46 protein-coding genes (1 of these 46 only partly in view) are annotated in these 53,239 nt (G+C 64.1%); 30 read left to right on the top strand and 16 right to left on the bottom strand.

Annotation, left to right across the window (positions count from 1 at the left end; translation table 11 throughout):
* Positions 1–144: 144 nt before the first annotated feature.
* Together AC0CMF_RS07025 and AC0CMF_RS07020 are read right to left on the bottom strand one after the other, a co-directional pair.
* Positions 145–1,350 (bottom strand): lytic murein transglycosylase, encoded by a 1,206-nt coding sequence (locus AC0CMF_RS07025; protein ID WP_374630113.1) that lies wholly within the window; start codon positions 1,348–1,350, stop codon positions 145–147.
* 122 nt (positions 1,351–1,472) lie between these two features.
* Positions 1,473–1,898 (bottom strand): organic hydroperoxide resistance protein, encoded by a 426-nt coding sequence (locus AC0CMF_RS07020; protein WP_094463712.1) that lies wholly within the window; start codon positions 1,896–1,898, stop codon positions 1,473–1,475.
* A 127-nt stretch (positions 1,899–2,025) separates the two neighbouring features.
* Between AC0CMF_RS07020 and AC0CMF_RS07015 the strand changes: the two genes are divergently transcribed.
* Positions 2,026–2,511, top strand: coding sequence for a MarR family winged helix-turn-helix transcriptional regulator (locus tag AC0CMF_RS07015; protein ID WP_374630112.1), 486 nt, complete (start codon positions 2,026–2,028; stop codon positions 2,509–2,511).
* A 9-nt stretch (positions 2,512–2,520) separates the two neighbouring features.
* Here AC0CMF_RS07015 and AC0CMF_RS07010 read toward each other — a convergent pair whose 3' ends face one another.
* Positions 2,521–3,063, bottom strand: coding sequence for a hypothetical protein (locus AC0CMF_RS07010; RefSeq protein ID WP_374630111.1), 543 nt, complete (start codon positions 3,061–3,063; stop codon positions 2,521–2,523).
* Between the two features lie 63 nt (positions 3,064–3,126).
* Complete coding sequence (locus tag AC0CMF_RS07005) at positions 3,127–4,143, bottom strand: LLM class flavin-dependent oxidoreductase (RefSeq protein WP_374630110.1); 1,017 nt, start codon at positions 4,141–4,143, stop codon at positions 3,127–3,129.
* A 99-nt stretch (positions 4,144–4,242) separates the two neighbouring features.
* Between AC0CMF_RS07005 and AC0CMF_RS07000 the strand changes: the two genes are divergently transcribed.
* Complete coding sequence (locus AC0CMF_RS07000; RefSeq protein ID WP_055455573.1) at positions 4,243–4,875, top strand: TetR/AcrR family transcriptional regulator; 633 nt, start codon at positions 4,243–4,245, stop codon at positions 4,873–4,875.
* Between the two features lie 94 nt (positions 4,876–4,969).
* Positions 4,970–6,070: an alkene reductase gene (locus AC0CMF_RS06995; RefSeq protein ID WP_374630109.1), complete on the top strand. Its 1,101-nt coding sequence runs from the start codon at positions 4,970–4,972 to the stop codon at positions 6,068–6,070.
* A 108-nt stretch (positions 6,071–6,178) separates the two neighbouring features.
* Here the strand turns inward: AC0CMF_RS06995 and AC0CMF_RS06990 are convergent, their stop codons facing one another.
* Both AC0CMF_RS06990 and AC0CMF_RS06985 read right to left on the bottom strand, forming a co-directional pair.
* Entirely contained in the window at positions 6,179–6,640 is a 462-nt protein-coding gene (locus AC0CMF_RS06990; protein WP_374630108.1) for an SRPBCC family protein, read from the bottom strand.
* 1 nt (position 6,641) lies between these two features.
* Positions 6,642–6,983: an ArsR/SmtB family transcription factor gene (locus tag AC0CMF_RS06985; RefSeq protein WP_374630107.1), complete on the bottom strand. Its 342-nt coding sequence runs from the start codon at positions 6,981–6,983 to the stop codon at positions 6,642–6,644.
* Positions 6,984–7,185: 202 nt separating this feature from the next.
* On the opposite strand from AC0CMF_RS06985, the gene ilvD reads away from it, so the two are divergent.
* The gene (gene ilvD, locus AC0CMF_RS06980; protein ID WP_123193946.1) at positions 7,186–9,048 is read left to right on the top strand and encodes a dihydroxy-acid dehydratase; all 1,863 of its coding nucleotides are present in this window, start codon (positions 7,186–7,188) and stop codon (positions 9,046–9,048) included.
* Positions 9,049–9,129: 81 nt separating this feature from the next.
* Here the strand turns inward: ilvD and AC0CMF_RS06975 are convergent, their stop codons facing one another.
* The 3 genes from AC0CMF_RS06975 to rocF form a co-directional block, all read right to left on the bottom strand.
* Positions 9,130–9,318 carry a hypothetical protein gene (locus AC0CMF_RS06975; RefSeq protein WP_050471259.1) on the bottom strand — a complete coding sequence of 63 codons (189 nt, stop codon included), beginning with the start codon at positions 9,316–9,318 and terminating at the stop codon, positions 9,130–9,132.
* 351 nt (positions 9,319–9,669) lie between these two features.
* Entirely contained in the window at positions 9,670–10,749 is a 1,080-nt protein-coding gene (locus AC0CMF_RS06970) for an ornithine cyclodeaminase (RefSeq protein WP_058900254.1), read from the bottom strand.
* A gap of 14 nt (positions 10,750–10,763) precedes the next feature.
* Complete coding sequence (rocF, locus tag AC0CMF_RS06965) at positions 10,764–11,693, bottom strand: arginase (RefSeq protein WP_374630106.1); 930 nt, start codon at positions 11,691–11,693, stop codon at positions 10,764–10,766.
* Positions 11,694–11,838: 145 nt separating this feature from the next.
* Between rocF and AC0CMF_RS06960 the strand changes: the two genes are divergently transcribed.
* Positions 11,839–12,270: an Lrp/AsnC family transcriptional regulator gene (locus AC0CMF_RS06960; protein WP_050471403.1), complete on the top strand. Its 432-nt coding sequence runs from the start codon at positions 11,839–11,841 to the stop codon at positions 12,268–12,270.
* A 63-nt stretch (positions 12,271–12,333) separates the two neighbouring features.
* Here AC0CMF_RS06960 and AC0CMF_RS06955 read toward each other — a convergent pair whose 3' ends face one another.
* Complete coding sequence (locus AC0CMF_RS06955) at positions 12,334–13,407, bottom strand: trypsin-like serine peptidase (protein WP_374630105.1); 1,074 nt, start codon at positions 13,405–13,407, stop codon at positions 12,334–12,336.
* A gap of 86 nt (positions 13,408–13,493) precedes the next feature.
* Between AC0CMF_RS06955 and AC0CMF_RS06950 the strand changes: the two genes are divergently transcribed.
* A complete protein-coding gene (locus AC0CMF_RS06950; protein ID WP_374630104.1) occupies positions 13,494–14,522 on the top strand; it encodes a hypothetical protein in 1,029 nt (342 codons plus the stop codon).
* Between the two features lie 62 nt (positions 14,523–14,584).
* Here the strand turns inward: AC0CMF_RS06950 and AC0CMF_RS06945 are convergent, their stop codons facing one another.
* The 3 genes from AC0CMF_RS06945 to AC0CMF_RS06935 form a co-directional block, all read right to left on the bottom strand.
* Complete coding sequence (locus tag AC0CMF_RS06945) at positions 14,585–16,753, bottom strand: anthranilate synthase (protein ID WP_374630103.1); 2,169 nt, start codon at positions 16,751–16,753, stop codon at positions 14,585–14,587.
* 342 nt (positions 16,754–17,095) lie between these two features.
* On the bottom strand, positions 17,096–17,785 hold the full coding sequence (locus tag AC0CMF_RS06940; protein ID WP_374630102.1) for an RES family NAD+ phosphorylase: 690 nt from the start codon (positions 17,783–17,785) through the stop codon (positions 17,096–17,098).
* A complete protein-coding gene (locus tag AC0CMF_RS06935) occupies positions 17,785–18,195 on the bottom strand; it encodes an MbcA/ParS/Xre antitoxin family protein (RefSeq protein ID WP_058900249.1) in 411 nt (136 codons plus the stop codon). The genes AC0CMF_RS06940 and AC0CMF_RS06935 overlap by 1 nt, the downstream gene beginning before the upstream one ends.
* A 200-nt stretch (positions 18,196–18,395) precedes the next feature.
* On the opposite strand from AC0CMF_RS06935, the gene AC0CMF_RS06930 reads away from it, so the two are divergent.
* The 7 genes from AC0CMF_RS06930 to AC0CMF_RS06900 all read left to right on the top strand — a co-directional run bounded on the left by AC0CMF_RS06930 (position 18,396) and on the right by AC0CMF_RS06900 (position 26,151).
* A complete protein-coding gene (locus AC0CMF_RS06930) occupies positions 18,396–20,711 on the top strand; it encodes a bifunctional salicylyl-CoA 5-hydroxylase/oxidoreductase (RefSeq protein ID WP_374630101.1) in 2,316 nt (771 codons plus the stop codon).
* Positions 20,708–21,448: an SDR family NAD(P)-dependent oxidoreductase gene (locus AC0CMF_RS06925; RefSeq protein WP_374630100.1), complete on the top strand. Its 741-nt coding sequence runs from the start codon at positions 20,708–20,710 to the stop codon at positions 21,446–21,448. Before AC0CMF_RS06930 ends, AC0CMF_RS06925 begins: the two co-directional genes overlap by 4 nt.
* Entirely contained in the window at positions 21,445–21,927 is a 483-nt protein-coding gene (locus AC0CMF_RS06920) for a MarR family winged helix-turn-helix transcriptional regulator (protein WP_058900246.1), read from the top strand. The genes AC0CMF_RS06925 and AC0CMF_RS06920 overlap by 4 nt, the downstream gene beginning before the upstream one ends.
* Positions 21,924–22,736 (top strand): enoyl-CoA hydratase family protein, encoded by an 813-nt coding sequence (locus AC0CMF_RS06915; protein ID WP_123193956.1) that lies wholly within the window; start codon positions 21,924–21,926, stop codon positions 22,734–22,736. The genes AC0CMF_RS06920 and AC0CMF_RS06915 overlap by 4 nt, the downstream gene beginning before the upstream one ends.
* A 1-nt stretch (position 22,737) precedes the next feature.
* The gene (locus AC0CMF_RS06910; protein WP_123193957.1) at positions 22,738–23,883 is read left to right on the top strand and encodes an acyl-CoA dehydrogenase family protein; all 1,146 of its coding nucleotides are present in this window, start codon (positions 22,738–22,740) and stop codon (positions 23,881–23,883) included.
* 63 nt (positions 23,884–23,946) lie between these two features.
* Positions 23,947–24,381, top strand: coding sequence for a RidA family protein (locus tag AC0CMF_RS06905; protein WP_019962585.1), 435 nt, complete (start codon positions 23,947–23,949; stop codon positions 24,379–24,381).
* Between the two features lie 135 nt (positions 24,382–24,516).
* Positions 24,517–26,151, top strand: coding sequence for an AMP-binding protein (locus tag AC0CMF_RS06900; RefSeq protein ID WP_374630099.1), 1,635 nt, complete (start codon positions 24,517–24,519; stop codon positions 26,149–26,151).
* 24 nt (positions 26,152–26,175) lie between these two features.
* Here the strand turns inward: AC0CMF_RS06900 and AC0CMF_RS06895 are convergent, their stop codons facing one another.
* Positions 26,176–27,078, bottom strand: coding sequence for a LysR family transcriptional regulator (locus tag AC0CMF_RS06895; protein ID WP_374630098.1), 903 nt, complete (start codon positions 27,076–27,078; stop codon positions 26,176–26,178).
* 171 nt (positions 27,079–27,249) lie between these two features.
* Between AC0CMF_RS06895 and AC0CMF_RS06890 the strand changes: the two genes are divergently transcribed.
* From AC0CMF_RS06890 to AC0CMF_RS06820, 15 genes are all read left to right on the top strand, one after another.
* Entirely contained in the window at positions 27,250–28,683 is a 1,434-nt protein-coding gene (locus AC0CMF_RS06890) for an NAD-dependent succinate-semialdehyde dehydrogenase (RefSeq protein ID WP_374630097.1), read from the top strand.
* 65 nt (positions 28,684–28,748) lie between these two features.
* Positions 28,749–29,726 (top strand): dihydrodipicolinate synthase family protein, encoded by a 978-nt coding sequence (locus tag AC0CMF_RS06885; protein ID WP_374630096.1) that lies wholly within the window; start codon positions 28,749–28,751, stop codon positions 29,724–29,726.
* Positions 29,727–29,786: 60 nt separating this feature from the next.
* Positions 29,787–30,329, top strand: a complete 543-nt coding sequence (locus tag AC0CMF_RS06880) for a 3-hydroxyanthranilate 3,4-dioxygenase (protein ID WP_019962580.1) — start codon at positions 29,787–29,789, stop codon at positions 30,327–30,329.
* A gap of 128 nt (positions 30,330–30,457) precedes the next feature.
* Positions 30,458–31,624: an ABC transporter substrate-binding protein gene (locus AC0CMF_RS06875; RefSeq protein ID WP_050471276.1), complete on the top strand. Its 1,167-nt coding sequence runs from the start codon at positions 30,458–30,460 to the stop codon at positions 31,622–31,624.
* 184 nt (positions 31,625–31,808) lie between these two features.
* Entirely contained in the window at positions 31,809–32,723 is a 915-nt protein-coding gene (locus tag AC0CMF_RS06870; protein ID WP_374630095.1) for a branched-chain amino acid ABC transporter permease, read from the top strand.
* Positions 32,723–33,706: a branched-chain amino acid ABC transporter permease gene (locus AC0CMF_RS06865; RefSeq protein ID WP_050471278.1), complete on the top strand. Its 984-nt coding sequence runs from the start codon at positions 32,723–32,725 to the stop codon at positions 33,704–33,706. The genes AC0CMF_RS06870 and AC0CMF_RS06865 overlap by 1 nt, the downstream gene beginning before the upstream one ends.
* Positions 33,703–34,458, top strand: coding sequence for an ABC transporter ATP-binding protein (locus tag AC0CMF_RS06860; RefSeq protein WP_122519768.1), 756 nt, complete (start codon positions 33,703–33,705; stop codon positions 34,456–34,458). The genes AC0CMF_RS06865 and AC0CMF_RS06860 overlap by 4 nt, the downstream gene beginning before the upstream one ends.
* On the top strand, positions 34,452–35,153 hold the full coding sequence (locus AC0CMF_RS06855; protein WP_374630094.1) for an ABC transporter ATP-binding protein: 702 nt from the start codon (positions 34,452–34,454) through the stop codon (positions 35,151–35,153). Before AC0CMF_RS06860 ends, AC0CMF_RS06855 begins: the two co-directional genes overlap by 7 nt.
* Positions 35,140–35,958: an aspartate dehydrogenase gene (locus tag AC0CMF_RS06850; RefSeq protein WP_374630093.1), complete on the top strand. Its 819-nt coding sequence runs from the start codon at positions 35,140–35,142 to the stop codon at positions 35,956–35,958. The genes AC0CMF_RS06855 and AC0CMF_RS06850 overlap by 14 nt, the downstream gene beginning before the upstream one ends.
* Positions 35,959–35,998: 40 nt before the next feature.
* Complete coding sequence (locus AC0CMF_RS06845; protein WP_374630092.1) at positions 35,999–36,874, top strand: alpha/beta hydrolase; 876 nt, start codon at positions 35,999–36,001, stop codon at positions 36,872–36,874.
* Positions 36,875–37,015: 141 nt separating this feature from the next.
* Positions 37,016–38,266: a lytic murein transglycosylase gene (locus tag AC0CMF_RS06840; RefSeq protein WP_374630091.1), complete on the top strand. Its 1,251-nt coding sequence runs from the start codon at positions 37,016–37,018 to the stop codon at positions 38,264–38,266.
* Positions 38,267–38,297: 31 nt separating this feature from the next.
* A complete protein-coding gene (parA, locus tag AC0CMF_RS06835) occupies positions 38,298–38,969 on the top strand; it encodes a ParA family partition ATPase (protein WP_374630090.1) in 672 nt (223 codons plus the stop codon).
* Positions 38,970–39,215: 246 nt separating this feature from the next.
* Positions 39,216–44,753 (top strand): MG2 domain-containing protein, encoded by a 5,538-nt coding sequence (locus AC0CMF_RS06830; RefSeq protein ID WP_374630089.1) that lies wholly within the window; start codon positions 39,216–39,218, stop codon positions 44,751–44,753.
* Between the two features lie 307 nt (positions 44,754–45,060).
* On the top strand, positions 45,061–47,268 hold the full coding sequence (gene pbpC / locus AC0CMF_RS06825; protein ID WP_374630088.1) for a penicillin-binding protein 1C: 2,208 nt from the start codon (positions 45,061–45,063) through the stop codon (positions 47,266–47,268).
* A 467-nt stretch (positions 47,269–47,735) separates the two neighbouring features.
* Complete coding sequence (locus tag AC0CMF_RS06820) at positions 47,736–48,869, top strand: porin (protein WP_374630087.1); 1,134 nt, start codon at positions 47,736–47,738, stop codon at positions 48,867–48,869.
* A 317-nt stretch (positions 48,870–49,186) separates the two neighbouring features.
* Here AC0CMF_RS06820 and AC0CMF_RS06815 read toward each other — a convergent pair whose 3' ends face one another.
* Positions 49,187–50,068 carry an alpha/beta fold hydrolase gene (locus AC0CMF_RS06815; protein WP_374630086.1) on the bottom strand — a complete coding sequence of 294 codons (882 nt, stop codon included), beginning with the start codon at positions 50,066–50,068 and terminating at the stop codon, positions 49,187–49,189.
* Positions 50,069–50,294: 226 nt separating this feature from the next.
* Here AC0CMF_RS06815 and dapA point away from each other — a divergent pair, with 226 nt between their 5' ends.
* Together dapA and smpB are read left to right on the top strand one after the other, a co-directional pair.
* Positions 50,295–51,173, top strand: a complete 879-nt coding sequence (gene dapA / locus AC0CMF_RS06810; protein ID WP_374630085.1) for a 4-hydroxy-tetrahydrodipicolinate synthase — start codon at positions 50,295–50,297, stop codon at positions 51,171–51,173.
* 278 nt (positions 51,174–51,451) lie between these two features.
* Positions 51,452–51,928 carry an SsrA-binding protein SmpB gene (gene smpB / locus AC0CMF_RS06805; protein ID WP_055455546.1) on the top strand — a complete coding sequence of 159 codons (477 nt, stop codon included), beginning with the start codon at positions 51,452–51,454 and terminating at the stop codon, positions 51,926–51,928.
* Between the two features lie 971 nt (positions 51,929–52,899).
* Here smpB and parC read toward each other — a convergent pair.
* A protein-coding gene (gene parC, locus AC0CMF_RS06800) for a DNA topoisomerase IV subunit A (protein WP_123193972.1) crosses the window boundary here: on the bottom strand, positions 52,900–53,239 show its 3' end. Its footprint extends 1,910 nt past the window's final position; only the last 340 of its 2,250 coding nucleotides appear in the window; its start codon lies beyond the right edge, outside the window — the gene reads right to left on this strand; the stop codon is at positions 52,900–52,902.

The raw sequence follows: 53,239 nt of genomic DNA, 5'->3' as shown, positions 1-53,239 counted from the left end.
CAGGGGGAGGGGAGCTGAAACGCCGTGCCGGAATGACCAAAACACAGGCTTTCCTCAAACCGTAACCAGGAAGCCTGACTGGCAGTCCGTTGTAAACATTGCCCGCGAAGCTGTGGCTGACAACGGATGGCAAGCCTCTTTCCGTCACAGCCTCTGCAGCAATGCCGGTGTCGGCCAGCCGTCGGCGGGGATGCCCAGGCGCTGCTGTTCGGCCTGGACGGCGCGGCGGGTGCCGGAGCCGAGGATACCGTCAACCTTGCCAACGTCATGGCCGCGGGCCTGCAGCTTGGTCTGAAGCGCACGCATGCCGGCATCATCCAGCCCCGGTTCCGGCGAGGTCTTGGCCAGAACAGGCGCACCGGCGAGGCGCGTTGCGAAATAGGCGGCGCTCGTCGTGTAGATGAAGGACTGGTTCCATTTCAGGTAAATGCCGAAATTGGGGAAGGCGAGGAAGGCCGGCCCCTTGCGCCCCTGCGGCAGAATGAGGGAGGCGGGCAGGCCACCGGCGGGCAATGTGCCGTTGCGGGCCCGGACGCCAAGGCCCGCCCATTCGGAGACGGGCTTGGTCTTGTCGAGGCTGCTGTCCGCCCAGGGCAGGTTGTCCGGCGTTTCCACTTCAATGAGCCAGGGCTGGCCGCGCTGCCAGCCGAGAGACTGGATGAAATGCGCCGCCGTCAGGATGGCGTCGGGCGCAGAGTTCTTCAGGTCCACATGGTTGTCGCCATCGCCATCAACGCCGTAGCGGATGATGTCTTCGGGCAGCATCTGCACCTGGCCGATTTCGCCTGCCCAGGCGCCGGTGGTGGTGGCGGGATCCAGGTCGCCATGGGCCACCATATGCAGGGCGGCAATCAGCTGCGGCCGGAAGAGATGCGGGCGGCGGCAGTCATGCGCCAGTGTGGCGAGGGCGTTGAAGGTGTTGAAGTCGCCCTGCACGGCGCCGAAATCCGTCTCCAGCCCCCAGAAGGCGGTGATGACGGCGGCAGGAACGCCGTATTCCGCCTCGGCGCGGGCAAAGACCTGCGCATATTTCTTCATGTTGTTGGCGCCGTGCTGCAGGCGCGCGGAACTGACCGAGCGGGCGGAAAACTCGATGAAGGTCTGCCTGAAGACAGCCTGTCCCCGGTCGCGCGAGAGGACTTTCTTGTCGATCTGGGCATTGGCAAGAGCGCGCGCCGCAATGCCTTGCGGGACGCCGCTGGCGACGGCTTCCTGCTCGACGCCTGCAAGAAACGTCTTGAAATCGCCGCCGCATTTCTGCTGCGCCGCGAAGGCGGGCGTGGCGGCAAGGCCGGTCAGAAGGGCAAGCGCAGCGGTGCGGATGAGACTGCTGCGGGAAAGGGCTTTCATCGGGCGACTCCGTCTCTCCAAGGTTGCGAGAGGGTGGCCCGTCAGGGGGAAGCCGTCAACCGCCTGCAAAAGGGAGGCGGCAGGATTGCTCCTGCCGCCGGTCCGTCAGACAGGGCTTTCGCTCAGGCGAGCGACAGCTTGACGTCGATGTTGTTGCGGGTGGCGTTGGAATAGGGGCACACCTGATGCGCCTTCTCGATCAGCTCCTGCGCCTGATCCTGCGGCAGGCCCGGCAGGGAAACGGCGAGGGAAACTTCAAGGCCGAAGCCGCCTTCCGAACGCGGGCCGATGCCCACCGTTGCGGTGACCGTGGTGTCGGCGGGAACCTTTACGCCCGTCTGGCCGCCCACGAACTTCATGGCGCCAAGGAAACAGGCCGAGTAGCCGGCGGCAAACAGCTTTTCCGGGTTGGCTGCGTCGCCGCCTGCGCCGCCCAGTTCCTTCGGGGTGGAGAGGCTGACCTTGAAGGTGCCGTCGAGAGTCTCGGCGGAGCCGTCACGGCCACCGGTTGCGCGGGCTGCGGTGGTGTACAGAACGTTCACGGGCATTTCGGTCTCCTGTATTTAAATCGTGTGCGATTTAATCGCAAGAGATAGATAGGCTGGTTATACCTGCTTGTCAAGTGTTGCGATTCAATCGTGCGCGAACTAAATTCTTCTCCTGAAGGAGTAACCCATGACCCCATCCACCTGTTCCCCCGAAAGTGCCGGCGGCTCCAGTCCTCGCACCCTCGGGGACCTGCTGTGCTTTTCCATCTATTCGGCCAATCACGCCTTCAACCGCGCCTACAAGCCGCTGCTGGAGGGGCTGGGGCTCACCTATCCGCAGTTTCTGGTGATGATGGTGCTGTGGGAGGAGGATGACCAGACGGTTGGCGGCCTCGGCCAGCGGCTGGGGCTGGAATCCAACACGCTGACGCCACTGGTGAAGCGTCTGGAGGCCATGGAGCTTGTCGCCCGCCGCCGTGATGCGGCAGACGAGCGGCAGGTGCGTGTCAAGCTGACGGACAAGGGCGCGGACATGCGCAAGGCCGGGCAGGCGATCCCGGAATGCCTTGGCGGGGCAACAGGGATGGATCTTGCGGAAATCCGCGACCTGAAGCGCAGGCTCGGCGAGCTTCATCTGGCGCTGGAAAAGGCCACGGCAAGCCTCACGGCCTGAGTGCCAGCCCTACTGGCAGTTGCCGCCGGATCTTGCGGTAAATGTCGAGGGCTGGGTGCCGGGCGCAAATTTGCGGTAGCTGGCGCTGGAGCCGCAGGGCCCGCCCGAGGACTGAAACTCCTCCAGCGGCACGGACGGTGCAGGCTGCTGGGGGAGAACCTGTTGCGGCGGCGGTGGCATCTGCGCTCCCTGTGCCGGAGCACTGTACCTCTGTGTCAGACATGTCCGGTAGGCGCTGTCGTAGAGCGCCTGCCAGACGCGCGGGTCCTGCGCCATGGTGCCGAGCACGCCAAGCGCTGCTCCCGCGCGGGCGCCGCGCTCTGCGCCGGACGGGCCAGCCCAGGCGCCGCCGGCAACCGTGCCACTCATCGCGCCTTCCAGAATGCTGGTGCCCATGTCCCGCCCGCCGCCCGCATGGGCATTGGCAAAGTCCCGCGCCGAGGCATCGCACACCATGTCCAGCCCTTGAGCGGCCGCAGGCAGCACGGCTCCCGCTGCCGCAAGTGCGGCGGCAAGAAAGAGCACAGGAAACAAGGCACGGACAGTTGGCATCAGGAAGCTCCTTGGCCCCAGCCTAGCACAGTCCAGACCCTGGCGCCCACCATGGCCGGATTTTCACCCGGCCACCTGAGGTGCCATCGCCCCCGTCACGTCCTTCAGGGCGGCTACCGTGCGGGTGAAGGAGGCCTTGCGGGCGGCGGGATCGTGGATGTTGCCGTTGAACATGATCTCGTCCGGCTGGTAGCGCTCGATCAGGCTGGCAAGCTGGCTGCGGATGGTTTCCGGCCCGCCGGTGACGCTGCAGGAGAGCGCCATCTCCACCATGGCCAGCATCTGCGGATCGAGCACCGCGTGGATGTTCCCGACAGGCCGGGGCAGGGGGCCGGGCCGGCCGCTGCGCAGGTTGGCGAAGGCCTGCTGCATGGAAGAGCGCAGATAGATGCCTTCCGCGTCGTCTTCCCCGGCAAAGGCATTCACCGCCAGCATGAAATGCGGGCGCGCAAGATGGCGGGACGGCTGGAAGCGGCTGCGGTAAATGGTGACCGCCTGATCCAGCGCCTGCGGCGCGAAATGCGAGGCAAAGGCATAGGGCAGCCCGAAATGGGCCGCCAGCTGCGCGCCATAAAGGCTGGAGCCAAGGATCCAGACCGGCACTTCCGTGCCTTCGCCGGGGATGGCCCGCACCTGCGCACCGGGCTGGGCCGGGGAGAGGTAGCCGATCAGCTCTTCTACATCGGCCGGAAAGTCATCCGAAGCCTGCAGCGTGCGGCGCAGGGCGCGGGCGGTGCCCATGTCGGTGCCGGGTGCACGGCCAAGACCCAGATCGATGCGGCCGGGGAAGAAGGTCGCCAGCGTGCCGAACTGCTCGGCCACCACCAGCGGAGCATGGTTCGGCAGCATGATGCCACCCGCACCGACGCGGATGCGCTTCGTCGCATTGGCCACCTGACCGATGACGATGGCCGTGGCCGCGCTGGCGATGCCGGGCATGTTGTGGTGCTCTGCCAGCCAGTAGCGGGTGAAGCCGAGGTCTTCCGCATGGCGGGCAAGATCCAGCGTGCTGGCCAGCGCATCACGCGCGTCCGAGCCTTCGGGAATGGGGGAAAGATCCAGCATGCTGTAGGGCAGCATATGCGCCTCCGTGCTGTTTGCGGTGCAAAGGGTGGACAGGCAGGGTGGCCTGTTCGTGTCCCCCTTGAATTACGGACTGAGCAGTCCATATTCAAGGCCATGACGAAAAAGACTGCCGAACCACGCCTCTCTGCTGCCGGTGCAACTGCCGGTCCGGGCCGCCCGCGTTCCTATGACGAGGGTGAGGTTCTGCGTGCGGCGCTGGAGCTGTTCCGCCGTCAGGGCTTCGAGGCGACGTCGCTGGACGACCTGACACAGGCGATGGGCATCAGCCGTTCGTCACTTTATGCCGCCTTTGGCTCCAAGCAGGACGTGCTGCTGGCCGCCCTGCGGCGCTATTCGGCAACGGCGCTTGAGGCGCTGAAATCTATTGGCGATGCGCCGCATGCGCACCGGGCAGAGGCGGTGGCCGCCATGCTGCGGGCGCTGGCGGACCCGTCCGGCGGCAAGCATGGCTGCCTGCTGGTCAATTGCATCACCGAGCTTGCCCCCCAGAACGAGGAGGTGGCCGCGCTTGGCCGCCATCATCTGGAGCGGATCGAGGCGATTATCGCCGAGGCGCTGGATGAAAACGGGCCGGAGCCCCTGCGGGCCCGGGCAAGGGCGCTGGCCGCGCTTGCCATCGGCACGCTGACCCTGCGCAAGTCCGGCCTGGACGAGGCCTATATCACCTCGGCGCTGGACGAAGGGCTTGCCCGGCTTCTGGCTCCGCCGCAAGCCGTCCCCGCCTAGACCCCCTCACGGATAACCAGATCTCAAATCCCGCCCAATTATGGACTGATTGATCCAGAAAGGGCGGAAAGCAACCCGGAAGAAGGAAGACATCATGACGGAAGCAAAGCTCTTCTCCCCCGTTCAGGCTGGCCGCATGAAGCTGGCGAACCGCATTGCGATGGCGCCACTGACCCGCAACCGCGCCCGCGCCGAAGATGATACGCCCTATGACATCCACGTGGAGTATTACGCCCAGCGTGCCAGTGCCGGCCTGATCATCACCGAAGCCTCGCAGATCAGCCCGCAGGGCAAGGGCTATGCCTGGACGCCGGGCATCTATTCCGATGCGCAGGTGGAAGGCTGGAAGAAGGTGACCGATGCCGTTCATGCGAAGGGCGGCAAGATCGTGATCCAGCTCTGGCACGTGGGCCGCATTTCGCACAATGTGCTGCAGCCGGGCGGCGCCGCACCGGTCGCCCCCTCCGCCATCGCCGCCCAGTCCAAGGTCTATGACGGCAACGGCTTTGTCGATACACCGCAACCGCGTGCGCTGGAGACCTCCGAAATCGCCGGTATCGTCGCCGACTATGTGAAGGCCTCCCGCAACGCGATTGCCGCCGGGTTTGACGGCGTCGAGATCCACGCAGCTAACGGCTATCTCATCGACCAGTTCCTGCGCACCGGCTCCAACACCCGCACGGATGTCTATGGCGGCAGCCTGGAAAACCGCACCCGTTTCCTCAAGGAAGTCATGGACGCGGTGGTGGATGCCATCGGCGCGGACCGGGTGGGCGTGCGCCTCAGCCCCTTCTCCAATGCCAATGGCATTCATGATGACAACCCGGTCGAGACCTTCTCCCGCGCCGTGGACATTCTCAACGGCTACGGTCTTGCCTATCTGCATATGGTGGAAGGCCAGACCGGCGGCACCCGCGAGCTGAAGCCGGGCGAGGACATCGGCGCCCTGCGCGCCCGCTTCAACGGCATCTATATCGCCAACAACGGCTATGACCGGGCGAGCGCCATCGAGGCGGTGGAAAGCGGCCGCGCAGACATGGTCGCCTTCGGCCGCCCCTTCATTTCCAATCCGGATCTGGTGGAGCGCCTGCGCCGTGACGCCCCGCTCAACGAGCTGGACCGCGACACGCTCTATGGCGGCGGCACCAAGGGCTACACCGACTATCCGGCCCTTGAGGATAGTGCAACTGCCTGAGCCCCAGCCTGAACCTGAGCCTGAACATGCTTTCCGGCTGGTGCAGTCCTCTCTGTGTGCCAGCCGGGACGGCCTCGCGGCCACCCCCAACCGCGAGGCCGTTTTCCGTCAGTGGCCTTCGACGAAATGTGCCAGCTGCGTCAGGGCGGTGCCCCAGCCATCGTGGAAGCCCATCTTTTCGTGGATGTCCTTGTCCTCGCGATTCCCATGCAGGACACGTGCGACATAGTTCGTGCCGCCATCGACCTCCTGAAGCGTGATGATCGCGGTCATGAAACCTTCCTTGCGCGGCCGGTAGCCCGGCAGAAGGGCGTCCGTTGATACAATCCGGCGGTTCTCGATCACATCGAGAAAGCAGCCGATATTGTTCATCTTCGTGCCGTCCGGCAGGGTCATCGTCGTCTCGAAGGCGCCGCCAGACCGCAGGTCGAGCTGGTGTACCTCGGTCACGACCGGTTCCGGTGCCCACCACTTGGCGAGCGCGGCCGGATCCTTCCAGGCGTTCCAGATCGCGGCCGGTGGCGCCTTGATGATGCGGGAAATTTCGAGGTCAAGCGCGGGATCAAACATGTCAGTCCTCCTCAGATGCAGTTTCCGCCTCGACAAAGGCCACCAGCCGGTCCGTGCGTGCCGTCCACATCGCCTTCTGGCTTGAAAGCCAGTCGTCCACCGGCGCAAAAGCCGCCTTGTTGAGGTTACAAGTTCGGGTCCTGCCCGACTTATGCGTTGTAATCAGCCCGCTGTCCTCGAGGACAGCGAGGTGTTTGAGAAACGAGGGCAGGGCCATCGAAAAGGGTCCGGAAAGATCCTTGACGCTGGCACTTCCCGCGCCCAGACGCTGAAGCACTGCCCGCCGGGTGGGATCCGACAGGGCATGAAACAGGGCGTCGAGTGGCTGCTGTTGGTTAGCCATATGGATAACTATTCTGATCCGATTGTGAGGTCAATGGCTAACTATAGCAGAACTTTTACCGGAGCCGTACCGCAGCGTACTCTTTTTGGGTTTTCTGCCCTTTCGCTCGCCCCAAAAACCTGCCAAACCCTACATTTGAAGCACGCAACAAGCGTGAGGCGGACAAAGAGACCGCCAATAGGACAATCCCAGGGAGTTCCAGATGCCCGCCTATCGTTCCAGAACCTCCACCCACGGCCGCAACATGGCCGGCGCGCGCGGCCTGTGGCGCGCCACGGGCATGAAGGACGGCGATTTCGGCAAGCCGATCATCGCCATTGCCAACTCCTTCACCCAGTTCGTTCCGGGCCATGTGCACCTGAAGGACCTTGGCCAGCTTGTCGCCCGCGAGGTCGAGAAGGCAGGCGGTGTTGCCAAGGAATTCAACACCATCGCGGTGGATGACGGCATCGCCATGGGCCATGACGGCATGCTCTATTCGCTGCCCTCGCGCGAGATCATCGCCGATGCGGTCGAGTATATGGTCAACGCCCATTGCGCCGATGCGCTGGTCTGCATTTCCAACTGCGACAAGATCACCCCGGGCATGCTGATGGCCGCCATGCGCCTCAACATCCCGGTGGTCTTCGTCTCCGGCGGCCCGATGGAAGCGGGCAAGGCGGTGCTGGCCGACGGCACCACCAAGGCGCTGGATCTGGTGGACGCCATGGTGGCAGCAGCCGATGACCGCGTGTCCGAAGAGGACGTGAAGGTGATCGAGCGCTCCGCATGCCCCACCTGCGGCTCCTGCTCGGGCATGTTCACCGCCAACTCGATGAACTGCCTCACCGAGGCGCTGGGCCTCGCGCTGCCGGGCAATGGCTCGACGCTGGCCACCCACGCCGACCGCAAGCGCCTGTTCGTGGAAGCAGGCCACCTGATCGTCGATCTCGCCCGCCGCTACTACGAGCAGGACGACGAAAGCGTGCTGCCGCGCAGCATCGCCTCGTTCAAGGCCTTCGAGAATGCCATGACGCTGGACATCGCCATGGGCGGGTCCACCAACACGGTTCTGCATCTTCTTGCCGCCGCCTATGAGGGCGACGTGAATTTCACCATGACCGATATCGACCGGCTGTCGCGCCGCGTGCCGGTGCTCTGCAAGGTCGCGCCTTCCGTGCCGGATGTGCACATGGAAGACGTGCATCGCGCTGGCGGCATCATGGGCATTCTGGGCGAACTGGACCGTGCCGGCCTCATCGACACCTCGCTGCCGGTGGTTCATGCCGCCAGCATGAAGGATGCGCTGGACCGCTGGGACGTGGTGCGCACCTCGAGCGAAGCGGTGCATACGTTCTATTCCGCGGCCCCCGGCGGCGTGCCGACGCAGGAAGCTTTCTCCCAGTCGCGCCGCTACAGCGAAGGCGTCGATACCGACCGCAAGACCGGCGTCATCCGCTCGGCCGAACATGCCTTCTCGAAGGATGGTGGCCTTGCCGTGCTCTTCGGCAACATCGCGCTGGATGGCTGCATCGTGAAGACGGCGGGCGTGGACGAGAGCATCCTGAAGTTCTCCGGCCCGGCCTATATCTGCGAAAGCCAGGATCAGGCGGTGAGCGACATTCTCACCGGCAAGGTCAAGGCAGGCGATGTGGTGGTCATCCGTTACGAAGGCCCGAAGGGTGGCCCCGGCATGCAGGAAATGCTCTATCCGACGAGCTACCTGAAGTCCAAGGGCCTCGGCAAGGCCTGCGCGCTCATCACCGATGGCCGTTTCTCCGGCGGCACCTCGGGCTTGTCCATCGGCCATGCGTCCCCGGAAGCGGCGGAAGGCGGCGCGATCGGTCTGGTGGAGCATGGCGATCCGATCGTCATCGACATCCCGAACCGCATCATCCGCGTGGATGTGAGCGACGAAGTGCTGGCCGAACGCCGGGCGAAGATGGAAGCAAAAGGCGCTGACGCCTGGAAGCCGGAAAAGCCGCGCACCCGCAAGGTTTCGGCAGCCCTCAAGGCCTATGCCGCCCTCACCACCTCCGCCGCCCGCGGCGCCGTGCGTGATGTGGACCAACTGACACGCAAGTAAGCTGGCTGCATGGCCACCAAATGACAAAGCCGCCGGTTCTGCCGGCGGCTTTTTCTTTTGGCCAGTTCAAGGCACCGGCCCTCAGTTCCGGCGGCTGCGCGCCTCGCGCCCCCGCGCCTTGCGGCCGTAGAGCCAATCGCCAAAAACGCCGAGGCTTACCGTCACAAGCATGCCGAACAGAAGGCCCCAGCCGAAAATGTAAGAAATGACGATGCCGCCGAAGAAGCCGGCGATCATGCTCATCAATTCAATAATCACGTTGCGTTGCATGGGGGCTTCCGCCGGTTCCTGCAGGACTGGTAAGCAGCTATGTCTCTGATACGCAACTTTGGTATGTCATAGGCTGCACTCTTGTCACGTAAAAATCTTTGATAGAGAAGGAAATGTAGGTTTTTTGAATTGTATTACTAAGGGTGATAAATGTTTATATCGCCTACAGCGAAAAGACCTTCGCATCATGAGAAGTTTGTTTCTTGAATTTGAAACTTTATCTGGAAAATATCGCGCCCAGGTTGAGCTTAGGGTGTGGGAACGGGCTTGATACGGATGCTGATCCGACTCAGTGCTGACCGGATCTGACATCCCTTGTCCCGTTGCATGATATTTCCCGCGCTGGATCCGTCAGCCAGAGGAACTGGCGCGCAGGACCATGCCGAACAGATCCCGCGGATCATCCGGGTCCGCCAGAAGATCGAGCATTTCGCAATAGGGCAGATCCTTCAAAAGCCCGCGCAGATAACGCAGGGCAGAGAAATCCTCCACCGCAAAGCCGACGGAATCGAACAGCGTCGTTTCCAGCGCCGACCGGCGGCCCGGCGCGTCTCCGGCAATCACCTGCCACAGTTCTGTGACCGGATGATCTGCCGCAAGCTGCTGGATCTCGCCCTCGATGCGGGTCTGGGGCGTATATTCGACAAAGATGGACGAGCGCAGCAGGATATCCCGGTGGAGTTCCGTCTTGCCGGGGCAGTCGCCGCCCACCGCGTTGATGTGCTGGCCGCTGGCCACCATGTTGTCGGTGAGGATGGTCGCCCGCTGCTTGTCTGCCGTCACCGTGGTGATGATGGCAACACCTTCAACCGCTTCTTCGGCGCTGGAGCAGACGGTGACGTCGAAGCCGAAGCCTTCAAGATTGCGGGCGCAGCGGCGGCTGGCCGCCGGGTCGATATCATAGAGCCGCAAGCGGTCCACACCCAGAAGCTTGCGGAAGGCAAGCGCCTGAAACTCCGACTGCGCGCCATTGCCGATGATCGCCATGGACCGCGCATCTGCCGGGGCCAGATATTTTGCCGCCAGCGCCGACATGGCGGCGGTGCGCAGGGCGGTGAGGATCGTCATCTCCGACAGGAGCACGGGATAGCCCGTCTCCACCTCTGCGAGCACGCCAAAGGCGGTTACGGTCTGGCGGCCGGTGCGGGTGTTCTTCGGATGTCCGTTCACATATTTGAAGCCATAGGCAACGCCGTCGGACGCAGGCATCAGTTCGATGACGCCTTCCCTCGAATGGGAGGCGACGCGCGGCGTCTTGTCGAACAGCGGCCAGCGTCGGAAATCCTCCTCGATCACAGCCGCAAGCCCTTCGATGAAGGCTTCGACGCCCACCGCATTCAGAATGCGCATCATGTTGCCGACGCTGACGAAGGGTACCAGTGCGAGAGGCGAGGGGGCATTCTGTGCCGGATGGCTGGCGGTGGTGGTCATTTTCTGGCTCCCGTTCAGTAGCTGCGGGTCGGGCGGTCCATGACGCGCCGTCCGAAGAGGCTCGCGGTCAGGTCCACCATCAGCCGGGCGGTGCGGCCCCGGTCATCGAGAAAGGGGTTCAGTTCCACCAGATCCAGCGAGGTGACGAGGCCGCTGTCATGCAGCATCTCCATCACCAGATGCGCCTCGCGGAAGGTGACGCCGCCCGGCACGGTGGTGCCGACCGCCGGGGCAATGTCCGGGTCGATGAAATCCACATCAAGGCTCACATGCAGGAAGCCGTTGGCGCGGGCGCAGCGCTCCAGAAACGGCTCCAGCAGGCGGGCGATGCCGTTCTCGTCAATGGCCCGCATGTCATGGGCGGTGATGCCGAATTCCCGGATCAGCGCCCGTTCCGGCGGATCGACCGAGCGCAGACCGAGCAGGCAGAGGTTGCCCGGCGATATAGGCGTGTTCAGCTTCTCACCCAGCAGCACGTCAAAGCCCGGCAGGCCGCAGGCAAAGGCAACCGGCGTGCCGTGCAGATTGCCGCTGACCGTGCTTTCGAAGGTGTTGATGTCGGAATGGGCGTCGAGCCACAGCACGAATTGCGGCCTCCCGGCACCGGCCGCATGGGCTGCGTGCCCGGCGAGGGTGCCAAGAGCCAGCGCATGGTCGCCGCCCATGTAGATGGGCATCTGCGGCCCCGCCGCCAAAGACCGGGCCTTGCGGTAAAGCGCCCGCGTCCAGCCGGCAACGGCGCGCAGGTTCTTCAGCTTCGGGTCCGTGTCCGGAACGTCGAGCGCCTGATCCGGCGCAACGTCGCCGTGGTCCTCCACAACAAGGCCGAGCGCTTCCAGCTCCTCCTGAAGGCCCGCGGTGCGATAGGCGGCCGGTCCCATCAGACAGCCCCTGCGCCCTGCGCCTGCTTCCACCGGTGCTCCCACAAGCGCAATCTGCGTCATCCCTCGGCCTCCTTCACTGCGGATCTGCATCTCTTCCAGAGTGCAGCCATCAGATGGCAGTCTGAAGACAAAAAATTGTGCACTCTGGGCAGCAGGCTATCCAGAGTGATAAGCTGAACTTCCCAAACTGGAAGGATGCCGCATGCTGGACGATACAGACTTGGCGCTGATCGCAGCCCTCAGGGCGGATGGCCGCCGCTCGATCTCGGATCTGGCGCTGGACCTGAAACTCTCCCGCGCCACCGTGCGGGCGCGCCTGTCGCGGCTGGTGGAAAGCGGCGAGATTCAGGGCTTCACCGCCGTTCTGCGCAACGAGGGGCAGGACCTGCCGATCCGCGCCATGATGATGCTGGCCATCGAGGGCAAGCGGGCCGATGCGGTGATCCGCCGCCTCAGCGGCATGCCGGAAGCCCGCTCGATCCACACCACCAATGGCCGCTGGGATCTGGTGATCGAGCTCGCCACCCCGGATCTCGCCTCCTTCGACGCCGCCCTCCACCGCATCCGCCTCATCGAAGGCGTCTCCGCCACCGAAACCAGCCTGATGCTGTCAGCGGTGAAGACCTGGCGGCGGTGAAGACCTGGCGGCGGTGAGGAGCTGGCTGCTCCAGATCCAGTGCTGACGGGCATCCGGAACGGTTCAGAGCGCTGGAAAACGCGCCCGTAAGGAGCGGGCTTGTGGACTGTCCCAGTGGGCGACGAGTTGATCCCGCAGGGCCGCGTGTGCGGAAACCTCCAGCGGGGCACTGGCGATGAACCGCCGGAGGCGGGATGCCCGGATGCCCTCGTTGGCAACATGGTCTGCCCGGTCGGGATAGCGCTCGTATTCAGCACGCGGCATGGGCTTGCCCAGACGGTCGAGGATCTCCCCATCCTCATTGGTCTTCGGCACGGCCTTGTGATGCAGCGCTACGACTTGCCAGTCGCGGCTGAAGACAGGCGCGCCGGAGCTTCCTCTTTCAGTATCAGCTGTATACCAGCAGAACCGATCCTCATCGTCCGTCTTTCCCAGCAGCAGGAAATAGCTGTTGTGCAGGGCGATGCATTTCGGCCGTCCCTGCGGATGCTGGATCACGCTGACCGGATGGCCCTCAAGGATCTTGCCTTCGTCCAGCAGAGGATGCCAGCCAAAGTCCGTCAAGGGAACGCCGGTGTCGCCGACCGGAGCAACGGCCACGAGCGCAAAGTCATGCTCTCTGTTGGCAAGCCAGAACGTGCCTGGATCAAGCGCATATTCGCTGGTCGCTGAGGGAATGCCGAATTTTTGCTCCTCATGGCCAAATACTGCCGTCGCCGCAGCGGCCATGGTCGGTGTTTCCAGAACATGCTGATTGGTGAGCAGCAGGCCGGGCCCGGCCAGGAAGCCCGTCCCGCTGATGGCTCCGCCTGCGATCTGAATGCAGGCAACGGCTCTGGCGGCAAGTTGTCCGGCCTCCAGAAACTCGACCGACAACAGGTCGCTGGTGCCGATCAGCGCTTCCTTGCCCAGATCGTCATGCCCTTCAATCAGGGCTCGCTGGCGCTCTGGCGGGCGGCTTTGTCCTTGCAGATAGCGTTCAATACGCGCCTTCGTTTCTGTCGGCGAGACAAGGCCCTGGCTTGCATATTTGAGCGCTCTGCGCAGGTTGCGCAGGTTCTTCTGGACGCGCCCTGCAGCTGCTTCTGCAAGCTCATCCCCCAGTTCAGAAAGTGTGATGGTGCCTTCTTCCCGCATGACGCTCCCCTATATCAACTGGTGCGTTGACCGGTATGCAATTTAAGGTATAGTTAACGTAGGGGAATAAGAAAAGGGGGCAGGTCATGCCAGAGAAAATCAGCTACGCTGAGTATCTGGACATTCTTCTTGATCCGGAGTCTACGGATGAGGAAATTCTGGCTGTTGCCAAGGTTCGGGCACGGCATCACGGTCTGGATTTCGCCATTATTCCGGACCCGAAAAAGGTCGATATACAGCCTGAACAGGCAGAGTTGGAAAGTGCCCTTGGCATCGGCAACAACCTGGAGCGCTGGCGGCGCTGGGTCCGGTTCCGCAACCGGTTCAACTCGGGTGAAAAGCTGCCCGTTCTCGTTGAAGAGGGAGATAGCTGGCACCAGTTTCCCTTGCTTGTGAAGGATGTCGTCGATCATCTGGGCAAGGATTACCTGATCTATTCCGTTGCCGCCGCCGGAGATACTGCGGAAAACATGGTCTATGGTCCCGCGGGCAAGGGCGGGAACGAATATCTGGCCGCTCTCTGGCAATACAAGGACAACGTGAAGGGCTTCCTGTTTTCTGCCGCGGGAAATGACATTATCGGCGAGGATCCGGCGACGGGGAAGGCGGCGCTGCATGACATTCTGAAGCCGTTCAACAGCAACGCGAAAGATGTGCCCGGGCACATCAACATGGCGGTGCTTGGCGAAAAGCTGGCCTTCCTTGAAAGAGCCTACCGGGATGTGATCACCAACATCCGCCAGTATACGGAGTTCAAGACGCTGCCGGTCTTCATTCACGGCTATGACCATGCCTATCCGGAACTGAAGCAGAAAAAGGACCCGCGCAAGCCAAAGCATGCAAAGCGGGATGAATGGCTTGGCGAACCGCTGGATGCGCGCGGCATCGTGGACGATGCCCTGAGGCGCAACATCATCAAGTTTCTGGTGGATGCGCTCTACGACATGCTGGAGCGTGTGGCGGGTGACCCCAAGCAGACAGGGGTCTGGCTTGTCGACTGCCGGGGCGCCATGCCGGATGTAACGGACTGGATCGATGAGATCCACGGCACGGATGAGGGCTTCGGCAAGGTGGCGGCAAAATTCCGCAAGGTGCTGAAGAAGGCTGGTGTTTGAGGAGCTTGGAGCCAAGCCTTGGAATATCCCCCGGCACAGGTTCTGCACCGGGGGATCGCACTTTACGCCCGCCGCGTCTTCACCAGGCGGGTCACCACGTTCTCGATGATGCGGTGGCCGGCGTCCTGGTCGAGGGACATGATGCTTTCCGGGTGGAACTGGACGGCGGCGATCGGCTCGCTGGTGTGTTCGATGGCCATGATGACCCCGTCTTCCGTCTCCGCCGTGATGCGGAAGTCTGCGGGCAGCTTGTCCTTTTTCGCAAACAGCGAGTGGTAGCGGCCGACCGTGACCGGCGAGCTTAAGCCTTCAAACAGAACCGAATTGCCGGTGAGGCTGATGGGCGAGGGTTTGCCGTGCATCGGCACGTCGAGCTGGCCAAGTTCGCCGCCCAGCCCTTCGGCCAGAGCCTGAAGGCCGAGGCAGACGCCGAACAGCGGCAGTCCGCGCGCGCGGGCACGGCCGATGGTGGCGGCGCAGTCGAAGTCCTTCGGGCTGCCGGGACCGGGGGAGAGCACCACCAGATCCGGGTTCACGTCATGGAACACGTGGTCGGCAACGGGCGTGCGGTAGGTGACCACATCGGCCCCTGTCTGGCGGAAGTAGTTGGCCAGCGTATGGACGAAACTGTCCTCATGGTCCACCAGCAGGATCTTGAGGCCCGCACCGGGCTTCTTCTCGCGCACGGTTTCCGTGGCCTTCACGGCCAGCCCCGCCTCGCGCACGGCGGCGCGCATGGCTTCGGCCTTCAGCTCGGTCTCGGCCTCTTCGTCTTCCGGAATGCTGTCATAGAGCAGCGTGGCACCGGCGCGGATCTGGGCAACGCCGTCCTTGATGCGCACGGTGCGCAGGGTGAGGCCGGTGTTCATGTCGCCGTTGAACAGCACCGCACCGATGGCCCCGCCATACCAGGCGCGGGAGCTCTTCTCGTTGTTCTCGATGAACTCCATCGCCCAGCGCTTCGGCGCACCGGTCACGGTGACGGCCCAGGCGTGGGAAAGGAAGGCGTCGAGCGCGTCCATGTCCTCGCGCAGGATGCCCTCGATATGATCCACCGTGTGGATCAGGCGGGAATACATCTCGATCTGGCGGCGGCCGATGACCTTGACCGAGCCGGGCACGCAGACGCGGCTCTTGTCGTTGCGGTCCACGTCCGAGCACATGGTCAACTCGGCTTCGTCCTTGGCGGAATTCAGCAGCTTGCGGATCTGCGCCTCATCCTCGATGGCATTCTTGCCGCGCCGGATGGTGCCGGAGATGGGGCAGGTTTCCACCCGCCGCCCGCCGGTGACGCGCACATACATCTCCGGCGAGGCGCCGACGAGATATTCCGCATTGCCGAGGTTGATGAAGAAGGAATAGGGCGAGGGGTTGATCTGCTGCAGGCGGCGGGAGACGGCCGAAGGCGGATTGGCGCAGGGCTCGTAGAAGGTCTGGCCCGGCACGGTTTCGAAAAGGTCGCCCCGGCGGAAATACGCCTTGGCCCGGTCCACGATCTTCGCATATTCGCCCGGTTCATGGTCGCCCCGGCCCGGATCTTCATTGGCCGGCCGGTAGGCCTGCTTCTCCCCATCACGCGGCAGGCCGTGGGTGCGCTTGCCATCCACCTCGAAGTCATATTCCAGCACATAGGCGCGGCGGCCATGGTGGTCGACGATGAGGATTTCGTCGGGCAGGAACAACACCAGATCGCGCTGGTCCTCGGGGCGCTTCAGCTTCAGCTCGATCGGCTCGAACTGGAAGGCCAGATCATAGCCGAAGGCACCGTAAAGGCCGAGCTGATCGTCATCGCAGGCGAAGAGTTCCTTGATGGTCCGCACCACGGAGAAGGTGGAGGCCTGACGCGAGCGGTCTTCCTCGCGGAAGGGGGCGGCGGGCTTGCGCACCGTCAGGGTCATGCGGCCCTCACTGGCAGCGAAGTCCTCCACGTCCGGATGGCTCGCCAGCACCCCGGCAATGGCCGGCAGCAGAACGAGGCCACGGGCGTTGAGGGCGCGGATTTCCACGTTGCGCCCGGCCGATTCCAGCACCAGCGGCGGATTGACCAGCGCCATGTCCCAGCGGGTGTAGCGGCCCGGATATTCATAGGAGGAGGAGAGGACCGCGCCGCGCTCCGCGTCCAGCCGGTCGATCCAGCGGGAGGTGCCTTCCGCATAGTCGGCCGGGCGTGCGCCGCGCGTGACGGCAATGCCGCCCTTGGTCTTGAAAGTCTGCTCAGCCGGTACCGGCATTCGTCCATCCTCCAGTTCAGGTCCAGGCCTTCCCCCGGCCAGACCCCAGACAGACCAAAGGCCGCCTGCGGGTCTTGCCGCGGCGGCCTTTGGGTCAACTTCGATCACGTCAGAACATGAGAAATCGCAAGGCCGCCAATCAAGCGTCCTGCCACCACCAGCCCATGCGGATCATCTGCGTGTTCATGCCTGTTTGCCTAGCGCAGCCACAGGCGGCAAGCAACCGGGGAAAGGGCGTAAAAACCGCCCCTGCGCCACTTGCCTTGCCCCTGTTGCAAAATAGACCAGTCGCTTCAAGCTTGAATTATTTGTGTGCCTTACGGGGGCGGCTCTTTTTATCTTTCACAGCCCGAAAATCGCTCCCGTCCGGCAGTTGCGCACCTTGTCGGCGGTGGTGCCGTTCCAGTGGAAGTCGAAGTGATCGGCTTGCAGGGGAACGGGGATGAGGTCCGGCCAGAAGATGGCGGCACATTCTCCGCCTTCGCAGCGGACACTTCGGTAGAGGATACCGTTGGCACCTGAGGCTCTCAGATCCCGGCCCAGCGCCTGCGAGGGGGCATAGTCATCCGGGTGGTGATAGCGGACGTCCGGTCTTGCATCATGCAGGTCAAGATCAAGGCGGCAGGTGAGCATGCGGAACTGGGAGGTCCAGCCCGGCGCTTCCTGCGTGGCCCGCATGGTGCGGCCGTGATGATGGGCGACTTCCCGGATCGCCACTTCCTCTGCATTGCCCGCGCTGTAGACGCCATAGGTGCCATCGGTGAAGCGGCCCGGCCGGTCTGTGCTGACATGGACGAAAGGTGCCATCAGATAGCTGGCGCCGGGGCCGCTCACCCGCCGGTGCGGCGGCACCAGATCCAGTTGCCCGAGATGCTCCCAGATACGCGGATTGGTTTTCGATTCGGCCGAGGCAAGCGCCTCCCAGTCCTGCGGGTCGGCAATGTCCTCGAACAGATCAACCGGCGGATGGATGGAGCGGATGAGGCGGAAGGCGCTCTGCCACTCCACCCGCGTAAGGGCCAGGGCGCTCATCAGAAACCGCCGCGCTCCGCGTCGAGATAGGCGCGCACGCGGGCCAGCGAGAATATGTCGCCCTGCGCCATCACCTCGACCGGCGTGCGCCCGCCAAACACCGGGTTGGGCTTGCGCACCCAGGCGTAACCGCGTTCCGCTTCGGTGAAGAGATAACGCAGGCCCTTGTGGATGCCCATCAGCAGGGAGAGGCGGGTGGCAAGGTCGCGGTCGATGCGCCCCGGCTCACCCGCCTTCCAGCGCGCATGGGTGCGGGCCGGGAGGCCGCCGAGAATCTCCCGCGCCTGCGCATCGGAAAGCTGCCAGCGTTCGAACAGCCGGATCACCGCCCGCGCCATCGCCGCCGCTTCTTCGGCGGTGATCTGCGGCACGTCCGGCACAGCGCGGGTGCGGGGGATTTCCTGCAGCATGGTCAGCTCCTTTTGGCATAAAATAAGATATTTAATGCCAAATGGCAAGACTTCATGCTGAAACGGCTCCCGGATCGGCATATCGGCCTGTTCAGTCCGCCCCTGAAGTTTCGTTTCGCAGGGCGATATTTCAAGCTTGAAATAATTTCCGGCTGGTGGCAGGCTCATGCTCAACAAGACAAACGGAAGGGACTGCGGCGATGAAGATCCTGTGCCTGGGAGGCGGGCCTGCGGGGCTCTATTTTGCAATCTCGATGAAGCTGCGTGATGCGGCCCATGACATCACGGTGCTGGAGCGCAACAAGGCCAACGATACGTTCGGCTGGGGCGTGGTGTTGTCGGATGATGCGCTGGGCAACATGGCCCGCAATGACCCCAAGAGCACCGAAGAGATCCGGGCCAACTTCTCCTACTGGGACGACATTGCGGTCGTGCACGATGGCGTGCGCACCGTTTCCGGCGGCCACGGCTTTGCCGGCATCGGCCGCAAGAAGCTGCTGATCATCCTGCAGGCGCGGGCGCGGGAATTGGGCATCAAGCTGGAGTTCCAGCAGGAGTTCAAGACCGCTGAGGAATACCGCAAGGATTATGACCTCGTGGTCGCCAGCGACGGCATCAACTCGCTGGTGCGGCGTGAATATGCGGATGTGTTCAAGCCCGATGTGGACCTGCGCCTGTGCAAGTTCATCTGGCTCGGCACGCACCAGAAGTTCGATGATGCCTTCACCTTCATCTTCGAGAAGACCGAACACGGCTGGATGTGGGTGCATGCCTATCAGTTCGATGCCGACACGGCGACGGTGATCGTCGAATGCACGCAGGAGACCTGGGACCGCTTCGGCTTCGAGCACATGTCCAAGGAAGAGACCATCGAGACTTGCGAGAAGGTGTTTGCCGCGCATCTCGGTGGCCACAAGCTCATGTCCAACGCGGCGCACCTGCGCGGCTCTGCCGTCTGGATGAACTTCCCGCGGGTGATCTGCGAGAAGTGGTACAACGGCAATGTGGTGCTGATGGGCGATGCGGCGGCGACGGGGCATTTCTCCATCGGCTCCGGCACCCGGCTGGCCTTTGACAGTGCCATCGCGCTGGCGACGTATCTCCATAGCGAAGCCAGTATGGAAGCGGCCTTCGAGCGTTATCAGGAAGAGCGCCGCATCGAGGTGCTGCGCCTGCAGTCTGCCGCCCGCAATTCGCTGGAATGGTTCGAGCAGGTGGAGCGCTATCTGGACCTTGATCCGGTGCAGTTCAACTATTCGCTGCTCACCCGCTCCCAGCGCATTTCCCACGAAAACCTGCGCCTGCGCGATCCCGAATGGCTGCGCTCGGCGGAGGACTGGTTCCAGAAGCAGGCCGGCGGCCAGCCGGGCCGCACGCCGATGTTTGCTCCCTTCACGCTGCGCGGCATGCGGCTGGAAAACCGCATCGTCGTTTCGCCCATGGCCCAGTACAAGGCGGTGGACGGGGTGCCGGGCGACTGGCATCTGATCCACTATGCCGAGCGGGCCAAGGGCGGGGCAGGGCTCGTCTTCACCGAAATGACCTGCGTGTCGGCGGACGGGCGCATCACCCCCGGCTGCCCCGGCCTCTATGCGCCGGAGCATGAGGCGGGCTGGAAGCGGCTGACGGATTTCGTCCATGCGGAGACGGCAGCGAAGATTTGCTGCCAGATCGGCCATTCGGGCCGCAAGGGCTCGACGCAGGTTGGCTGGGAGGGCATGGATGCGCCGCTGCCGGACGGCAACTGGCCGCTGCTCTCTGCTTCCGCCATTGCCTGGTCCAAGGGCAATGCGGTGCCGAAGGCAATGGACCGGGCCGATATGGATCTGGTGCTCGGCCAGTTCGTCGAGGCGGCGAAGATGGCAGAGCGAGCCGGGTTCGACATGATCGAGCTGCATGCCGCCCACGGCTATCTCCTGTCGTCCTTCATCTCGCCGGTGTCGAACGTTCGGGACGATGAATATGGCGGCAGCCTTGAAAACCGTCTGCGCTATCCGCTGGAAGTCTTCCGCGCCATGCGTGCCGTCTGGCCGGAGCATAAGCCCATGTCGGTGCGCATCTCGGCCAATGACTGGGTGGGTGAGGCTGGCGTGACCCCGGACGAGGCGGTTGAGATCGCCCGGGCCTTCTCTGAGGCGGGTGCCGACATCATCGACGTCTCCGCCGGTCAGACGACGACGGACGCACGCCCCATCTATGGCCGCATGTTCCAGACCCCGTTCTCCGACCGCATCCGCAACGAGGCGGGTCTGGCGACCATGGCGGTGGGCAACATCACAGAGGCAGATCAGGTGAATTCGATCCTGATGGCAGGCCGTGCCGATCTGGTCTGCCTTGCCCGTCCGCATCTGTCCGATCCCTACTGGACGCTGCATGCGGCGGTGGAGCAGGGCGACCGCAAGGCCAGCTGGCCGCTGCCGTATCTTGCCGGGCGTGATCAGGCCCTTCGCCTTGCCGGGCAGGCAAAAGCCAAGGTGGACGGCGCCAAGGTTGCGGGAGAGGTGATCCGGGCATGACGGTGGCAGGACGGCGCGTTCTCATCACGGGCGGCGGTACGGGGGCGGGGGCAGATCTTGCCCGCGGCTTCCATGCTGCCGGAGCGCAGGTCATCATCACCGGCCGCAGGGCGGAGCCGCTGCAGGCGGTGGCGGCTTCCCTGCCGGGCGTGCGGGCGCTGACGGCGGACGTGACGGACGAGGTTTCCGTTAAGGCGCTGTTCGAGGCTGCAGGCCCGGTGGATGTGGTGATTGCCAATGCAGGCGCTGCCGAAAGCGCCCCCTTTGGCCGCACGTCGCTGGACCAGTGGAATGCGATGCTGGCTGTGAACCTGACCGGCGTGTTCCTCACCTTCCGCGAGGGGCTTGCGCGTATGGATGGCTGGGGGCGGCTCATCGCCATTGCGTCCACCGCAGGTCTGAAGGGCTATCCCTATGTGGCGCCCTATGTGGCGGCCAAGCACGGGGTTGTCGGCCTTGTGAAGGCGCTGGCGCTGGAGGTGGCCCGCCGTCCGGTGACGGTCAACGCCATTTGCCCCGGCTTCCTCGATACGGAGATGACGGAACGCTCCGTTCAGAACATCATGGCCAAGACCGGCAAGAGCCGGGATGACGCCATGGCCGCCCTTGCGGACACCAATCCGCAGAAGCGCCTCATCACCCCGCAGGAGGTGACGGCCATGGCCCTTTATCTGTGCGCTGCCGGATCTGACGGGGTGAACGGGCAGGCGATGGCCATTTCGGGAGGCGAGGTATGAGCGCAGAGAAGGGAACAGCCGTGCAGGAAACGGAAGCAGCTTCCGTGCCGCTCTCCAAGCGCCGGCTGAAGACCTGGATCCGCATTCTCGGCGTTACCCGCATGGCGGAAGCGCATCTGCGCGAGTTCCTGCGGGTGGAGCATGACACGACGCTGCCGCGCTTCGACGTGATGGCCGCGCTCTACCGCCGCCGCGTGCCGCTGAGCATGAGCGAACTGTCGCGCCTGCTTCTTGTCTCCAACGGCAATGCCACCACGGTGGTGGACCGGCTGGAGAAGGACGGCCTCGTCCGCCGTGTGCCCTTCGAGGCGGACCGGCGCACGGTGCATGTGTCGCTGACGGACGAGGGGCTGGCGCAGTTCGAAAAGCTGGCCGCCGATCACGAGCGGGAGGTGGATCAGCTCTTCGCCAGGCTGACGGACGCGGATCTGGACGCGCTCAAGGACATATTGAAGAAACTCGGGAAGGACGCGCAATGACCGCTCTGGCTGATCTGAAGCCCCGGCACTTTCTCTGGCAGGTGAAGGACCGCATCGCGCGCGTCAGCCTCAACCGTCCCGACCGCAAGAACCCGCTGACCTTCGACAGCTATGCCGAGCTGCGCGACACTTTCCGCGCCCTCGTCTATGCCGATGACGTGGATGTGGTGGTCTTTACCTCCAATGGCGGCAACTTTTGTTCCGGCGGGGATGTGCATGACATCATCGGCCCGCTGGTTGGGCTCGACATGAAGGGCCTGCTTGCCTTCACCCGCATGACCGGTGATCTGGTGAAAGCGATGATCGGCTGCGGCAAACCCATCATCGCGGCGGTGGATGGCGTCTGCGTCGGAGCCGGGGCGATCATTGCCATGGCCAGCGACCTGCGGCTGGCAACACCGGAGGCAAAGACCGCCTTCCTTTTCACCCGCGTTGGCCTTGCGGGCTGCGACATGGGCGCCTGCGCCATGCTGCCGCGCATCATCGGACAGGGCCGGGCGGCGGAACTGCTCTACACGGGCCGCACCATGAGCGCCGCCGAGGGCGAGCGCTGGGGCTTCTTCAATGCCTTGCATGAGGCGGACAAGCTGGAAGACGAGGCCATGGCGCTGGCCGCAAGGCTCGCCTCCGGGCCTGTGTTTGCCCATGGCATCACCAAGACCCAGCTGAACCAGGAATGGAACATGGGGCTGGAGCAGGCCATCGAGGCGGAAGCGCAGGCGCAGGCGATCTGCATGCAGACGCAGGATTTTGCCCGCGCCTATCATGCCTTCGTCGCCAAGCAGAAGCCGGTTTTCGAGGGCAACTGAAATGGCAGACCGCTCTTTCCTCTCCTGGCCCTTCTTCGAGGCCCGCCACCGTGAGCTGGCCGAGGCGCTGGATGCCTGGTGCGCCGCACATCTGCATGTGGACCATGCCGACACGGACGAGGCCTGCCGCACGCTGGTGCGGGATCTGGGGCAGGCCGGCTGGCTGCGCCACTCGGGGGCAGGCGAGGGCGAGACGCTGGATGTGCGCAGCCTCTGCCTCATCCGTGAAACGCTGGCCCGGCATGATGGTCTTGCCGATTTTGCCTTTGCCATGCAGGGGCTGGGCATGGGCGCCGTCTCCCTGTTCGGCACGGCGGAGCAGCGCATATGGCTGGAGCGCACCCGTTCCGGCACCGCGATCAGCGCCTTTGCCCTGACGGAGCCGGGCTCCGGTTCGGATGTGGCCAACAGCACCGCAGCGGCAGAGGCTGTGCCGGGCGGCTTTATCCTGACCGGTGAGAAGACCTACATTTCCAACGGCGGCATTGCTAACCTTTATGTGGTGTTTGCCCGCACCGGCGAGGCGCCGGGGGCCAAGGGGCTTTCCGCCTTCCTGCTGCCTGCGGACACGCCGGGGCTGGAGATCGTCGAGCGTATCGAGGTGATGGCACCCCATCCGCTGGCGCATCTGCGTTTCAACAACATCCGCCTGCCGGAGACGGCGCTGATCGGCAAGCGTGGCGACGGCTTCAAGATCGCCATGTCGGTGCTGGACGTGTTCCGCTCCACCGTCGGCGCAGCGGCGCTGGGCTTTGCCCGCCGCGCGCTCGACGAGGCGCTGGCCCGCGTGCGCCAGCGCCAGCTCTTCGGTGCGCCGCTGTCCGAGCTGCAGATGGTGCAAGGGCATATCGCCGATATGGCGCTGGAGGTGGATGCTTCGGCGCTGCTGATCTACCGCGCTGCCTGGACCAAGGACATGGGCGCGGCCCGCGTCAGCCGCGAGGCGGCGATGGCCAAGCTGCATGCAACGGAAGCGGCCCAGCGCGTCATCGACACGGCCCTGCAACTGCATGGCGGCGATGGCGTTCGCAAGGGCTTTGCCGTGGAAAGCCTTTACCGCGAGATCCGCGCCCTGCGCATCTACGAGGGCGCCAGCGACGTGCAGAAGATCGTCATCGCCCGCGCCGCGCTGGGCGAGGCGCGCTGAGCGAACCGGAATTTGAATGCAATCAGCGGGGCGGATGGCCCCGCAGGAAGACGGGAAGGCCACATGACACAGACAACGGCAGATGCCTCCACCGCCGAAAGCCCGCACGCGTTTCTGAACCCGCGCAACTGGAAACCCGCCAAGGGCTATTCCAACGGCGTTGCCGCCAGCGGCCGCATGCTTTTCCTTGGCGGCCTCATCGGCTGGAACGGCCAGCAGGAGTTCGAGGCGAAGGATTTCACCGGACAGGTGGAACAGACGCTGAAGAACATCGTCGAGGTGCTGCGCGAGGGCGGGGCCGGGCCGGAGCATCTGGTGCGGATGACCTGGTACGTCACCGACAAGCAGCTTTATCTCGCCAGCCTGCGCGATGTGGGCGCCGTCTACCGCAAGGTGCTCGGCAAGCACTTCCCGGCCATGGCGCTGGTGCAGGTGGCCGGCCTCGTGGAAGACGAGGCGCTGGTGGAGATCGAGGCAACTGCCGTGGTGCCGGAGTAATCCGCCTGTGCGGATCGTGACATTCGGGAAGACGACGCTCAGGAACAAGACAAGGCGGCTCAAGGGAAAACCCGCTTCCGCAAAATGGAAGAGCCGCAGGTCCGCGACAGCGGGCAACCATCCAGGGGATTGATGATGACAGCTGCGCTGAAACTGGGTCCGAGTGCCCATGTGGATACATTCACCCGGGACAACCTGCCGCCCGTAGAGCTGTGGCCGGAGCTGAAGCTTGAGGGCTTCGACTACCCGGACTACCTCAACGCGGGCGTCGAGCTGACCGACCGCATGGTGGAAAAGGGCTTCGGAGACCATGTGGCGCTGATCGGCAACGGCCGCCAGCGCACCTACAAGGAACTGGCCGACTGGACGAGCCGCATCGCCCATGCGCTGGTCGAGGATTATGGCGTGAAGCCCGGCAACCGGGTGCTGATCCGCTCGGCCAACAACCCGGCCATGGTGGCCTGCTGGCTGGCGGCGACCAAGGCCGGTGCCGTGGTGGTCAACACCATGCCGATGCTGCGTGCAGGGGAACTGGCCAAGATCGTCGACAAGGCCGGGATCACGGTGGCCCTGTGCGACACGCGGCTGATGGACGAGATGGTCGCCTGCGCCAAGGACTCCGCCTACCTGAAGACCGTGATCGGTTTCGACGGCACCGCCAATCATGATGCGGAACTGGACCGGGCCGCGTTGGGCAAGCCGGTGCGCTTTGAAGCCGTGAAGACGGGCCGCGATGACGTGGCGCTGCTGGGCTTCACCTCGGGCACCACCGGTGATCCCAAGGCAACCATGCACTTCCACCGCGATATCCTGATCATCGCGGACGGCTATGCCCGCGAGGTTCTGGGCGTGACGCCGGACGACGTGTTCGTAGGCTCGCCGCCGCTCGCCTTCACCTTCGGCCTTGGCGGCCTTGCCGTGTTCCCGCTGCGCTTTGGGGCGGCGGCTGCGCTGCTTGAAACCGCTTCGCCGCCGAACCTCATCGAGATCATCCAGAAATACCGTGCCACGGTCTGCTTCACTGCCCCCACGGCCTACCGCGTGATGCTGAAGGCCATGGACGAGGGCGCGGACCTGTCCAGCCTGCGTGCCGCCGTCTCGGCGGGCGAAACGCTACCTGCGCCGGTCTACGAGGAGTGGATGGCCAAGACCGGCAAGCCGATGCTGGACGGCATCGGTGCCACGGAAATGCTGCATATCTTCATTTCCAACCGCTTCGGCGACAGCCATCCGGCCTGCACGGGCCGTCCCGTCACCGGCTACGAGGCGCGGATCGTTGATGATCTGGGCCGCGAGATGCCGCGCGGCGAGGTCGGGCGTCTGGCCGTGCGCGGGCCGACCGGCTGCCGCTATCTCTCCGACAGCCGCCAGACCGGCTATGTGCACGAGGGCTGGAACATCACCGGGGACGCCTTCTGGCAGGACGAGCAGGGCTACTTCCACTTTGCCGCCCGCAACGACGACATGATCATTTCCGCCGGTTACAACATCGCAGGGCCGGATGTGGAAGCCGCGCTTCTGGCCCATCCCGACGTGCTGGAATGCGCCGTCATCGGCGCACCGGACGAGGAGCGCGGGCAGATCGTGGAAGCCCATGTGGTGCTGAGCGCCGGTGTCGAGCCGGATGCTGCCACCATCAAGCGCCTGCAGGACCATGTGAAGGCAACCATCGCGCCCTACAAATACCCGCGCCGCATCCTCTTCACGGACGCTCTGCCAAAGACACAGACTGGCAAAATTCAGCGGTTCCGGCTGAAGGAGGCGAGCTGAAGGGAAGGGGCTGAGGCCAGCCCCTTATCCCGCCGCCAGCCGTCTGAGGGCGCGGGTCAGGTGCTCGATGAAGGACTGTGCGGCAGGGGTGGGCATGCGGTCGCGGGATTTCAGCAGCATGATCTCGCGGGTGATGACCGGCTCTTCCAGGGGCAGCGCGCGAATGCCGGGCCCGCGCACGGCGGCGCGCGCATAGGCGGGCAGGACGGCAACGCCAAGCCCTGCCTCCACCAGCGCCAGAGCGGTGGTGATCTGCGTCACCTCGAAGCTGATCCGGGGCTCGATCCGCACGCTTTCAAAGCCCACTTCCACCAGCAGGCGGATGCCGGAGTCCCGCGTCAGCGTCACCAGCGGCGCCTCGGCAAGGCCGGACCAGACCGCGCTGTCCCTTGCGGCAAAAGCACTGTCCTCCCGGCAGAACAGCATCAGGCTGTCCCGCACCAGCGGCTGGCGCTCGATGTCATCGCCTGCCGGGGGAAAGGTGCCGACGGCGCAGTCGGCCCTGCCGCTGCGCACGGCCTCCAGGATCTGCTCGGTGCCCACATCGGACAATTGCACGGCAATGCCGGGTGAAGATGCCTGAAAGCTGGCGATCACCTGCGGCAGCACGAAGCTGGCGAGAAGCGGCGGGGCCGCCACGCGCAGCTTGCCGCGCCGCCGGTCTGCCAGCATGTGCAGGCCTTCCACCGCATGTTCCAGATCTTCCAGCACCTTGGCGGAGGAATGGCGGAACTCTTCGCCTGCCGCCGTCAGCTCCACCCGCCGGGTCGTGCGGTCGAACAGGCGCACTCCAAGATCGGTCTCCAGATCCTTGACGGACTGAGACAATGCCGGCTGGGCGGTGTTGAGGCGCTTGGCGGCGAGAGAGAAGCTGCCAGCCTCCGCCACGGCGAGAAAGCTCTGGATCTGCTTCAGGGTGATTTTCATGGAGGCACTCCGCCACCGGTCTGATTGATATGAAATTCAGTATAAATTTATCAGATAAATCTGTCTTGCCGATAATTCAGCTTTCGCCGATCCTGCCTTCAACACGCTTCGCCCTGCGGCCTCACTGTCTGCTGGCTAGGGCGAAAGAGCCAAAGAACAGAAGGCCCCATCATGCACGACTATCCGGACCTCCAGCTCTATATCGGCGGCGCATGGCGCAAGACCGGCGAGACCTTGCGCGTGATCAACCCGGCAACCGAAGCAGAGACCGGTAGGCTGCCCGTTGCGGCCACGGCAGATCTGGATGACGCGCTGGAGGCGGGAGCAAAGGGCTTTGCCGTGTGGCGGCGCACCGCGCCGATGGAGCGGGCGCGGATCATCCGCACGGCGGCGGCCCTGCTGCGCGAGCGGATCGAGACAATCGCCGCCGATATCACCCGCGAACATGGCAAGCCGCTGCAGCAGGCGAGGCTGGAGGTGATCCGCGGCGCGGAGTTCTTCGAGTGGGATGCCGGCGAGGCAGAACGGCTCTATGGCCGGGTGATCCCGAGTGAACCGGGCATCCGCTACATCGTCCACCACCAGCCCATCGGCACGGTGGCGGCCTTCTCGCCCTGGAATTTTCCGCTCAGCCAGCCCGCACGCAAGGTGGCAGGGGCGCTCGCTTCCGGCTGCTCCATCATCCTGAAGGCGGCAGAGGAAACGCCTGCCGGTGCCTGGCACATTGCCTGCGCCTTCCACGATGCGGGCCTGCCTGCCGGTGTGCTGAATCTTGTATTCGGCGTTCCGGCGCAGATTTCCGAGTATCTCATCCCCAAGCCGCAGGTGCGCCTTGTCGCCTTCACCGGCTCCACGGTGGTGGGCAAGCATCTGACGGGCATCGCCGCCCGCCACGCCAAGCCGGTGCTGATGGAGCTGGGCGGCCATGCGCCGGTGATCATCTGCGAGGATGCGGATGCGCAGAAGGCGGGCACGGTCTCCGCCATCCGCAAGGCCCGCAATGCTGGGCAGGTCTGCACCTCGCCCACCCGTTTCTTTGCGCATGAAACTGTCTTTGGCGCCTATCGGGACGCCTTCGTTGCCCGCGCCAGGGCGGTGAAGATGGGCAATGGCCTTGATCCGGACACCGAGATGGGGCCGACCGCCAATCACCGCCGGGTGGAGGCGATGGAAATGCTGGTGGCCGATGCGCTGGCCAAGGGGGCAAAGCTCCTGTGCGGCGGAGAGCGGCCCAACGGGCCGGGCTATTTCTACCCCGTGACAGTCCTGTCGGAAGTGCCCGATGATGCCCGTGTCATGCAGGAGGAGCCCTTCGGCCCGCTGGCGGTGATCAATCCCGTCCGCTCGCTGGATGAGGCGATTGCCCGGGCAAACAGCGTGCCCTACGGCCTTGCCGCCTATGCCTTCACCCACTCCGCCGCCAATGTGGACCGCATCACCGACGAGGTGGAGGCGGGCAATGTGTCCATCAACACGCTGGAAGCCTCGGTGGCTGCGACGCCCTTCGGCGGGGTCAAGGAAAGCGGCTTTGGCCGTGAGGGCGGGGCGGAAGGCATCCTGCATTACACGGTCGTGAAGACCGTTTCCCACCGCATGGAGATCTGACGGCCAAAGCAGCCGTCCTGCGCAACTTTGCCCCTCGGAGGGCATCTGCCCGAAAGGCAATGAGGATGAAATACACACGCAAGGACGCCAAGGCGCATGCTTTTGCCACCATGCGCGGCATCTGGGCAGCGGCCCTGATGCCGTTCCGGGCGGATCTGTCCATCGATGAGGACGGCTTCCGCGCCAACATGAACCACTGGATCGATGACCTTGGCATCGATGGCTTTTTCATTGCCGGAAAGCAGGGCGAGTTCTTCTCCATGTCCGTGGACGAGCGCAAGCGCTGCTTTGATCTGGCGGTCGAGGCGGCAGGCGGGCGGGCGCAGACGATCATGTCCTGCTCGGACCAGAACATGGACGTGGTGATTGATCTTGCCCGCCACGCGCAGGCCTGCGGCGCGGACTATATCGTCGTCCACGCGCCCATCCTGCATTTCTTCAAGGCGCAGGACGAGACGCTGCTGCGCTACTATGAGGCCATCGCCTCGAAGGTGGATATCGGCATCGCGCTCTGGTCCCACCCGGACAGCGGCTATCTGATGAGCCCGGAACTGTGCAACCGGCTGGCGGATATCGAGACTGTGGTAGCGATCAAATATTCCGTGCCGCGCGAGATGTACAAAAAGCTGACCGCGCTTGCCGGAGACCGGATCCTCGTCTCCACCGCCTCGGAGGAGGAGTGGCTCGACAACATTCTGGAGCTGAACTGGCAGCTCTATCTGTGCTCGTCGCCGCCCTATCTGCTGCAGACCGCCGCCGACAGGCGGATGCGCGCCTACACGGATCTTGCCTTTGCAGGCAAGGCGGAAGAGGCGCGGGCGCTGCGCGATTCCCTTGAGCCGGTCCGCCGGGCGCTCAAGGACACGCGTCCTGCCGAAAAGCCCCATGCCCACCAGAAATACTGGCAGGACCTGCTGGGCCAGACCGGCGGACGGGTGCGCCCGCCCATGCTGGAACTGACCGAAGACGAGAAGGCCCGCACACGGGCGGCATTTGACGCCTGCGGGCTCAGGCTGGATGATGGCGCCCGCAAGGCCTCCTGATCCCGCGTCCCGCTACCCCAAAATGACAAGAGCGGTCTGAAGACCCTGAGGAGAACGGCAATGGCCAGATTGAAAGCCTTCAATTTCCAGAAGTGGATCGACGAGCACAAGCACCTGCTGAAGCCGCCGGTCGGCAACCAGATGGTGTTCAAGGACGCGGACCTGATGGTCACGGTCGTCGGCGGGCCGAACAAGCGCACCGACTATCACGATGATCCGGTTGAGGAATTCTTCTATCAGCTGAAGGGCGACATGCTGCTGAAGCTCTATGATGGGGAAGAGTTCTACGACGTGCCGATCCGGGAAGGGGATGTGTTCCTGCTGCCGCCGCATGTGCGCCACTCGCCCCAGCGCCCGCAGGAAGGCTCCATCGGCCTCGTCATCGAACCGGCCCGCCCGGAAGGCGCGCTGGACGCGGTGGAGTGGTACTGTTTCGAGTGCAAGGCGCTGGTGCACAGGGCCGAGGTGGATCTTGAGTCGATCGTTGACGACCTGCCGCCGATCTACAAGGCCTTCTATGCGGATGAGGCCAAGCGCACCTGCCCGAAATGCGGCACGATCCACCCCGGCAAGGAGCCGCCTGCAGGTTGGGTCAATCTGTAAATGTTTTAGGCTTGAAATATTTCTGGACCCTGTGCAAGCTGGGTCCCGGAAAAAAGATCAAGACTGGAGCTGACCAAAGATGGCAGCATCCGGCTGGCTGCCGCAAGGCGACAACAGAGGGTGAAGAGATGAAGAAGAGACTGTTTCTGGCCGCAGCGGGCATTGCTGCGCTGATGAGCGGCACTGCCCTGGCGCAGGATCCCCTGAAAATCGGCATGATCACGACCCTGTCCGGCCCCGGCGGCTATCTCGGTCAGGACATCCGCGACGGCATGCTGCTGGCCATCGAAATGGAAGGCGGCAAGCTGGGCGGCGTTCCGGTCGAGCTGGTTGTCGAGGATGATGGCCTGAAGCCGGGCAACGGCCGCCAGATCGCCGAAAAGTTCATGAACGACGACGGCATGAAGCTGCTCACCGGCATTGTCTTCTCCAACGTTGCCGGTGCCACCGTGCCCGATATCGTCAACAACGACGCGATCTATATTTCCCCGAACGCCGGCCCGTCCAACCTTGCCGGTTCCGAGTGCCACGAGAACTATTTCGTCGTGTCCTGGCAGAATGATGCCCTGCACGAGGCAGCCGGTGCCGCAGCCAAGAAGCTCGGCTTCAACAAGGCTTTCGTGCTGGCGCCGAACTATCAGGCCGGCAAGGACGCCATCAACGGCTTCAAGCGCACCTTCGGCGGTGAAATCGTCGGTGAGCTTTACACCCAGCTCGACCAGACCGATTTCGCCTCGGAAATGGCCCAGATCCGCGCGGCTGATCCGGAAGTGGTGTTCCAGTTCCACCCGGGCGGCCTCGGCATCGCCTTCCTGAAGCAGTATGCGCAGGCTGGCCTGAACGGCAACATTCCGATGGTTCTGTCCGAGCCCTCCACCGATGCGGTGGTGCTGAACGCGGTGGGAGACGCTGCCGTTGGCATCTTTGCCACCGCCCACTGGAACCGTGACTTCACCAACGACGCGAACCTTGAGTTCGTCGAAGCCTGGGACAAGAAATACGGCCGCCCCATCACCTATTACGCCTCTCAGGGCTATGACACGGCCAAGCTGATTTCCTCCGCTCTGGCCAAGACCGGCGGCCTGGACGATATCGCCAAGTTCCGCGAAGCTGTCCGCGCTGCGGACTTCAACAGCGTGCGTGGCGAGTTCAAGTTCGGCCCGAACCAGCATCCGGTGCATGACTGGTATCTGCTGGACATCGTTGCCGGTCCGGATGGCAAGCCGGTGGCCGTCACCAAGGACAAGCTCCTTGAAGACTATGGCGACGCCTACGCCGATCAGTGCAAGATGTAAGCTGACAGGTGGGCGCGGCGGGGGGCTCCGCCGCGCCGGATCTGTTTCACGGCGCAAGCGCGCATCCGGTTCCCGGCCTGACCCTCAGGCCTGCCGGGTGCAGCCAGCCGGACGTCCGCCACGGGCGCCGGACTGAACCTCTGTGCCTTGCCAGTCATAGTTCTGATAATTACCGGACGGGCGGATGATCCTAGTACTCGAGCAATTGCTGAACGGCCTTCAGTACGGCGTCATGCTGTTTCTGCTGGCGGCCGGGCTGACGCTGATTTTCGGCATCATGGGGGTGATCAACCTCGCCCATGGGTCGCTCTACATGGTGGGCGCCTATGCGGGCACCTGGGTCGCGGGGGAGACGGGCAGCTTCTGGCTCGGCATTCCCGCAGCCCTTGGCGCCGCTGCCCTCACCGGCCTTGCCATCGAGGCGCTGGTGATCCGCAAGCTCTACAGCCGTGATCATCTGGATCAGGTGCTGGCGACCTTTGCGCTCATTCTGATGTTCAACCAGATCATCGTCATGCTGTTCGGCCGCTCACCGGTCTTCACGCTGCTTCCCTCCGGCTTCGATGGATCGGTGGAACTGCTGCCGGGGCTTTACTATCCGCCGTACCGGCTGCTGATCATCGGCACGGGGCTTCTGGTGGCGGTGGGGCTCTATTTCCTCATCAACCGCACCCGCATCGGCATGCTGGTCCGGGCAGGCTCGACCAACCGCGAGATGGTTCGGGCGCTCGGTGTTGATATCCGCCTGCTCTACACGGTGGTCTTCGGCCTTGGTGCGCTGCTGGCGGGGCTCGCTGGCTATATGGCCGGGCCGATCCTCGCCGTTCAGGTGGGCATGGGCGAGCAGATCCTGCTGGCGACTTTTGTTGTGGTCGTCATCGGCGGGGTCGGCTCGATCCGGGGCGCATTCGTGGCGGGCATCACGCTTGGTGTCATCGACACCTGCCTGCGCGCTTTCCTGCCGGGCCTTCTGCGCAATTTCATGGCCGGGCCGGAAGCCGATGCGCTCGGCACCGGCATCTCGTCGATGGGGATCTACCTGCTGATGGCCCTTGTCCTTCTTGTCCGGCCCAAGGGCCTGTTTGCAGCGGGGTCGTGATGCGCAAGCCTATCCTTGCCCTTCTGCTCATCGTCTTTCTCGCCGCCATTCCCACGCTGACGGCCGAATTCGGCCAGGCCTCGCTGCTGGCGCTGGCAACGCGCATTCTCATCTATGGCATGGCCGCTGCCAGCCTCAACTTCGTGCTCGGCTATGGCGGCATGGTCAGCTTCGGACACGCCGCCTTCTTCGGCATCGGCGCCTATGTGGTGGGCATTCTCGCCACCCACCATTCCAGCGGCGAGCCGCTGTTCGGCTTCATTCCCGGCACGGATCAGATGCTGATCACCCTGCCTCTGGCGGTTCTGGTGGCCGGCTTCTTCGCGGCGGTCATCGGCTCGCTGTCGCTGCGCACCGGCGGCGTGCAGTTCATCATGATCACGCTCGCCTTTGCGCAGATGCTGTTCTTCCTGTTCGTTTCGCTGAAGGCCTATGGCGGCGAGGACGGCATCATCATCCGCCGCAGCAACGAGCTGCCGGGGCTCAACATGCGCGACAGGGCCACCTTCTATTACGTGGTGCTGGCCATAACCGTCCTGTTCTTCTTCGGCCTGCGCCGCCTGACGCAGTCGAGCTTCGGTGCGGTGATTTCCGGCATTCGCCAGAACGAGCGGCGCATGGCGGCCCTCGGCATCCCGGCCTACCGCTACAAGCTCTACGCCTTCGTGCTGTCGGGCATGGGCGCGGGGCTTGCCGGGGCACTGATGGCCAACTTCCTGCGCTTTGCCTCGCCGGACATGATGCACTGGACCAAATCGGGCGAGCTGATGATCATGGTCATCCTCGGCGGTGTCGGCACCCTGTTCGGGCCCTTCCTCGGCGCAGGCGCATTCCTGGTGCTGGAAACATTCCTCGCGCAATGGTCCGAGCACTGGCCTCTGGCGCTCGGCCTGATCCTGCTGCTGCTGGTGCTGGGCACGCGCGGCGGGCTGCAGGCCCTCATCGCCCGCGTGTCACGTCTTGTCAGGGGAGGCGGCCAATGAGCGTCATCCTGTCCATAGAGGGGCTGGTGAAAACCTTCGGCGGCCTCATTGCCACCGATCACGTCAGCCTTGATGTGCGCGAGGGCGAGATCCACGCCCTCATCGGACCAAATGGGGCTGGCAAGTCCACCCTGATCAACCAGCTCTGCGGCGAACTTGTCTCAGATGAAGGCTCCATCAGGCTGGCCGGTCAGGAGATTTCCGGCCTGAAGGTGCCGGAGCGCGTGGCTCTCGGCCTTGGGCGTACCTTCCAGATCACCAGCCTTCTCGACGAGATGACCGTGCTCGAGAACATCGGCATGGCGATCCAGGTGCGCGAGGGCCACAATTTCCGCATCTTCGATCTCGTCCGCGGCCGCGGTTCCGTCTGGGCCGAGGCGGAGGAGCGGGTGGCATCCAGCGGCCTTGCCGGGCGGGGCAGGGTGCGCGTGTCGGACCTCTCCCATGGCGAGAAGAAGCAGCTGGAACTGCTGGTGGCCCTTGCCATGAAGCCGCGCCTCCTGCTGCTGGACGAACCCATGGCCGGTCTTGGCCATGTGGAAAGTCAGGCCATGATCGGCATGCTGAACGAGACGCGCAAGAGCGCTGCGATGCTGCTGGTGGAGCATGACATGGAGGCGGTCTTCGCCCTTGCCGACCGTATCTCTGTGCTCGTCTATGGCCGCATCATCGCCAGCGGCACGGTGGACGAGATCCGCAACAACCCGGCCGTGCGTGAGGCCTATCTCGGAGCGGAGGACGAACTGTGCTGAGCGTCTCCAACCTTCAGGCCGCCTATGGCAAGAGCCAGGTTCTGTTCGACATCAACCTTGAGATCCGCGAGGGCGAGGTGGTGACGCTCATGGGCCGCAACGGCATGGGCAAGACCACCACCGTTCGCTGCATCATGGGGCTTCTGGCCCCGCGCGGTGGCGGCATTGAGTTCGAGGGCGTGGCCACCGCAGGCCTTGCGCCGGAGCGCATTGCCCGGCTCGGGGCAGGGCTGGTGCCGGAAGGGCGCCAGATCTTCCCCACGCTGAATGTGCGCGAGAACCTTGTCGCCACCGCCTCCAACCGGCTGAAGCGCAAGGACCCCTGGACGCTGGAGCGGGTCTATGACCTGTTTCCCCGCCTCAGGGAGCGGGCGCACCAGATGGCGGCCACCCTGTCGGGCGGCGAGCAGCAGATGCTGGCCGTGGGCCGCGCGCTGATGACCAACCCGCGCCTGCTGATCCTTGACGAGGCGACCGAAGGGCTTGCCCCGGTCATCCGCACGGAAATCTGGCACTGCATCGAGCACCTCAAGCGCGAGGGTCAGTCGATCCTGCTGATCGACAAGAACCTGTCGGTTCTCAAGCGCCTTGCCGACCGGCACTATGTGGTCGAGAAAGGCCGTACGGTCTGGAGCGGGACGGGAGAGGACATGGACCGGGACGCAGAACAGGTGCAGGCCTATGCAGGGCTCTGAGCTGGCCGTCGCCCTCATCGGCTGGGGCGCCATCGCCCGCCGGGTGGCGGCGGTTCTGGCTGAGCGCAAGGCGCCGGTCCGTATTGTTGCGGTTGCCACCCGTGATGCGGCTGCAGATCTTGGTGGGCTGCCGGAGGGATGCCGCCACATCAGTTCTCCGGAAGAGCTGACGGACGGGGCAGGGCAGAGGCCGGGCCTCGTGCTGGAAGCCGCAGGGCGGGAGAGTGTCGCCCCGTTTGGCCGCGCTGCTCTTGCAGCCGGAATGGACTTTGCCGTGTCCTCCACATCGGCCTTCGTGGAGGGGGATCTGCTGGACGAACTGCTGGCGCTGGCCACAGGCACCGGCGCCCAGATCCTCGTCCCCCCCGGCGCCCTCGGCGGCATTGATGCGCTGGCCGCAGCTTCCCGGCTGGGGCTCGATCATGTGCGCCACGAGATCATCAAACCGCCCGCGGCATGGCAGGGCACACCGGCCATGGCGGCCTGTGATCTGGACCATCTCACCTCGGCCCACACCTTCTTCACCGGCACCGCCCGGCAAGCGGCTGCCGCCTATCCGCAAAATGCCAATGTGGCCGTCATCTCCGCCATGGCCGGGCTCGGTCTCGACCGGACGGAAGTGGCGCTGGTGGCAGACCCGGCGGCTGCCGGCAATGCTCACCGCCTGACGGCCAGTGGTGCCTTCGGCAGCATGGAGCTGATGCTGACCAACAAGCCGCTCGCCTCCAATCCGAAATCCTCAGAAATGACCGCCCTGTCGCTGGTGCGCCTGATCGAAAACCGGGCGGGCGCGCTGGTGCTCTGACGCGAGCGGTGCCGCAGCTTCTGCTTGAAGGAATTGAGCCATGTCCGACGTTCCTGCCACTGCCACGACCTTGATTGCCGAAGGCGCCTGGCCGCGCGACCGGCTGGACGCGGATTACACCGCGAAAAACTGCGTCACACCCGAGCGGTTTGCGCAGATCATCGCGGAGTACGGTAACCGCTCCCGCCCGGCCAAGGCGATGGCCGGGGCAAGGCTCGATCTGGTCTATGACGGGCCGAGCGGGGAAAAGCTCGATCTTTACGGCACCCGTGCGGGCGAGCTGCGGCCTCTGCTGGTCTTCATCCATGGCGGCTACTGGCGGGCGCTGTCGAAGGACCAGTCGGCCTTCATGGCGCCGCTGCTGGCCGACCTTGGCATTGCCACCGCCGTGCCGGATTACACACTCGCTCCCACCGTTTCGCTCACCGAAATCACCCGGCAGATGCGCGCGGCCCTTGCCTGGCTCTGGCATCAGGCGGAAAGCCTCGGCATCGACCGCAACCGCATTGTGGTCACCGGCAGCTCCGCCGGCGGGCATCTGGCCGGAACACTCATGATGAACGGCTGGCAGAAGGACTTTGCTTTGCCGGGGCAGGTGCTGAAAGGCGCGCTGCCGCTCAGCGGCCTGTTCGAACTGGCGCCCATTGCAGGAAGCCATGTGCAGGACTGGATGAACCTGACCCCGCAGGAGGTTGAAGCCCTCAGCCCTTTGCGTGCTCCGGCAGGCGCGCCTGCCTCGGTGATTGCGGTTGCAGAGCACGAGGTTTCCGGTTTCCACCGCCAGACCCGCGCTTATGCCACGGCGCTCGCTGCTCCCGAACTGGTGGTGCCCGGCCGCAATCATTTCGACATCGTCTTTGATCTGTGTGATCCGGCGAGCGGCCTTTCCGCCGCATTGATGCGCCTGTTGCGGTAGCCTCTACTTCTTTTGGCCAATTTGCACCGCAGCATCTCACGAAGCCGCCACAAATCCGCTACAGTTTGCAATTGCAGGTGATGCGGGCAGGTGATTTGCGGCACGGCGCAGGGTGGGGGCATCCGGCGTCAGGCGAGGAGAATGACGGTGCGGCTGAGGCAGGTTCTGGCGGGTGAGTTTCTGAAAAGCGGATTTCTGGCGGGGACAGGGCGTGCGGCCTGCGGCGCCGTTGCGGCTGCGATGCTCGGCGGCTTTGCCGGCATGGGCGAAGCCCGCGCGCTCGGCAGCTGTCTGGAGCGGCTGAAGAGTGATGCAGTGGCAGCCGGCGTGCGCCCCGAGATCGCCTCCCGCATGCTCGACGGAGCCAAGACGGACGAGCGCGTCCTGCGCTTCTCCACCAGCCAGCCGGAATATGAAACGCCGATCTGGGACTATATGGCGACCCTGGTGGATGAAGAGCGCATCCGCGACGGCAAGGCCCTGCTGCTGCAGCACAAGACGGTGCTGGCTGCCGTTGAAAAGGCCTATGGCGTCGAGGCGCATGTGGTCGTCGCCGTCTGGGGCATCGAGAGCGACTTCGGCAAGTCCATGGGCGATTTCTACACGCCTCACGCCCTGGCGAACCTTGCCTGTGCCGGCAGCCGCCGCTCCAAATATTTCCGCGACGAGCTGATCAAGACACTGCAGATTGCCAGCCGGGGTGATGTGCCGCCGGAGAAATTCATCGGCTCCTGGGCCGGGGCCTTCGGCCAGACCCAGTTCATGCCCACCACCTATATCCGCCTTGCCGTGGATTTTGACGGCGATGGCCGCAAGGATCTGGTCGGCACCACCGCCGATGCGCTGGCGTCCACCGCCAATTTTCTCAAGGATGCGGGCTGGCAGCAGGGACGGCCCTGGGGCTATGAGGTGCGCCTGCCGAAGGACTACAAGGGACCCGTTGGCCGCCGGGAAAAGGCGAGCCTCGACAACTGGGCCCGGCGCGGCATCCGCCGCCTCGATGGCAAGCCCCTGTCAGGCAGCACGGAGGCGGGGCTGATCCGGCCCGCGGGTGCCAATGGCCCGGCCTTCCTCGTCACCCGCAACTTCGATGCGCTGTTCTCCTACAACGCCTCGCAATCCTATGGCCTTGCGATTGCGCTTTTGTCGCAGCTGATTTCGAGTGGAGAGCCTTTTGCGGCAGCCTGGCCAACGGATGATCCCGGTCTTTCACGGGCCAAGCGTTTGGAATTGCAGAAGCTTCTGGCGCGCGGCGGGTTCTATGACGGCGAAGTTGACGGCCGCGTCGGTCCGGCAACCCGTGAGAGCATCAAGAAAGCGGAACAAAACTTTGGCTTGCCTGTAACGGGCAGACCGGGTTACCGCATCTATCAGGCGCTTGGCGGCCAGTAGGCTGCTGCAGATTGCTTGCGCGGGGGCAGGAATGACGGGACATATTCTGACAGTCGCCCAGCAGAAGGGTGGATCGGGCAAGACCACCCTGACCGCGCATGTGGCATCCGGGTTCCTGAACGGCATCGTGACGGGACTGCCCAAGGGGCTGAGGGTCGCCATTCTGGATGTGGACCCGCAGGGCTCGCTCGGCACCTGGTATGAAGCGCGTGAGCGCAAGCTGGGTGAGGAGACGACCGGCATCACCCTGCGCACCGCCAGCGGCTGGGGTGCGCGGCGTGAGGCCAAGGCGCTCGCCCGCGACCATGATTTCGTCATCATCGACACGCCGCCGAAGACGGATGTGGACGCAAGGCCGGCCATTGATGCGGCCGAACTGGTGCTTGTGCCGGTGCAGCCGACCCCGGTGGACCTGTGGGCCACGGGCCAGACCTTTCAGATGGCAAAGCGCGAGGATACGCCTGCCTTCCTGATCCTCAACCGGGTGCCGCCGCGTGCGGCCCTGACGGTGGATGTGGAAGAAGCCATCCGGGCGCAGGGGCTGGAGCGGCTGGCGCCGATGCTCGGCAACCGCACCGGTTTTGCCGCTTCCATGGGCGAGGGGCTGACCGTGTTCGAGACCGATCCGCGCGGCAAGGCGGCGGCGGAAGCTGACAGCCTGATGCAGGCCATCGCTGCGCTGCTTGGTCCGAAGGCCGAATAACGGACGGACCCGTTCAGCCGGGCTCTTCGAGTGTCTCGCATCAGCCATGCCATCGCCCAAAATGTGATCTGCATCGCTTGACGCGGAGGGTGTCCTGCCGCGATGCTCCCGATGGATTTTTTGAGGTCATTTTGCCCCGCCTGGGGCGTCTGAGGTTTTGCTGTGCCGGCAGGTTTTGGCCGGCAGGCAATGTTGCGGCGGTTCGAACGGCCTGAAACCGTCAGAAACCGCCCGGGAGGCACTATCATGCGGATTTTGAAGCGGATGTTCACGCCGGAGGGATGGAGCGCGGCTCCGGTTCCGGCCTTCGTGCGGCACGGCTTCGCGGCCCTTCTGGCGGCATCGGTGATTCTGCCGCTGGCCGGAGTGGCCCCGGCGGCAGCCCAGCAGAAGCGTATCGTGCAGGTGCCCAATGCCGATTACTTCGGCGGCGACTACCGCACGGTCAAGGATGTGGACATCGCCACCTGCGAAAGTGCCTGCCTTGATGACCGCCAGTGCAAGGCCTTCACCTACAACACCTCCGCCCGCTGGTGCTTCCTGAAGAATGCACAGGGCGAGCTTCAGGCCTTCAACGGTGCCATTGCCGGCCGTGTGGTCGAGGTCCGGGCCTCTTCCACGGCCACCATCGCCGAGCGGCGGGCCGAGCTGAGCTTCGTTTCCAACTACTACATGGAAGAAGCCCAGCGTTATGCCTCGCAGGTGACGCGGACCAGCACGCCGGCCAGCACCCCTGTCGAGACCCAGTTGCAGCAGGCCGAACAGGACCTGTTGATGAGCTCCTATACGCAGGCGCAGGCGGCCTTCAGCTCGCTTCTGGCCGTGGATACGGCCAACAGTGCCGCATGGACCGGCCTGTCTCTGGCGCAGGTCAACCAGCAGCCGGACGACTGGGAGCAGCGCATGGCCCTGCGCCGCAACAGCATTTCGGCAGCGGTCAATGGTTACCTCAACGCCGCTGACAGCGGCCAGCAGGGCGCCGCGCTTGACGCGCTGTCAAAAGCCTTTGCCCTGTCGCAGGAGTGGAAACCGGCGATCCGCAGCCTGCGCAAGGCGCGCGATCTCAATCCGTCCGATCCGTCCCTGACACAGCGCTATGAAAAGATGGTCGCGGACCACGGCTTCCGCATTCTCGATCACCGGGTGGACGCGGATGCGGCCGAACCGCGTATCTGCGTCATCTTTTCCGATGAGCTGGAAAAGAACAGGGATTTCTCTGACTTCGTGAAAGTGCAGGGCGGCAACGGTACGGCGGTCACCTCCGAAGGCTCGCAGCTTTGCGTCACCGGTGTGCGCCATGGCCAGCGCTATGACATGCAACTGCGCGCCGGTGTGCCCGCCAACGATGGCGAAAAGCTGGAGAGGACTGCCAATCTGACGCTTTACATCCGCGACCGCGCGCCGTCCGTCCACTTCCTCGGCCGGGCCTATGTGCTGCCGAAGGGCAAGGACGCGACGATCCCGGTTGTTTCCGTCAACAGCAAGGAAGTGGCGCTGGAAATCTTCCGCGTCGGCGACCGCGGCCTTGTGGACGTGGTGCGCGACGAGCGTTTCATGCGCCAGCTGTCCTACTATGACAGCAACCAGCTTGAGGAACAGCTTGGCGAGAAGGTCTGGTCCGGCGTCGTGGAGACGGCCAGCCCGCTGAACGAGGACGTGACGACGGCGATCCCGCTCGAGGACATGGGCCTTGAGCTGAAGCCGGGCGTCTATGCCATGTCGGCCAAGTCGAAGCTCGACAAGACCGACGAGTGGAGCAGCAAGGCCACCCAGTGGTTCATTGTCTCCGAAATCGGCCTCAGCTCCTATTCGGGCACGGAAGGGGTGATTGCCTCGCTGCGCTCGCTCTCCGATGCCAAACCGATGGCAGGCGTGAAAGTGCGCCTCGTTGCCGTCAACAATGAGGTGCTGGGCGAGACCATCTCCGATGCCAACGGCCTTGCCAGTTTTGCGGCCGGCCTGTCGCGCGGCCGCGGCGGCCGGGCTCCGGCGCTGGTCGTTGCTGAAACAGAGCAGGGCGACTACTCCTTCCTCGACCTGCGCAAGCCGGCCTTCGATCTGTCCGACCGTGGGGTCGAGGGCCGTCCGGCTCCCGGGCCGCTGGATGTGTTCAGCTGGACCGACAAGGGCATTTACCGCTCGGGTGAGACGGTGCACGCCCAGGCGCTGCTGCGCACCGCCAAGGCCGATGCCCAGACGGATCTGCCGCTGACCTTCATCTTCATCCGCCCCGATGGCGTCGAATATTCCCGTACCGTGATCAATGACGGCGGTCTGGGCGGCTATCTTCAGGATCTGTCCCTGCCGGCCGGTGTGCAGCAGGGCTCCTGGACGCTGCGGGTTTATCTGGACCCCAAAGGCAACGCACTGGCCGAAAAGACCTTCCTCGTGGAGGACTATCAGCCGGAACGCGTAGACTACACGCTGAAAGCATCGGCCGATGCCCTGAGCCTTGCCCGGCCGGTGGACGTGACGGTGGAAGGGCGGTTCCTCTATGGCGCCCCGGCGGCCAACCAGACGCTTGAGGGCGAGATCATCGCTGCCCCGGTCCGCAACCTTGCGGGCTTCCCCGGCTATGTCTTCGGCCTTGCGGACGAGGGCATCTATCCGGAACGCGCCAGCCTGCCCGAAGGCCTTGCGACCGATGAAAATGGTGTGGTGACCTTCCCGCTCGCTCTGCCGCAACTGCAACCCACGTCGGGGCTCTACACCTCGACGCTGGTCACCCGTCTGGTGGAAACCGGCGGGCGCTATGTGGAGCGCAGCCTTGATCTGCCGGTTCTGCCCGGCGGTCCGCGTATCGGCGTGAAGCCGCTCTTCTCAGGCGGCGTCGATGAAGGCGGCCCGGCGGATTACGAGATCGTGCTCGTCGATGAAAACGGCAAGCAGATTGCAGGCAAGGGCATCACCTGGACCCTGTCGCGCATCGACCGCCGCTATCAGTGGTACCGCAGCGACGGCCAGTGGAACTTCGAACCGGTGACCTCCAGCGAACGGGTGTCCTCCGGCAAGATCGACATTCCCTCCGATGGTCCGGCGCGGCTCTCCCTGCCGGTGAACTGGGGTGAGTACAAGCTGGAAGTCTCGCTCGGCGGCAGTCAGCCGGCTGAGACCAGCGATACCTTCTCGGCCGGCTGGTACTCGGCCGGCGGCTCTTCCGATACGCCGGACCGGCTGGAAGTGGGCCTCGACAAGTCCGCCTACCGCCCCGGTGAAACGGCCATCCTGCGCCTGAAGCCGAAGACGGAAGGCGTTGCCGTGATCAACGTCTTTGGCGATGGCCTGCTGGAAACCAAAACCGTCGAGGTGGATGGTTCGGAAACCGAAGTCAGCCTGACGGTGACGGATGACTGGGGGGCAGGGGCCTATGTGACGGCGACCCTGCTGCGGCCGATGGACATCGACGCCAAGCGCATGCCCGCCCGCAGCATCGGCCTTGCCTGGGGCAAGGTGGAGCCGGGCGAGCGCAAGCTGGCGGTGGAGATCACCGCGCCGGACACCATGCGCCCGCGTCAGGAGCTGACCGCAACCCTGAAGCTTGCCAACCTGCCTGCTGGCGACAAGGCCTATGTGACGCTGGCTGCCGTGGATGTGGGCATCCTCAATCTCACGGGCTACAAGGCACCGGAGCCCAGCTCCTGGTACTTCGGCCAGCGCCGCCTCGGCATCGAGATCCGTGACCTTTACGGCCAGCTGATCGACCGCACGGCCGGCACACGCGGCACGGTGCGCTCCGGCGGTGACGGCGGCTCCGGCCTCAAGGCCCCGCCGCCCGACGAGGAGCCGGTGGCCCTGTTCTCCGGCATCGTTGAAGTCAGCGATGACGGCACGGCGGCTGTTACCTTCAACGTGCCGGACTTCAACGGAACCCTGAAGCTGATGGCCGTTGCCTGGTCCGCCAGTGGCGTGGGCGAAGCCAGCCGCGACGTGCAGGTGCGCGATCCGGTGGTGATGAGCACCAGCCTGCCGGCCTTCATGGCACCGGGCGACACCTCGCGCATCCTGATCGAGATCGACAATGTGGATGGTCCCGCCGGTTCCTATGAGCTGGTGACCAGCATCGATGGGCCGGTGGAGCTGGAAGACGGCCAGACCACCCGCACGCTGGACCTCGCCAAGGGCGGCAAGCTGGAACTGCGCCTGCCCGTAAAGGCCATGGAGGCGGTGGGTGATGCGGCCATTGATCTGGCCATGTCCGGGCCGGAAGGCACCACGGCGTCCAAGTCCCTTAAGCTGGGCGTGCGCGATACCCAGCCCTATTCCACCCAGACGGAGACGTTCGAACTGGGGGCAGGCGAGGAACTGGTGCTGGACAGCTCCACCCTCGATGGCTTCCATGCGGACACGGCATCCGTCAGCCTTGCCATCGGCGGCAAGGCGGATATTGACGTGCCCGGCCTTCTGGATGCGCTGGACCGCTATCCCTATGGCTGCACCGAGCAGACGACGAGTCGCGCCCTGCCGCTGCTGTATCTCAATGAGGTGGCGGCAGATGCCGGGCTCGGCACGGATCCGGAACTGCGTGAGCGGGTCGTCAACGCCATCGCCCGCGTGCTGGCGAACCAGAACTATTCCGGTTCCTTCGGCATGTGGAACAGCTATGGCGAAAGCGACACCTGGCTCGACGCCTATGTGACGGACTTCCTCGTGCGTGCCCGTGAAAAGGGCTATGACGTGCCGGATGTGGCCTATACCGCGGCGCTCGACAGCCTGCAGAACCGTGTCTCCTACGCCAATGACTTCTCGTCGGGCGGGGAGGGCATTGCCTATGCGCTTTATGTCCTGTCACGGACGGGCCGGGCCTCCATCGGCGACCTGCGCTACTATATGGATGTGAAGTTCGAGGACTTCTCGACCCCGCTGGCCAAGGCACAGGTCTCCGCCGCTCTCGCCCTTTACGGTGAACAGCAGCGCTCGGCCCGCGGCTTTGAAAAGGCTGCCGATGCCCTGCCGCTGGAGCGGGCCGGCATCTTCCGCGCGGACTATGGCTCGCCGGTGCGCGATGCTGCAGGCATTCTGACCTATATGTCGGAAGCCGGGCAGAGCAAGGCGAGCGGCCCGGTGGCGGACTTCATCGCCGCCAAGCAGGACGTGACCGCCTATAACTCCACCCAGGAAATGGCCTGGATGCTGATGGCTGCCCGTCAGGCGAATGAAGAGGCCCGCAAGGCCACCTTCACCGTGGACGGTCAGGAGCAGACGGACCGTCTGGGCTGGCGTTTCTCCGGCGAGGATGTCTCGGATGACGCTGTCACCTTCGTGAACACGAGCGGCAAGCCGCAGCGCGTCATGCTGACCGTGACCGGCCAGACAACCGAGCCGCTGCCGGAAGGTGGCGAGGGCTTTGCCATCTCCCGCAAGATCTATGATCTGGACGGGGCTGAGGTTGACCCCGCCGCTGTGCCCTACAACAGCCGCCTGGTGGTGGTGATCGAAGTGGAGCCGCTGACGGAAAACAACGGCCGGCTGATCGTGGTGGACCGGCTGCCCGGCGGCCTTGTCATCGACAATCCGCGCCTTGTCCGCTCCGGCGATCTGGGGGCGCTGTCCTGGCTCAACACCATCGACATGCCCGACCATGTGGAGTTCCGTCAGGACCGCTTCGTGGTCTCCGTCGACCAGCGCCGCTTTGGCGATCCGGTGCTGACCTTCGCCTATCTGGCGCGGGCGGTGACCCCGGGCTCCTATGCCCATCCGCCCGCCACGGTGGAGGACATGTATGTCACCAGCCGCTACGGCGTGACGGCCACAAGCCGGTTCGAGATCCTCGGGCCGGTGCGCTGAGCGGAGGAGGGGAGGCCCCCTCTCTTCCCTGCTGAAACGGCACTGTTCACTTTGGACACACGGAGAAGGATTGGGCCTTCGTTTTGCCGCAGCGCCCTTCTCCCCCCTTGAGGGGGAGATGTCAGCGCAAGCTGACAGAGGGGGGTAGCTGCGCCTCAATACGGCAGGCCCCCTCTTACAACCGGACAGGCTGCATACCCCCCTCTGCCCCCTGCCGGGGGCATCTCCCCCTCAAGGGGGGAGAGGAGCTGGAGCCTGACTGGCAGTCTGTTGTAAACACTGCCTGCTGAAACGGGATGAGCCAGTCATGACCGATGGCGAAGACAAGCTGGTTCAATCATCTGAACTTTCCGGGCGGGAGGCCTCCTGCCCGGACAATAAACCACCGCGCTGGCGCTTCAGGCGCCGCCGCTTCTGGCTAACGGGCTGCGTTGCCGGGCTGGTTCTTGCCGCTGCCGGGGCAGGGGCCTTGCGCGTGGCGCTCGATGTGGCGGCGGTGCCCTCTGCCCGCAAATATGATGACCTGTCCGTTTCCCGGACAGTGCTCGACCGCAATGGCGATCTGCTGCGCGCTTTCACCGCCTCTGACGAGCGCTGGCGCCTGCCGGTGGACGTCACCGCCGTTGATCCTCTTTATATACGGATGCTCATCGCCTTCGAGGACCGGCGCTTCCGGGACCATGGTGGTGTTGATCCTCTGGCGCTGGCCCGCTCCCTCGGCCAGATGCTGATGGCGGGGCGCATCATCTCCGGTGGGTCCACCCTCACCATGCAGACTGCGCGTCTTGCCCGCGAGGCGGACACGCGCAGCCTGTCCGGCAAATATCAGCAGATGGTGGCCGCACTGGCCATGGAGCGGGATCTGTCCAAGGACGAGATCCTGCGGCTTTATCTTCTGCGCGCACCCTTCGGCGGTAATCTGGAAGGCGTGCGGGCGGCAAGCCTTGTCTGGTTCGGCAAGGAGCCGGGCCGTCTGACGCCGGCAGAGGCTGCTCTGCTCGTCGCCCTGCCGCAGGCGCCGGAAGCCCGCAGGCCGGACCGCTCGCCGGAGGCTGCCCGTGTGGCGCGGGACCGGGTGCTGGACAGGGCCGTAGAGGCCGGTGTTCTGGATGAAGAAGAAGCAGAGGCCGCCAAGGGCGAATCTGTCCCTTCCGTCCGCCGTGCCATGCCGATGATCGCCCCGCACCTGACCCGCCAGGTGGTGAGCGCCAATCCGCAGGCTCTGGAGCAGCGCCTGACCCTTGACCGCAATCTGCAGCAGTCGCTCGAAGCCCTGCTGGCCTCGAAAGTGCGGGGCGGCAATTCCCGTCTTTCCGCTGCGGCCCTTGTGGCCGATCACACCACGGGCGAGATTCTGGCCTGGGTTGGCTCGCCCGGCCTTGAGGAAGAAAGCCGTCAGGGGCACGTGGACATGGTCACCGCCGTGCGCTCTCCCGGCTCGGCGCTGAAGCCCTTCATCTATGGGCTTGCCTTTGAGGAGGGGGTTGCGCACCCGGAAAGCTACATTGAGGACCGGCCCGTCCGCATTGGCGGCTACACGCCGACAAACTTTGACATGTCCTTTCAAGGCACCGTGACCGTGCGCGAGGCCTTGCAGCTCTCGCTCAATATTCCTGCTGTCCGGCTGCTGGATGCGGTGGGGCCTGCCCAGCTGACTGCGCGTATGCGCCGCGCGGGCGTCGAGCCGGTTCTGCCCTCAGGTGTTGCGCCGGGGCTGGCCATTGGTCTTGGCGGCGTCGGCCTCAGCCTCAAGGATCTTGCAACGCTCTATGCGGACCTTGCCAACGGCGGCACGGCAATGCCGCTGCGCTTCGACATGAAGGCAAGCGCCCGACCGTCTTCCCTGCCGCTGCTGGAGCCTGCGGCGGCCTGGTATGTGGGCGATGTTCTTCTCGGCGTGCCGCGGCCCGATTCGAGCGGTGAGGGCGAAATCGCCTTCAAGACCGGCACGGCCTATGGCTACCGGGATGCGGTGGCGGCCGGATTCGATGGCCGGCACGTGGTGGCCGTCTGGACCGGGCGGCCGGACGGCACGCCGGTGCCGGGCATGACCGGCATCAATTCTGCCGCACCGATTCTCTTTGAGGCGTTCCAGCGGCTGGGAGCCAAGCGCATTCCCCTGCCGCAGCCGCCTGCTGGCGTGCTGCAGAGCGCCAATGCCGGATTGCCGCTGCCGCTGAAGGAAGCGCGTGTCCGTTCGCTCGACAGCGGAGGGCCCGTTGCAGCTCAGTCTGGCGGGACACAGTCTGTTCAGAAGAGCGCAGCGCTGCGAATCGCCTATCCGCCCGATGGCGCAGAGGTCGAACTTGGCCTTGCATCGGACCGGAATGCGGCGCTGGTGGTGAAACTTCAGGGCGGCCGCGGGCCCTATGCCTGGTTTGCCAACGGGCGCCCCGTCGGAACCGGCCAGTTCATGACCAGCCTTGCCTGGGCGCCCGATGGTCCGGGCGATTCTGTCATTACGATCGTGGATGCGGATGGCCGCAGCGACCGGATCAGCGTCCGCCTGCACTGAACGGAACGGATTTAGAGGGCCTGACCTGAGGCCGGGAACGGCGGAAATGCCCCGCTGTTGCCCTTCCGCCGCGCCGAATCCGGCGTGAGAGACACGCTTTCAACAGGCCCGCAGCGGCGGATTAACCAGAGAAGAAACGGATTCGTAAGGGTTTTTCCGCCCAGATCTGGCCGCACTGGTTACGGGATTCTTAAGATCACCCCCAAAGTCGTGACTTTCGTGCAACACCGCATTTTGAAAGCGGCTCCGGACCGGGGCTGGAGGGTGTTTCGAGGTTGAACGAAAAACGCGGATGGGTATGGTCACTGTGCGAGCGGCCTCCGGGTCGCACTGGATTGCCGTCCAAGGATCATACCTCCGGCCGGTGGCAATATCAGAACAATTCGCGGGGATCGGTGGAATTCGATTGTAGCCCAAGAGGGCGGCGGCGATGAACACCATTGATTGACTGATTTGGAGGTCAGAAAATGAACCTTAAGAGCATTCTGCTCGGCGCGGCTGCTGCCGCTGCTGCTGCCACCACCGCACAGGCCGCTGATCTGCCGGTCGCTCCGGAGCCGGTTGACTACGTTCGCGTTTGCGACGCTTTCGGCACGGGCTTCTTCTACATCCCGGGCACCGAGACCTGCCTCCGCGTTGGCGGCCGTATCCGCGCTGACTTCTACTTCAACGACTTCGGCGACAGCAACAACAGCTGGGATGACCGTACCGACGCTGGTACTTCGACCCGTGCTCGTGCCTACATCCGTCTGGATGCCCGCACCAACACCGAATACGGTCTGGTTCGCGCTTACATCGACACCTACTTCACCTCCGACTCGCTCGGCGGCACGTCGACCACGCTGGACAAGGCGTTCATCCAGTTCGGCAGCTTCACCTTCGGCCGCACTGCATCCTTCTTCGACTACTACACCGGTTCTGCGTTCAACCGCATGAGCCAGGTGTTCTCCGACAAGGGTTCCACCTGGGTTGCTGCTTACACCGCTGCTTTCGGCAACGGCATCAGCGCCACCCTGTCGGTTGAAGACGGCACCTACCGTCAGATCGGCACCGTTGGCCACCGCGCTCCGGACCTCGTTGCCAACCTGCGCGTCGACCAGGGCTGGGGTTCTGCCCAGCTGATGGGTGCTCTGCACGAAGCTCGCCTGGCCGCTACGTCGTCCAAGACCAAGGTCGGCTACGCCATCGGCGCTGGTGTGACCTTCAAGCTGCCGATGATCGCAGCCAAGGACTCCATCACCTTCCAGGCTCAGTACGCCGATGGTGCTACCAGCTACATGGGTAACGGCAACAGCACCTATGCTGATGCTGTGTTCGATGGCAGCTCCACCAAGACCACCAAGGGTTGGAGTGTTTCCGCCGGTGCAACCCACTACTGGACCTCGCAGTGGTCGACCAACCTCGACGCTTCTTACGGCAAGCTCGACCGTCCGTTCGGTCTGGCTGACGTGACGCAGTGGAACGTTGCTGGTAACCTCGTATGGGAGCCGGTCTCCGGTCTCATCTTCGGTGGCGAGCTCGAGTACCAGAACGTCGACATCAAGGGTGGTGCTTCCAAGGACTCCATCGTTGGCATGTTCCGCGTGCAGCGCACGTTCTAATCAGATCCTCTGGATTTGATGGAAACCCCGCAGCGAAAGCTGCGGGGTTTTTCTTTGTTCAAGATGCTGTGCGATTACAGCGGTCGTTTTGCCGTGGTCTCGTCCAGTCTCTGGCTGTGGCTGTGGCATGACTAAGACCAACTCTCGATGAGCTTAACTCATCGAGAGTTGGTCAAGCCCGTGCGGCACCTGAGCAGTTTCAAGGCGTGATGCATCAGCATCTCAGCGCCTTGGTATAAGCTCTGCCGGTCTAAGGAGCTGCCGGTCTTTCGTGGAGGCGGGCTTCAAGCGGAAGACTTCCTGCGGCAGCCGCCCGATCAACCGTCCACTCTTGCCCGCAGAAAGTCCTCTATCGCCCTCTGGCTGAGGCTGTCCCACAGGAGCGGCGCGTGGCCTTCGTCCGGGATGGTCAGGCTTGAGAGGTCCGGATGTGTGGCCGCCATCTCCTGCAGGGTCTCCTGCGTCAGCAAACGGGAATTGGCGCCGCGCAGCACGAGCACCGGCCTGTCCAGCAACGGGGCGAACAGGGGCCAGAGTTCGGGCCAGGGCGTATCGGCGGTGATGGCTTCCATCGGCTTGTCCAGCGCGGGGTCGTGGTCAAAGATGACGCCCTCTTGGGTTGCCCTTCCGGCCTGCCTCGCAAATTTCAGCCAGCCGGCATCGTCGATCTTCGGGAAATCGCGGACGAGAGCGCTCTTCAGTGTGGCTGCCACGTCCTCGAAGCTGGCATAGACCCGGCGCGCGGCAAAGCTGTCGCGGATTTCGAGGAGCGCGCCGAGCTCGATTCGCGGCCCGACATCGTTGAGGATCGCCGCGCAGAAGATCTCACGCGGGATTTGCGCTGCCATCATCATGGCATGCAACCCGCCGCGGGACGTGCCCAGCACCGCAAAGCGGGGCAGGGCGGCCTGAGCCAGAAACAGGGCAATGTCAGAGGCTTCTATGGGCAGGCTGTAGTTGGTCCAGTTCGGATCCCAGTCGCTTCGCCCGCGCCCGCGATAGTCGAGCGCATAGACCTTGCGGCCATTGGCGGCGAGAGCCTGCCCCACATCCGCAAAATCCCGGGTGTTGCGGCTGAGGCCCGGAAGGCAGATCAGCGGCACGGCGCCGGGCACTTCAACAGGCGGATGCCAGACGCATCCGGCCAGTCTCAACCCGTCGGCGGCCGTCCAGTGGAAGTCTTCTGCCGTGATGCTCATGATCTCTCCCCGGCTGCCCGGCCGCTTGCTGCCGGTTTGCAGCCACCATTTGCGGATGCCGCAGGAGCAGCAATGCTACCTTGCTGCAACAGGTGTGCAAGGCCTGTCCGCAAGCGCAATCTGATGCCGTCTAAGCCATTGCCGCAAGGCCACTTGCACATTATTGTGCCGGACCATTCCCGCCTGAAATCTGCGGGAAAACAAAGTCCAACAAGGAATTCTGAAAATGTTCAAGGGATCGATACCAGCGCTGATCACTCCGTTCCGGAATGGCGCGGTCGATGAGAAACGCTTTCAGGATTTTGTGGACTGGCAGATCAAAGAGGGCAGCTCCAGCCTCGTTCCGGTGGGCACCACGGGCGAAAGCCCGACGCTGACTCACGACGAGCACAAGCGCGTGATCGAACTCTGCATCGAGGTTACGGCTGGCCGCGTGCCGGTGATTGCCGGTGCCGGGTCCAACAACACCACCGAGGCGATCGATTTCGCCCGCCATGCGGAAAAGGCTGGTGCGGACGCCCTGCTGGTGGTGACGCCTTACTACAACAAGCCGAACCAGGCAGGCCTCAAGGCGCATTTCCGGGCGATTGATGATGCTGTGGGCATCCCCATCATCATGTACAATATCCCGGGCCGCTCGGTCATCGACATGACGCCGGAGACCATGGCAGAGCTGTTCAGCACCTGCCGCAACATCAAGGGTGTCAAGGACGCGACGGCGAACATGGCGCGCGTCACCCAGCAGCGCAAGACTTGCGGACCGGACTTCCTCCAGCTTTCGGGCGAGGATATCACGGCGCTCGGCTTCAACGCCCACGGCGGGCAGGGCTGCATCTCGGTGACGGCCAATGTGGCACCGAAGCTCTGTGCCGAGTTCCAGGCGGCAACGCTGCGCGGTGACTATGCCGCCGCGCTCGCCATTCAGGACCGGCTGGGCCCGCTCCACAACGCGCTCTTCATCGAGCCGAACCCGACGGGCGTGAAATATGCCCTGTCGCTCCTCGGCAAGATCGAGAACGAAGTCCGTCTGCCGCTTGTGCCGGTTTCGCCGGAAACGCAGGCCCAGATCCGCGATGCCATGGTGCACGCGGGCCTGATCAACTGAGATAGAGTGACCGGAAGGGCCTGCAATCGCCCTTCCGGTCTGATTTTCGGGAAATTCTCTCCGTAGTCATCCCGGACGCAGCGAAGCGGAGATCCGGGACCGGTGGGCCAAGGCGCATCGGCTATGACACTGGAGAAAAACAACTTGCCCTCCGGCTCACCGGTCCCGGCTCGTGCTGCGCTTGGCCGGGATGACGAAGGAGGGGCGGGTTGTGTTGATAAACTGACCGGAAGGGCCGGGATGTGGCCCTTCCGCGTCCATGCAGGGAAGATGTGATCATGGCGCCCAAGTCTGGCGGCCCCGCCCGGACGGTTGTTTCGGACAACAGGAAGGCGCGGTTCAACTACGAGATCGAGGACGTTCTGGAAGTCGGCATCGAGCTGCGCGGCACGGAAGTCAAAGCCCTGCGCGGTGGCAAGGCCAACATTCAGGAATCCTACGCGGCGGAGAAAGACGGTCAGATCTGGCTCTATAATTCCTATCTGCCGGAATACCTTCAGGCCAACCGCTTCAACCACGAGCCGCGCCGCCCGCGCCGCCTGCTGCTGCACAAGCGCCAGATCGCCAAGCTGGCAGCAGCCGTGGCCAAGGAAGGCAAGACGCTGGTGCCGCTGAAGATCTATTTCAACGAGCAGGGCCGCGCCAAGCTGGAACTCGCCCTTGCCCGCGGCAAGAAACTGCATGACAAGCGCGAAACCGAGAAGGCCCGCGACTGGGCCCGCGAAAAAGGCCGCCTGCTGAAGTCCGGCGGCTGACTTGCCGGACGTGTTGAAACCTTCCGGAAAACCCTGTGCCCAAGTCTGTTGACAGCTTGTGAAAGAGCTGTTGGCAGGCTGTGGATATGTTGTGGGTAAAACTCATATGCGGCACGTTCATGAGCAGACGCAAGACGCCGCCGCCTGTCACTGACCACACCGTATTCGTCATCCCATGACTTGATCATGGGATCCATGCCGTTCCGTTTCAGCTTGCACCTTGTGCCATTCCAGTGCGATGCGGAAGGTCTTTGCTCTTGGATGGGTAATGGAATGGATGCCATGATCAAGTCATGGCATGACGGAGTGTGTGGCTGATGTGATTGGGCTGGTTGAAGCGCTGTTTCGGTCTTGCTTTTTCTGGATCTGGCTGGCTGAGAAGTGTCTGTTGCAGGCACGCCGGTCCACTCGCCACCTGTCACTGACCACGCCGTATTCGTCATCCCATGGCTTGATCATGGGATCCATGCCGTTCCGCTTCAGCTTGCGCCTGGTGTCATTCGGGTGCGATGCGGAAGATCTTTGCACTTGGATGGGAAGTGGAATGGATGCCATGATCAAGTCTTGGCATGACGGAGTGTGTGGCTGATGTGATTGGGCTGGTTGAAACGCTGTTTCGGTCTTGCTTTTTCTGGATCTGGCTGGCTGAGAAGTGTCTGTTGCAGGCACGCCGGTCCACTCGCCACCTGTCACTGATCACACCGTATCCGTCATCCCATGGCTTGATCGTGGGATCCACACCGTTCCGCTTCAGCTTGCGCGTTGTGTCATTCCGGTGCGATGCGGAAGGTCTTCATCCGTGGCTGGGCAATGGAATGAATGCCATGATCAAGTCATGGCATGACGGAGTGTGTGGCTATGGTGCTGGGGAGCTCTAATGCATCGGGGAGAAGCCTTGCAGCTTCTCCCCGTGCCGTTTCACACCAAGGCTTTCGATGCTGACGCATCACGCCTTGAAACTGCTCATGCTATCAAAGCTTGCCCGTGCCGAACTTGTTGGTGCGGGGGAAGCCGGTGGGGGGCAGGCGGCCAGCCTGGCCCCGGTCGCCGCGCCAGTCGGCGAGATCGTCCATGGAGCGGTTGAAGCTGCGGCCCGAGCTGTCGATCCAGACAAGACCGGCTTCGCCTGAGAAGACCACCGCATCGGCGACGCTGCCATCCCGGTAGCGCTGCAGGCGCACGCCGCGTCCGCGGCCCATTTCCGGCACCTGCGCCAGCGGGAAGACCAGCAGCTTGCGGTTCTGGCCGATGATGGCGACCTGATCGCCCTCCACCGGAATGCAGAGCACGGCCTCGTTCGGCGCGGTGACA

The sequence above is a fragment of the Pannonibacter sp. CBAS1226 genome, from assembly GCF_055685825.1.
Note: the sequence above shows the minus strand (reverse complement) of the source record. Positions and strands in the feature narration are given on the sequence as shown.

Coding starts and splice junctions, on each gene's coding strand:
- AC0CMF_RS06945 (WP_374630103.1), bottom strand. CDS start 16,753: ATGCCGGTACCGGCTGAGCAGACTTTCAAGACCAAGGGCGGCATTGCC.
- ilvD (WP_123193946.1), top strand. CDS start 7,186: ATGCCCGCCTATCGTTCCAGAACCTCCACCCACGGCCGCAACATGGCC.
- AC0CMF_RS06955 (WP_374630105.1), bottom strand. CDS start 13,407: ATGCGGGAAGAAGGCACCATCACACTTTCTGAACTGGGGGATGAGCTT.
- AC0CMF_RS06950 (WP_374630104.1), top strand. CDS start 13,494: ATGCCAGAGAAAATCAGCTACGCTGAGTATCTGGACATTCTTCTTGAT.
- AC0CMF_RS07020 (WP_094463712.1), bottom strand. CDS start 1,898: ATGCCCGTGAACGTTCTGTACACCACCGCAGCCCGCGCAACCGGTGGC.
- AC0CMF_RS06985 (WP_374630107.1), bottom strand. CDS start 6,983: ATGGCTAACCAACAGCAGCCACTCGACGCCCTGTTTCATGCCCTGTCG.
- AC0CMF_RS06925 (WP_374630100.1), top strand. CDS start 20,708: ATGACGGTGGCAGGACGGCGCGTTCTCATCACGGGCGGCGGTACGGGG.
- dapA (WP_374630085.1), top strand. CDS start 50,295: ATGTTCAAGGGATCGATACCAGCGCTGATCACTCCGTTCCGGAATGGC.
- AC0CMF_RS06905 (WP_019962585.1), top strand. CDS start 23,947: ATGACACAGACAACGGCAGATGCCTCCACCGCCGAAAGCCCGCACGCG.
- AC0CMF_RS06930 (WP_374630101.1), top strand. CDS start 18,396: ATGAAGATCCTGTGCCTGGGAGGCGGGCCTGCGGGGCTCTATTTTGCA.
- AC0CMF_RS06895 (WP_374630098.1), bottom strand. CDS start 27,078: ATGAAAATCACCCTGAAGCAGATCCAGAGCTTTCTCGCCGTGGCGGAG.
- AC0CMF_RS06815 (WP_374630086.1), bottom strand. CDS start 50,068: ATGAGCATCACGGCAGAAGACTTCCACTGGACGGCCGCCGACGGGTTG.
- AC0CMF_RS06890 (WP_374630097.1), top strand. CDS start 27,250: ATGCACGACTATCCGGACCTCCAGCTCTATATCGGCGGCGCATGGCGC.
- AC0CMF_RS06990 (WP_374630108.1), bottom strand. CDS start 6,640: ATGTTTGATCCCGCGCTTGACCTCGAAATTTCCCGCATCATCAAGGCG.
- AC0CMF_RS07025 (WP_374630113.1), bottom strand. CDS start 1,350: ATGAAAGCCCTTTCCCGCAGCAGTCTCATCCGCACCGCTGCGCTTGCC.
- AC0CMF_RS06885 (WP_374630096.1), top strand. CDS start 28,749: ATGAAATACACACGCAAGGACGCCAAGGCGCATGCTTTTGCCACCATG.
- AC0CMF_RS06850 (WP_374630093.1), top strand. CDS start 35,140: ATGCAGGGCTCTGAGCTGGCCGTCGCCCTCATCGGCTGGGGCGCCATC.
- AC0CMF_RS06970 (WP_058900254.1), bottom strand. CDS start 10,749: ATGACCACCACCGCCAGCCATCCGGCACAGAATGCCCCCTCGCCTCTC.
- AC0CMF_RS06910 (WP_123193957.1), top strand. CDS start 22,738: ATGGCAGACCGCTCTTTCCTCTCCTGGCCCTTCTTCGAGGCCCGCCAC.
- AC0CMF_RS06875 (WP_050471276.1), top strand. CDS start 30,458: ATGAAGAAGAGACTGTTTCTGGCCGCAGCGGGCATTGCTGCGCTGATG.
- AC0CMF_RS07005 (WP_374630110.1), bottom strand. CDS start 4,143: ATGCTGCCCTACAGCATGCTGGATCTTTCCCCCATTCCCGAAGGCTCG.
- AC0CMF_RS07015 (WP_374630112.1), top strand. CDS start 2,026: ATGACCCCATCCACCTGTTCCCCCGAAAGTGCCGGCGGCTCCAGTCCT.
- AC0CMF_RS06845 (WP_374630092.1), top strand. CDS start 35,999: ATGTCCGACGTTCCTGCCACTGCCACGACCTTGATTGCCGAAGGCGCC.
- AC0CMF_RS06865 (WP_050471278.1), top strand. CDS start 32,723: ATGCGCAAGCCTATCCTTGCCCTTCTGCTCATCGTCTTTCTCGCCGCC.
- AC0CMF_RS07010 (WP_374630111.1), bottom strand. CDS start 3,063: ATGCCAACTGTCCGTGCCTTGTTTCCTGTGCTCTTTCTTGCCGCCGCA.
- AC0CMF_RS06820 (WP_374630087.1), top strand. CDS start 47,736: ATGAACCTTAAGAGCATTCTGCTCGGCGCGGCTGCTGCCGCTGCTGCT.
- AC0CMF_RS06880 (WP_019962580.1), top strand. CDS start 29,787: ATGGCCAGATTGAAAGCCTTCAATTTCCAGAAGTGGATCGACGAGCAC.
- AC0CMF_RS06975 (WP_050471259.1), bottom strand. CDS start 9,318: ATGCAACGCAACGTGATTATTGAATTGATGAGCATGATCGCCGGCTTC.
- AC0CMF_RS06920 (WP_058900246.1), top strand. CDS start 21,445: ATGAGCGCAGAGAAGGGAACAGCCGTGCAGGAAACGGAAGCAGCTTCC.
- parA (WP_374630090.1), top strand. CDS start 38,298: ATGACGGGACATATTCTGACAGTCGCCCAGCAGAAGGGTGGATCGGGC.
- AC0CMF_RS06870 (WP_374630095.1), top strand. CDS start 31,809: ATGATCCTAGTACTCGAGCAATTGCTGAACGGCCTTCAGTACGGCGTC.
- AC0CMF_RS06940 (WP_374630102.1), bottom strand. CDS start 17,785: ATGAGCGCCCTGGCCCTTACGCGGGTGGAGTGGCAGAGCGCCTTCCGC.
- rocF (WP_374630106.1), bottom strand. CDS start 11,693: ATGACGCAGATTGCGCTTGTGGGAGCACCGGTGGAAGCAGGCGCAGGG.
- pbpC (WP_374630088.1), top strand. CDS start 45,061: ATGACCGATGGCGAAGACAAGCTGGTTCAATCATCTGAACTTTCCGGG.
- AC0CMF_RS07000 (WP_055455573.1), top strand. CDS start 4,243: ATGACGAAAAAGACTGCCGAACCACGCCTCTCTGCTGCCGGTGCAACT.
- AC0CMF_RS06830 (WP_374630089.1), top strand. CDS start 39,216: ATGCGGATTTTGAAGCGGATGTTCACGCCGGAGGGATGGAGCGCGGCT.
- AC0CMF_RS06860 (WP_122519768.1), top strand. CDS start 33,703: ATGAGCGTCATCCTGTCCATAGAGGGGCTGGTGAAAACCTTCGGCGGC.
- AC0CMF_RS06915 (WP_123193956.1), top strand. CDS start 21,924: ATGACCGCTCTGGCTGATCTGAAGCCCCGGCACTTTCTCTGGCAGGTG.
- AC0CMF_RS06840 (WP_374630091.1), top strand. CDS start 37,016: ATGACGGTGCGGCTGAGGCAGGTTCTGGCGGGTGAGTTTCTGAAAAGC.
- smpB (WP_055455546.1), top strand. CDS start 51,452: ATGGCGCCCAAGTCTGGCGGCCCCGCCCGGACGGTTGTTTCGGACAAC.
- AC0CMF_RS06995 (WP_374630109.1), top strand. CDS start 4,970: ATGACGGAAGCAAAGCTCTTCTCCCCCGTTCAGGCTGGCCGCATGAAG.
- AC0CMF_RS06935 (WP_058900249.1), bottom strand. CDS start 18,195: ATGCTGCAGGAAATCCCCCGCACCCGCGCTGTGCCGGACGTGCCGCAG.
- AC0CMF_RS06900 (WP_374630099.1), top strand. CDS start 24,517: ATGACAGCTGCGCTGAAACTGGGTCCGAGTGCCCATGTGGATACATTC.